The sequence below is a fragment of the Pirellulales bacterium genome (assembly GCA_036490175.1).
In the GTDB taxonomy this organism is placed as follows: Bacteria; Planctomycetota; Planctomycetia; order Pirellulales; family JACPPG01; genus JACPPG01.
The window spans coordinates 1-57,671 of record DASXEJ010000379.1; the positions used below are offsets into that span (position 1 = coordinate 1).

The 57,671-nt window shown below is 59.7% G+C and carries 27 protein-coding genes (1 of these 27 running past the window's edge); 14 read left to right on the forward strand and 13 right to left on the reverse strand.

The features are described from left to right. Positions 1–485 precede the first annotated feature (485 nt). A complete protein-coding gene (locus tag VGG64_28775) occupies positions 486–1,976 on the forward strand; it encodes a mercuric reductase (protein ID HEY1603630.1) in 1,491 nt (496 codons plus the stop codon). Positions 1,977–2,239: 263 nt separating this feature from the next. Here the strand turns inward: VGG64_28775 and VGG64_28780 are convergent, their stop codons facing one another. Continuing rightward, complete coding sequence (locus VGG64_28780; GenBank protein ID HEY1603631.1) at positions 2,240–2,389, reverse strand: hypothetical protein; 150 nt, start codon at positions 2,387–2,389, stop codon at positions 2,240–2,242. A 768-nt stretch (positions 2,390–3,157) separates the two neighbouring features. Here VGG64_28780 and VGG64_28785 point away from each other — a divergent pair. Continuing rightward, positions 3,158–5,281, forward strand: coding sequence for an alpha/beta hydrolase-fold protein (locus VGG64_28785; GenBank protein HEY1603632.1), 2,124 nt, complete (start codon positions 3,158–3,160; stop codon positions 5,279–5,281). Between the two features lie 33 nt (positions 5,282–5,314). Here VGG64_28785 and VGG64_28790 read toward each other — a convergent pair whose 3' ends face one another. Further along, complete coding sequence (locus tag VGG64_28790; protein HEY1603633.1) at positions 5,315–6,040, reverse strand: ankyrin repeat domain-containing protein; 726 nt, start codon at positions 6,038–6,040, stop codon at positions 5,315–5,317. Between the two features lie 73 nt (positions 6,041–6,113). Further along, on the reverse strand, positions 6,114–6,266 hold the full coding sequence (locus VGG64_28795; protein ID HEY1603634.1) for a hypothetical protein: 153 nt from the start codon (positions 6,264–6,266) through the stop codon (positions 6,114–6,116). A gap of 776 nt (positions 6,267–7,042) precedes the next feature. Between VGG64_28795 and VGG64_28800 the strand changes: the two genes are divergently transcribed. Then, complete coding sequence (locus VGG64_28800) at positions 7,043–7,555, forward strand: hypothetical protein (GenBank protein ID HEY1603635.1); 513 nt, start codon at positions 7,043–7,045, stop codon at positions 7,553–7,555. Between the two features lie 281 nt (positions 7,556–7,836). On the opposite strand, the gene VGG64_28805 is transcribed toward VGG64_28800, so the two are convergent. Next, a complete protein-coding gene (locus VGG64_28805) occupies positions 7,837–9,069 on the reverse strand; it encodes a choice-of-anchor tandem repeat GloVer-containing protein (GenBank protein HEY1603636.1) in 1,233 nt (410 codons plus the stop codon). 521 nt (positions 9,070–9,590) lie between these two features. On the opposite strand from VGG64_28805, the gene VGG64_28810 reads away from it, so the two are divergent. Further along, positions 9,591–11,555, forward strand: a complete 1,965-nt coding sequence (locus VGG64_28810; protein HEY1603637.1) for an AAA domain-containing protein — start codon at positions 9,591–9,593, stop codon at positions 11,553–11,555. An 18-nt stretch (positions 11,556–11,573) separates the two neighbouring features. On the opposite strand, the gene VGG64_28815 is transcribed toward VGG64_28810, so the two are convergent. From VGG64_28815 to VGG64_28825, 3 genes are all read right to left on the reverse strand, one after another. Further along, a complete protein-coding gene (locus VGG64_28815; GenBank protein HEY1603638.1) occupies positions 11,574–11,921 on the reverse strand; it encodes a metalloregulator ArsR/SmtB family transcription factor in 348 nt (115 codons plus the stop codon). Further along, complete coding sequence (locus tag VGG64_28820; GenBank protein ID HEY1603639.1) at positions 11,902–12,366, reverse strand: SRPBCC family protein; 465 nt, start codon at positions 12,364–12,366, stop codon at positions 11,902–11,904. Before VGG64_28820 ends, VGG64_28815 begins: the two co-directional genes overlap by 20 nt. 126 nt (positions 12,367–12,492) lie before the next feature. Beyond that, positions 12,493–12,942 (reverse strand): DUF2127 domain-containing protein, encoded by a 450-nt coding sequence (locus tag VGG64_28825; GenBank protein HEY1603640.1) that lies wholly within the window; start codon positions 12,940–12,942, stop codon positions 12,493–12,495. A 245-nt stretch (positions 12,943–13,187) separates the two neighbouring features. On the opposite strand from VGG64_28825, the gene VGG64_28830 reads away from it, so the two are divergent. Next, positions 13,188–14,369 (forward strand): sialidase family protein, encoded by a 1,182-nt coding sequence (locus VGG64_28830; protein HEY1603641.1) that lies wholly within the window; start codon positions 13,188–13,190, stop codon positions 14,367–14,369. 27 nt (positions 14,370–14,396) lie between these two features. Here VGG64_28830 and VGG64_28835 read toward each other — a convergent pair whose 3' ends face one another. Together VGG64_28835 and VGG64_28840 are read right to left on the reverse strand one after the other, a co-directional pair. After that, positions 14,397–15,794: a hypothetical protein gene (locus VGG64_28835; protein ID HEY1603642.1), complete on the reverse strand. Its 1,398-nt coding sequence runs from the start codon at positions 15,792–15,794 to the stop codon at positions 14,397–14,399. 348 nt (positions 15,795–16,142) lie between these two features. Further along, positions 16,143–17,315 (reverse strand): dockerin type I domain-containing protein, encoded by a 1,173-nt coding sequence (locus tag VGG64_28840; GenBank protein ID HEY1603643.1) that lies wholly within the window; start codon positions 17,313–17,315, stop codon positions 16,143–16,145. A gap of 340 nt (positions 17,316–17,655) precedes the next feature. On the opposite strand from VGG64_28840, the gene VGG64_28845 reads away from it, so the two are divergent. The 9 genes from VGG64_28845 (at position 17,656) to VGG64_28885 (ending at position 52,611) form a co-directional block, all read left to right on the forward strand. Beyond that, positions 17,656–17,988: a metalloregulator ArsR/SmtB family transcription factor gene (locus tag VGG64_28845; GenBank protein ID HEY1603644.1), complete on the forward strand. Its 333-nt coding sequence runs from the start codon at positions 17,656–17,658 to the stop codon at positions 17,986–17,988. After that, positions 17,985–18,425 (forward strand): SRPBCC domain-containing protein, encoded by a 441-nt coding sequence (locus VGG64_28850; GenBank protein HEY1603645.1) that lies wholly within the window; start codon positions 17,985–17,987, stop codon positions 18,423–18,425. The genes VGG64_28845 and VGG64_28850 overlap by 4 nt, the downstream gene beginning before the upstream one ends. 146 nt (positions 18,426–18,571) lie before the next feature. Then, the gene (locus VGG64_28855; GenBank protein ID HEY1603646.1) at positions 18,572–19,150 is read left to right on the forward strand and encodes a YdeI/OmpD-associated family protein; all 579 of its coding nucleotides are present in this window, start codon (positions 18,572–18,574) and stop codon (positions 19,148–19,150) included. Positions 19,151–19,532: 382 nt separating this feature from the next. Next, positions 19,533–20,111 (forward strand): sigma-70 family RNA polymerase sigma factor, encoded by a 579-nt coding sequence (locus tag VGG64_28860; GenBank protein HEY1603647.1) that lies wholly within the window; start codon positions 19,533–19,535, stop codon positions 20,109–20,111. A gap of 99 nt (positions 20,112–20,210) precedes the next feature. Beyond that, positions 20,211–23,420, forward strand: a complete 3,210-nt coding sequence (locus VGG64_28865) for a protein kinase (GenBank protein ID HEY1603648.1) — start codon at positions 20,211–20,213, stop codon at positions 23,418–23,420. Positions 23,421–23,695: 275 nt separating this feature from the next. Continuing rightward, on the forward strand, positions 23,696–24,415 hold the full coding sequence (locus VGG64_28870) for a PEP-CTERM sorting domain-containing protein (GenBank protein ID HEY1603649.1): 720 nt from the start codon (positions 23,696–23,698) through the stop codon (positions 24,413–24,415). Between the two features lie 142 nt (positions 24,416–24,557). Further along, on the forward strand, positions 24,558–50,819 hold the full coding sequence (locus tag VGG64_28875) for an FG-GAP-like repeat-containing protein (protein HEY1603650.1): 26,262 nt from the start codon (positions 24,558–24,560) through the stop codon (positions 50,817–50,819). 572 nt (positions 50,820–51,391) lie between these two features. Next, positions 51,392–51,814: a hypothetical protein gene (locus VGG64_28880; GenBank protein HEY1603651.1), complete on the forward strand. Its 423-nt coding sequence runs from the start codon at positions 51,392–51,394 to the stop codon at positions 51,812–51,814. Between the two features lie 578 nt (positions 51,815–52,392). Then, positions 52,393–52,611 carry a hypothetical protein gene (locus VGG64_28885; GenBank protein HEY1603652.1) on the forward strand — a complete coding sequence of 73 codons (219 nt, stop codon included), beginning with the start codon at positions 52,393–52,395 and terminating at the stop codon, positions 52,609–52,611. A gap of 252 nt (positions 52,612–52,863) precedes the next feature. Here VGG64_28885 and VGG64_28890 read toward each other — a convergent pair whose 3' ends face one another. From VGG64_28890 to VGG64_28905, 4 genes are all read right to left on the reverse strand, one after another. Then, positions 52,864–53,316: a nuclear transport factor 2 family protein gene (locus VGG64_28890; GenBank protein ID HEY1603653.1), complete on the reverse strand. Its 453-nt coding sequence runs from the start codon at positions 53,314–53,316 to the stop codon at positions 52,864–52,866. Between the two features lie 76 nt (positions 53,317–53,392). Continuing rightward, a complete protein-coding gene (locus tag VGG64_28895; protein ID HEY1603654.1) occupies positions 53,393–53,752 on the reverse strand; it encodes a hypothetical protein in 360 nt (119 codons plus the stop codon). A 197-nt stretch (positions 53,753–53,949) separates the two neighbouring features. After that, positions 53,950–55,404 (reverse strand): SagB family peptide dehydrogenase, encoded by a 1,455-nt coding sequence (locus tag VGG64_28900; protein ID HEY1603655.1) that lies wholly within the window; start codon positions 55,402–55,404, stop codon positions 53,950–53,952. A 71-nt stretch (positions 55,405–55,475) separates the two neighbouring features. Then, positions 55,476–57,671: the 3' portion of a TOMM precursor leader peptide-binding protein gene (locus tag VGG64_28905; GenBank protein ID HEY1603656.1), read on the reverse strand. 45 nt of this gene lie beyond the right edge of the window; 2,196 of the gene's 2,241 nt are visible here — the last part of the coding sequence; the start codon falls outside the window, past its right edge; its stop codon occupies positions 55,476–55,478.

Genomic DNA, 57,671 nt, shown 5'->3' on the forward strand with positions numbered 1-57,671 from the left:
GCCCGCAGCTTTGAGCGCTCTCATTGGTCACGAACTGTCAGGTGGCCGCAAAGGACGTGCCGAACCTGCTGGGGCATCGTTACGGAAGCGCAATGCTCGAAGTCCTCCGTGCAAGCGCGGCAGAAGTCGCCGATATCACCCAGCTTCGGACGCTTGCTCCCGAGGTCTGCTCCAGTGCGGCTTGGTCGAAAGTCCGGCGGATTTGCATGAACTGGCGCCGCACTTAGATTCAGTGGCATTCCGATTGCTTCGTTAAATGCAGAGATTCGACGACTGGGAATGACGGGTCTATCCTCGCTCGCCTCAGGGTCAAGTTGCGCGATTCGGAGCCATCTAGTACGGCGGACGTTCACACTGTTTCACATTTCCTCTGATTCTTTGGTGCGGAGCGCCTGGCTGCCGGCTGGCTAGGCCCGCACCGAGGACGAGAATTGCTTTTCGATGCTCATATCCTAAAGCGAATTTGATTTCAGGAAGGTAAGACAATGATCATGGAATTATTGCCTGCAGATGTGCACAACCAACGCACCATTAGTCAGGGCCATCCGCCGAACTGGAGGAACCCACCCGGTGGCGACTACGATCTCGTGGTCATCGGCGGTGGTCCAGCGGGGCTCGTCGCCGCACAAGTAGCAGCAGCGGACGGCCACCACGTCGCCATGACGGAGACGCGCTTGACTGGTGGAACATGTGTCAACTTCGGCTGTACGCCCAGCAAGGCATTGATCCGCTGTGCACGCGCCGCCCACGAGGCCGGACGGGGCGCCGATTTCGGCTTCGGGCTCAGTTCAGCCCCGCACGTGGATTTCGCCAAGGTCATGGAACGCGTCCGCCGCATCCGATCCATGAGCAGCGCTGGGGACGCGGTCCAGGTGTTAGTGGATGCCGGGGTAGATGTCTACTTAGGCCAAACTGCATTTATCAAACCGAACGCCGTAGCGGTGGATGGTCATGAGCTGCGTTTCAAGAAGGCGGTGATTGCGACCGGCGCCCGTCCCGTACCGCCGGCCATCGAGGGACTTAAAGACGGCGAGTATCTAACCAACGAAACGGTGTTCTCGCTAACCAAGCTGCCCCAGAAGCTGGTGGTGTTGGGTGGCGGACCGATGGGCAGTGAATTGGCCCAGGCTTTTCGCCGGCTCGGTGCTGACGTAGAACTGGTGCAGTCTGGGAGCAGTCTGCTGCCGAAAGACGAGCCGGAAGCGGGAGAAGTGCTGCGCCGCCAATTCGAGCGCGATGGCATCGGACTGCATTTCGAATTCAGGGCAGTTCGGGCGGAAAATGGACGGCTGACGATAAAGCGTAAGACCGAAACGCGGGAGCTTGAATATGACAAGCTTCTGCTGAGCATTGGTCGCAAGGCCAACGTCGACAATTTGGGCCTGGAGGCGGCAAACATACGAGTCAAAGACGGTGCCGTCGAGGTCGACGGGAGTTTGCGGACGAGCAACCCAGACGTTTACGCCGCTGGCGATGTGGCGTTCCCGGAAAAGTACACGCACGCCGCGATGGCGACGGCGCGCTTGTGCGTGGCCAACGCCCTTAATGGAGCGAACCGATTGACACGAGAGTTGGTCATCCCGCACTGCACGTACACCGATCCCGAGGTGGCCAGCGTGGGCTTGACCCCGGTTCGAGCGGTCGAGGAGGGCATCTCCCTGGAGACCCACCGCCTGGAGCTTGCCAAAGTGGAACGGGCCTTTATCGATGGTGAGGAAGAGGGGTTCGCAGCGCTCTACACGCGCAAAGGGAGCGGCGAGATCGTCGGCGCAACCCTGGTGGCTGCGCATGCAGGGGAGATGATCAGCGAGTTGACGCTGGCTATCACGAACAAGCTGACGATGAAGGCACTAGCGGAGACGGTACACTGCTATCCAACCCAGGCAGAGGTGTTTCAAAGAATCGCGCTGTCGTATAAGCCAGAAAAGCTGATGTCCGGACGCCCGAAAGATGCTGTCCATTCCAGTTCCGTCTGAGGCAGGACATGTGGAGTCGCGGTCGGAGATGAAGCAGTTACGACGAGCACCTCTTCAGTGTTGAGTAGCGCCCACTCTCACAAACTCTCGGCAACCACTCTCGCCGATTTCTGCTCGAAACCGTCCTTTCCAGGGAGGGGCAGGTCAGTGTGCTACAAACGTGCAGTGTAGCAAAGTGTAGTTAATCCTTAGCAGACGGTCTGACTTTCCTGCAATCCACCGTGATTCGAAGAATACCGCAAATCTAGCCGAAAAGCGTCAATTCACCGGCACTTGTCCATATCAGGTCTGGCGCACTCATACTTGTTATCCGCCAGGATGACCAGCACATTCGGCTTTCCGGGCACCGCGGCGTAGGCAACGGGCGAAAGCAGGCACACGACTCCAAAAGTGACCAGGCAGCCTCGGATCATGGGAGTGCTCCCGTATAGATACGGAAAATGTGTCATGTCGCAGGTCGGTTGCTTCACGCGCATTCAAGATAACCGATCACGTGCATGGCTACGGTAGCCCCCAGCCGTGAGCAAACGCCTTGCTCTACTTAACCGACGAATCCCCAATAAGTTTCGCTGAAACCGCTCCTCCTCGCGGGATCGCCACAACATGCTTTCACGCGTCGTGCTTGGAGTGCGCCGGCGCTTTGGATCGCAGCCAGCTTGTTTCACACATTCGCTGGCATCAGTCAAACGAAGGTCCTCGGCGCCGTGGCGTAGACGGGATGATTTCAGACGATCGCAACCGAATAACAGAGCCATTCTGGGTAAGAATCGCTTGACTTCACGTTCTGTCCTGGCCAGACTTACGGCCGCAGGCGCTTGTAGGGGGCTCGCACGGCCCTGATGGGCAGGCCCCGCAACACATACCGATTGGAAGTTGCGGCACAAACGTTCTTCCTGCATTGGGCAGACGGCTAATGCACAGAGTTTCTTGATTCGAGCGTAGCGTAGTTGCCAACAGGCATTTGGCCCGGGGCTAACTGACGCATCATCTCGCGCTCGCTTGCGCGGCGTCTCTTTCCGCAGGCAGTCTTGCCGAAAATCGCCGAGCGTTCTGATCCTCGCTACGTACGTCCAGGTTTTCCGCGCCATGGCGATCTCGTAGGCCAGTCCGTGCGAGTCGCAATCGTACTCACAACAAAGCGCGCACCACATCTATTGAACAATCACTCAAGAGAAACAGGTATGCCAAGCATCACGATCCGAAGCGTCTCTGTGTCGTCGGTCGATACCGCCGTATCCGAGCGGGGACCCTGGGAACGCATTGTTTTCTCGATCGTCCTGAGCGTGCTTGCGGTCTGGGCAAGACCCGCAGCCGCTGCGGAAATCCTTGTCACCGAGTTTGACAACGAAACTGTCGACGTATTCACGACCGAAGGAGCCAGGGTGAATTACCCATTGATTTCAGGCGTGACAACGCCGACCGGTATCGCCGCGTCTGGAACAAATCTATTTGTCGCCAGATATAACGATAACGGCAATGGAAGTATCGCCAGCTACAACGCATCGGGGGTGCTCCAGAACAAGCTCCTTATCCCCGTGTTGGCCTTTCCGACGAGCGTGGCGGTGTCGGGGTCGGATCTTTTCGTCGCGACCGAGGGGCGTGCGGGGATTAGCACCGGTACGGTGGGCGAATACACCACCGCAGGCGGCTTTGTGCATTCGGGGCTTATTCGGGGTTTGGTCAACCCAGTGGGTATTGTGGTTTCGGGCACGAATCTGTTCGTCGTCAGCGCAGGCAACGGTGCGAACGGAAACGGAACAGTTGGTGAATACACCACCGCCGGAGTGCCGATCAACGCCTCGCTGATCACGGGGTTGAACGACCCAGGCGGTATCGCCCTGTCCGGAGGTAATCTGTTCGTCACGAATATTGCCACCGGAACGGTTGGCGAATACACGACCTCCGGAGTGCCGATAAACGCCTCGTTGATCACGGGGATGGACAGCCCTGGTGGAATCGCGGTGTATGGATCGAATTTGTTTATCACGAACGAGTACATCGGAACGGTCGCCGAATATACAACCGCGGGAACGCTCGTGAACCCGGCGCTGATCTCGGGTTTGATGTATCCGAGAGGAATCGCCATCGTGCCCGAACCCGCCACCGGCACGTTGCTGGCGATGGGCGCCGCCGTGTTGCTCGCGCTCGGCTACGGTTACAGAAAATCGCCTTCGGCCACAAAGCGGCGCCATGGCTGGATGAGGAGCATGGCCAACCGCATGAAGGTCTCGCTGGTCGGACTCGCGTTTGCTGGTCTGGCACTGGGCAAGTCGCGTTGCGCATGGAGAGTAAGCCAAGTGCTCCGTCAAATCCAAATGTTCGGGTGTCATATTCACGCTTGCGTGAGCACGCTCCGTCTGTACGTACGTATTCTCAGGATGATTCGGCATGGCCACGACGAGCGTGGCCATGGCACCCCAACCCGAAATTTAAGCGCTGGCAGAGCACTTGGCGCACCGTGCAGGAACCTGGCCACGAGCATTTTCGCGGCGGCTGCAATGGTGATGTGCGCGCTGACCTTGAACGTGCGAGCGACCGATCTGAGTAACTCCTTGGCCCTGACATACACGGATGGCCAAGGGCACTCCATGCAATACCGCCTATTTCTGCCCGCCGGCTACGGCACCCCAGGGGCCGAATTCCCGCTGGTGCTATTCCTGCACGGCTCGGGCGAAAGTGGCACCGACAACCTCGCGCAGGTAGACAATCATATCGACGGTTTGATCGACGCCACGCGCAGCGGACCCTACTCGGCCTTCTTGCTGGCCCCACAGCTGCCGACCTCGTCGGGATTCGGCTCGTACAACCCCCAGGATTTGACAATGCAAATCCTGCAACAGGTCGAGGCGGCATACCCCGTGGAAACCAATCGGATGTACATCACGGGGCTTTCCATGGGAGGTTTCGGCACGTTCGAGTACATCAGCGAATTTCCCCACATGTTCGCAGCGGCTGTTCCCCTGTCCGGTGGCGGAGACAGCAGCCCCGAAAATGCCGCACTGACCAAGGATGTCCCAACCTGGATATTCCATGGCGACGCGGATACGACCGTTCCGGTGGCGGACTCGATCGAAATGTACCAGTCGCTTGTGAACGCGGGCGGCCATCCAAAGATCACCATCATTCCTGGCGGACCGCACGACATTTGGGAGCAGATCTACGGCGATGCGACAGCGAACCAGTACGGCGTTTATCCCTGGATGTTTTCCCAGTCGATTCCAGAACCTTCGTCGTTAGCACTAGTCGTGGCGGGAGTCATCGCCCTGGCTGTAAGCAAAGGACGTAAGTGCTGGCGCAGACGCTGAGGTGCCGGAACTGCACACAAGATTCGAGATCTATTACGTTGACGGCTCTGCAGACTGGGCGCCCTGATCGCGGAGCCAGCTAATGACATTTTCCTGGCGAGTCCCGTGTCCGCCGGCCGCGTCCAGGGGAGTTCCCTTGGCGTAGTCGGGGACCCAATTCAGGTCGGCACCGCTGTTGAGCAGCAACTCCGCCGTTCGGCGCTGGCCGGCGGCGCATGCGTGCCAGAAGGCCTTCGACATTGCTTCAGTTTCGGCGCCGCCGGATCGACCACCGAGCAGTTCCTTTAGGCGGTCGAGCATGCCGAGGGCAGCCGCATGCCACAGCTTGTCTACCTTGGCACCTCGCCGTACGAGCAGGCGAGCGACGTGCCAGCAGCCATAGCCAATGGCGTTGTCGAGCGGGGTGCCGATGGATCCATCGGGCACCTCTACGTCAGCACCGCCGTCGATCAGCGCTGCGGCCACATCGACGTCGTCGGAACTGGCGGCCCAATGTAGCGGCGTCTCAGATCCAGGCTGGTCGGGATCTCGGACGTTCGGGTCCGCGCCCGCCTCGATGAGTATGCGCACGATTTCGGGACCGTTCGGAAAGTAACCAGGCCAGTCGGCAACTACGTGCAGCGGCGTGCGTCCCTTAGCGATACCGCCGAGCCTCGACGAGGCGAGGCCCGGATTGGCCGAGAGAAGCCGCCCCAATGCGGCAACATCGCCGGATCGAATCGCAGCAGTCGTGGCAAGGGATTCGTTTTCGGTCGGCATTGGACACCTCCGCTTCGCATCAGCGGCTGCGAGCCGTACGCTCGCGGAGCCTGGCCACCGGCCGAGACCATCATCACCGATGAATCGACTCGACGTACTTCTTTAAGCCATGCAGGATAGCTTGCCAGCCGTCACGCTGTTGTTCGATGGAATGCGGGGGCTCCGCGTCAAATGTCTCGCGCACCGAGACGCCATCGGGACCCGTGGAAAGCTCGACAATTAGCACCGGTCTCCGCAGGCGCTTTCAATCAAATGGTTCTCGACGACTTTCGTATACGTTCCAGCAAAATCAAAGCCCATGCTGCCATTGTATGAGCTTTATTTTTGCGCCTATTGAGTGATAAGCCCTGCCCGGCAACGACTACGTCATCCATTTTCGTCCAATTTTACCAATCCGACGGGAACTCGCGTTCTAGGCCGGCGCGGCGGAATTTGAGGCAGAGAATCCGCCTCGGAATCCACGGCAATGCTGCGATGAGTCAAATCGGCACATTTGCCATAAGCCCTAGTATCTGTGGGATTTGAAACCACTTGGTTGCCAAGTCCAAATTCAAGGAGTAAGCATACGGTAGCGATTCGTAGGCGTCGCGGCCGGATTAGAAGCATTCCGTCCCTGGCGTGTGCTACGGTTTCGTAGCTTGGAACTGTTTCGATTGGCTGCGACGGGCGTTTTGGCGGACGCTCGTCGTCGTTCGGGTAATCGCGAATCTTGCTATGGCTAGCACCGCCAACGTCCTGCACGCTCCACAGTCGGCGTGCTACCGATCCGTCTGGGGATGCCCGACTCGAGCCGCGTGTCGCACGAACCGCGACGCGGCAAAGGGTGCAACCATATTCGTCAGTTGCTCAGACGGCTGCATCTCTCAGCATCCTTCCAAGGACTCAAGCCTTCGATGCGTAATAGCTGCACAAGCACGCACGCCCAGGTGTGTTTGATGGCCGCTTCGTTGCGGTAATCGCAGAGAGACCAAGGTAACTTCTTATTTTCCAAAGGACATTTCCATGAACAAGCAAAGTTTGCTCGGCGGATGCGCCCTGGTGTTGTTGGCAGCCGCTCCGTTGTTTGCCCAAAACTCGGTCCGGTCGGCCGGCGAGAAGATTTCGGGCGCCGCCTATCGCGAGTACTCGGCGCAAGCCTACGGTAACTCGGCCTACACGAATGCCGCCGCGCTTGACCAGTACGCCCGCAGCTATTCGTATATTCCTGCCGAGACCGCGCAGGAGCACGTGGGCGAAGTGAATCGCAATGTCACGTCGGCGAAGAAGGAACTTTCGAAGCTGGACGCCAAGGCCAAAAACAACAAGGTTCTGGCCAAGCACCTGGAGACGATTCACGGTCATTACAACAAGGCGCTTGAGCACGCCAACGCGGTTGGCAAAGAGGCCGATAAAAACGACAAAGCTGACGCCTCGAAGTTGACCACCTCGACCAAGGGGATGACCGATTCGCTCAAGGCGGCCGAGGCCGAGCACAAGAAGCTCAGCGAGCACCTGAAGAGCACCGACGCCAAGTAGTTCGGCGCGCCGGACGATGAAACCGCTGGCTGCAGGGCGTGCGTCGAACCGCAATCGGTTAATGACCGAGCGTTTCAAGCAATCGTTCTGCCCACGATTCTTGCGTGATATAAGGCCTGGCCGTCGAAAGTGATTTCGGCGGCCAGGCTTTTTTTGTTCGTGGACTTTTAGGGCCGGCCTGGCGTAAAGAGATCGGACGTAAGAACCCGGCTCGATCTCGAAAGCGAGCGCGACAGACGCCAGGCGGCGGTTCGTCGCGATGCACTGGCTCGCTCGTGGCCTTACTTACGGCGGTGCGCCGCGCGACCGAAAAATAGCAGCCCGATAGCAGCCAGTATCGCCATTGACAGGGTGGCGGGCTCGGGCACGTTTAGTGCGAAGACCATGCCGCTAAAGGCCGAGAAATTCGTGGGACCCAACAAGCTATTGCCCATTGGCACCAGGGGGCCATTCACTTGATAGCCGATGTTAAGAGCCGGATCGACGTCTTTGAAGTCCAGCACTTGTTGAAAGCCAGACCCGTCGGGATTGATCGAGAATATCTGGTCGTCAAAGGTGCTAATACTCGTGGCACTGCCAAATAACTTGCCGTCGAACGAGGTCACGCCGAATCCGGGCTCGAATGCTCCGGGGGCGAAGGAGTGCAACGTCTGAAAGTTGCTGCCGTCGAGGCTCATGGAGAAGATCGAGGCGTTAGGCCCGGCCAGGGCCGGATTGCTCGGCGTCGGCGTCGTTCCATAGATCGTAGAGCCAATTACGGTGAGTTGCGACGAGGCCGTTGCGCCTGGCAGGGCGTGCAACGTCTGGATGCCTGTGCCGTCGAGATTGATCGAGTAAATCGTGCCCGCTTCGTTGTTGAAGTTCGTCCCGGTTTCGCCGATGCCGTACAGCTTTGATCCGATGAGGGTCAATTGACTGCCACCGGAGTTGCTCGCATCGAAGGAGTACAGCGATTGATAGCCGGTCCCGTCGAGGTTCATGGAAAATACGGTCCCCCGATCGTTTGCTCCGTCGCTGCTCGTTGTGCCATAGAGCTTCGAGCCGACCAACGTGACGGGCGAGCTGCCGTCAAGGCCCGCGTACGTATGCAGCGGCTGCAGATCGGAGCCGTCGAGATTCAATGAGAAGATCGTAGGGGAGCCGGAGTAGACACCGTCTTGGCCAACGGTGGTGCCGTACAGTTTTGATCCGTCCGAGACTAATCCGCCGATCGACGACGAGCCGCCGGTGTCACTGACCTTGGCCAGAACTTGAAATCCGGACCCGTTCTGGTTCATGGAATAAATGACGCCGCGCATCCCCGGACCATCGAGCCCGGTGGTGCCGTAGATCTTGCCGCCAACAACGGTGAGCGGCTGCGGCCCGTCCCCTTCAGTCGAAATATCGAAATTATGAAGGTTCGCGATCGTAACTTGCGCCTGCGCGGCAGTTGTGCAGAGAAAAAGGAGCGCCGAGATGAACATCCCAATAACGATGCGACCAAACGCCGCCTGCCCGCTGGATGTACGCTGCATACGATCTTTTCCAAGTGGTTTGATCAATGGTGCAGAAAAGTCGACAACGCCCCGATGCTGACGGATGGCCTTGCCCGAAGAACTGCCCCGTGCATTTGGCACACATTCAGAATCAGTAGCCCAAGAGCCGATCGTACCTCAGTTGCATGACGAGTTTAGGCAATGCCTGCGGGCAAGTCAATTTAATTCAGATCGATCCAGGACGGCGACAAGTCGTTAGTGCGCTAATGCCGTCGACGAGGTCGATTGGCGCCACGGCGACCACTACCTGACACTGGGCTATCAAATCGACATCGGCTGCAAACGGGTGCTGTGGAACGGTCGCGAGCGGAGCGTAGATTTCCTGCAACGCGGCCAGGCGATTTTTGCTGGACGCACGCCACGCACGAGCTGATCGTATGGCTTCTGAACGGCGCAAGATATTCGTCGCAGACCATCAGGCAGGCACAGACGAGCATCTGGCGTTTATCGCTGGCAAGACAGGCCGTTCAAGAATTGCCTCCTTCCGGATAATATGACTCGTGCGAACGACAATGGATTCGTCGCCATCGACGCTAGACTCTTGTCCATCGGGAGGTTGTATTTCCGCCGAGAACTATTTTGACCGATTCTATCGCTGGCTGGACTTAGAGTCGGCCGCCGAAGCGCGCGACCTGGCAGAACGCCGCCAGCTGCGCACCCGCAAGACGGCAGAGCAGGGGGGAGAGACCATTCTCGACCTCGCGATAGCCGATCATCAGACCGGTCTCGGCGGCCGGCATCTGTTCACCTTTGTCAAACGCAACCGCAGCTTGAATCTCCCCTGGAACCGCCTGCGGATCGGCTCGCCCGTTGTCGTTACTCCCCTGGAGAATTCCAACGACGCGCCGCAAAACGGTGTGGTGAGCGCCCGGAACTTCAATTCTATCCAAGTAGCGGTCGACCACTGGCTGCCGGGCAGCCATTTCGACTTGGACCTGTCGGCGGACGAAGTATCGCGCAATCGCGAGCGAGCCGCGTTACAGACGGTCGCCGCGGCACGCGGAAGATTAGGCGAGCTGCGACAGGTTACATTGGGGGATCTCGACCCCATTTACGGAAAACGCCGCCAACCGACGTTCGGCGAGGTTCGGCCGTTGCCGGCTGCCGAGGGCCTTAATCCTTCGCAGCGCGCGGCAATTGAATTCGCCCTTTCGGCTCAGGACATCGCCATCATTCATGGCCCGCCGGGCACGGGCAAGACTACGTCGGTAGCCTCTTTCATCCGCCAGGCGGTACGCCGCGGCGAGAAAGTGCTGGCCTGCGCCCCTAGCAACACCGCGGTCGACAATCTGCTCGAACGCCTGGTGGACGGTGGACAACACGTCGTACGCATCGGGCATCCCGCGCGCGTCAAAGATGTGTTACGCGACCATACGCTCGATGCCTTGGTCGAATCGCATGACAACATGCGCGTCGTGAAAGAACTATTGCGCGAGGCCGAGGAGCTGTATCGCAAGGCCGACCGATACACGCGGGCCAGGCCAGCGCCGGGATTCAAACAAGACCTGCGGCGCGAGGCACGGCAGCTCAAGGCCGACTCGCGCCAATTGGAACGACAGGCGATCGATCATGTGTTGGATCGCGCGGATGTAATCTGTGCCACAACGTCGATCGACGATGCCGTGCTGGGCGATCGCACGTTCGATTGGGTCGTGATCGACGAGGCTTGCCAGTGTACGGAATCGGCCTGCTGGGTCCCGATCCTGCGCGGACATCGGATCCTGCTGGCAGGGGACCATTGCCAGCTTCCCCCGACAGTGGTCTCGAAGGAGGCCGCCGGCGAGGGCTACGCGCGCAGCCTGCTCGAGCGGCTGGTCGACACTTATGGCGACATGATCACCCGCCAGCTCGACGTGCAGTATCGTATGCACGAGGCAATTATGCGGTTTTCATCTGCGCGGTTTTACCAGGACTCTTTGCAGGCTGATGCGGCGGTGCGCGCCCATCTTTTATCGGACTTGCCCTACGTGGCGTCCTCGACGTTGACCGATGAACCACTCACGTACATTGACACGGCCGGCGCGAATTACGACGAGGAGCAAGAGCCCGACGGCACCAGCAGGCGCAATCCGGCGGAAGGTCGTCTGGTGCTGGAAAAAGTCCGCCAGCTTATCGAGTCCGGCTTGCCCGCCAACGACATCGCAGTGATTGTCCCGTATGCCGCGCAGGTCCGTTGGCTGCGCGAACATGCCCCGGACCGGGAGTTGGAAATCGACACAGTCGACGGTTTTCAGGGACGGGAAAAGGAGGCCGTCGTCATATCTCTGGTCCGTTCGAATCGCGAGGGGGAAATTGGTTTCCTCGGCGACACCCGTCGCATGAACGTGGCCCTCACACGGGCCCGTCGCAAGCTGATCGTGATCGGAGACAGCGCGACGCTCGGTGGTCATCCCTTCTACGCGGCACTTCTGGAATACTTCGAAGCCATGAATAGTTACCACACGGTGTGGGAAGAAGCGTATTAAGCGACCGGTGCGATCGGTTTACTTTTCGACGAATGACTTGAGTCGCGCCAGCGCATCATCCCAATGTTGCGAGATGAGACTGAGCGAGTCACTGGCGTCCTGCAGTGGCTTTGGCTGCAGCTGAAACAGGCTTTCTCGTCCTTGGCGGACGCCCCGCACCAGCCCGGTACCCTGTAGTACGCGCAGATGCTTGGTGATCGCCTGCCGGGTAATAGTCGATCCTTGCGACAACTGCGTGATCGACAATGGCTTTCCGTCGCACAGCTTACCTAGCAGGGTTAGCCGTACCTCGTCGCCCAGGGCGGCAAACAGGGGCGCCTTTTTCTGGAGGCTGCGAACGGCGCTCTTAATGGTTGTGGTCGACATGATTCTTGATGTTCTCAAGCTGGATCGCCCAGCCCTGGCTGTTCATGCGGAAAGCCTCGTCCCGCCGCGCTGCCGGCAGCGAATCGAAACCCGACTCGGTAACGACCAATAGCGTACCCAAGGCGGATGGCGAAAGATGAAATTCGACGAGCGTCGGCAGCTCGTGCGAATAGTCTATCTTCGGGTCGATCGCGTAAGGGTGCCAGCGGAAAGAAAACAACCGCTCGGGCTCGATTTTCTGCACGACCACTGTCATGATCAAATGCTCGTAACCTGGGTGCAAGATTCTTCCCTGGGTCGGCTGGCCCGCGACAAATGGCCCCTCCAGGCCGACGCGAAACCAGGTACCGAACTCCTTGTAATCCGTGATCGCGCGCCAGACACGGGCGACCGGTGCGCGCAGGTCAATGCTCTTTTCAATCCGGTCCGTGTTCGATTTGCTCATGGGTAATCTCCTGACTGCAAACGCCATTACGCAACCTATTGGTTGCATATTAACGTTGCCGGCCGCAGAGTGCAACCGTTGTTTTCCGTCGCTGCTTTTGACGCGCTGGTGAGATGGGGGAGACGCCTACTGTTGCGGGTCGTGCTTTCTTGTCCTAAGAAGACTCACGACCAGGTAGCCGAGTACGACCAGGTTGACTGCAAGCACCGTAACTTTCGGCCAATTGCTGTGGACGTAGATCTCGTGAACTTCTAGCGGGATGAACAGGCCCGTGGCTATCACGATGAAATACTCTGCCCACCGCTGGCGAAAGAGCAGGCCGATGCCTTCGGTCAATCTGATGGCTGCATAGATAAACGATCCGGCACTGATCTGCTTGAGTCGATGATCATCGATGACTCCGAGCTTGCCAAGCAGCCAATGGATGTATTCATTGTGGGGATCGATGCGCAGCGCCGTGATCCATTCGGCCGCCATGCTAGCCACGTCGCGATGAAGCAACTTCAAGGCGCCAACCGCTACCACGAATATCAACAACCCCTCCAACAGCTTGAAGACCGCTATGAGCCACAACACTCGATTCGACTTTTGATCTGCCATGAGACGCAACGACCCGCAAATAGTGGTTAATCTCTGCGGATCATACCCCAGATCCGTTTGCTGCGCGACGTAGCAACCCTGCTTTGCCGTCGCGCGGGTGCCCGTTGCATTTGCGATGAGGGCTTTTCTACGGCTGTTTGTTCGTGCAAGCACTGCGCACAATCGACGATCGAAAGCACTTACTCACCATGAATTGCCTACGTTGAAAAAGAGACAGACGCATGAACCTGCTGCTATGTCTGGCATTGGCCAGCTTTGCCGCATCGGACGAAGTATCCTCGTATGAGGCGGAGCAGATATTTCCGCCTGTCGAGCCTCAGACACACGCACCAGGCATCGTCGAAACCGCCAGCGGCGAATTGATCGCCTCTTGGTACGGCGGGACCGAAGGATCAGAGTCCGACGCCGGCGTTCTCGGGGCTCGCAAGAAGAAAGGGCAGAACGCATGGGGCACGCCGTTCGTGATGGCCAACCGGCCGGGCTTTCCCGATTGCAACACCTGCATGATGATCGACGCTAAGCAACTACTATGGCTGTTCTGGCCCACGGTCATCGGCGACTCGTGGGAAAGCTGCTTGATGAATTATCGAACATCGACCGATTACAACCAGCCCGGTGCGCCCCAATGGGATCGCGAGGCGGTGATTCTGCTCAAGCCGGCCAACTTTCGCGACGAGGCGATCAAGCTATTGGGCGATCGCAAACTGAAACCGCCGCGCGGCGCCAAAGGGGGTCCCGACGAGCAACGCGCCAAGCTTGACGACACGCTCTATCAACGGCTCGGCTGGGCGCCGCGCTGCAAGCCCACGGTGCTGCCCAGCGGCCGCATCCTGTTGCCTCTGTACACCGATACGTTTGCCATCTCGATCATGGCGATCAGCGATGATGAGGGGGCAACCTGGTATGCCAGTCAGCCGCTCATCGGCTTTGGCAACATCCAGCCGACCGTGCTACGGCGCAACGATGGCGTCTTGGTGGCCTACATGCGCGAGAATGGCCCGCGCGCCTGCATTCGTGTTTCCGAATCGAAGGACGATGGCCTAACCTGGAGCCCCGTCGCAGACAGCGCGCTGCCGAACCCTGGCAGTGGGATCGACGGAGTCCGGCTGGCCAACGGCCACTGGGTCCTCGTCTACAACGACGACAAAGAGAGTCGCGCTGTCTTGGCGGTTTCGATTTCCAAAGACGAGGGACGAACGTGGAGTTCGACCCGTCATTTGGAAAAGCACGCCGAGGGCCGCTATCACTACCCGGCGATCATCCAAGGCCGCGACGGCACGATCCACGCCATCTATAGTTGCTTCATCGCGCCAGAGGTCGGTGCCGGAGCCCAGAAAAACCCGACGCTCAAAGGCATCAAACACGCCGCCTTCAACGAAGCCTGGATCCGCGCTGGCGATTAGTAGCGACATAAGCAGAATGGCGGCGCATCATTCTTTAGCGGTGCCAAGGCTGTTCAGATACTCTTCCAAGTTGGTGTAGCCGTCGTTATCGCGATCATGATTGCGATCGCTGGCATTGTTCACCGCCAGACCGTGCATCTCTTCCCACGCGTCGGGCATCCCGTCTTGGTCGGTGTCTAACGGGGCCGGCGCGCTGGCCAGCAGGGGCCAGCCACCCACCTCGTTCTGAGAATCGATCATCCGATGCGTCCGATCGCGGACGCCCGTCACCAGGCGACTGTCCGCGGCGTCCCGTTTTCTCGACGCGCCCGCCGATTGCAAGACGCGCTCAAAATCCGTAGCTGCGGGCTCGGTGCTTGGCTCCGCCATGCCCACATCGAACGGCACCGCTGCCAGGATGTTCTTCAAGGAAGTCTGCAGATAGCTTCCCTTATTCCAACGGTCGACGTCGATCGCGAGAGGATTATCCATCGAGTATGCCGGCTGCCCCTCGAAAATGTTGCCCGTTAAAAATACCCGCAAAGCACCAACGTTTTCGGTTTTTGTGGCCAGCGGATGATTGTCACGTGGAGTATTCGGCCCCGGGCGGTACAGATTATTGATCACGTTGATGCAGCAGTTGCCCAAATTCGTGGCGCCAGACAGGTTGTAGATAACGTTGTTACGAAAATCGACAATCGCGTCCGGCTTGGTTCGCGGACTCCCTCCCAGCGTCGGATGCCGCTCTCGGCTGCTGGCGAACAAGTTGTGATGCAGCGAGATGTTGTCGGTCAGATCGCGAAACGAAGCAAGCATCGCGTGCGACCCTTTCTCGTGCAGGCTTTCGTTGAGGGCTTCGGCATAGATCGACCATTGCAACGTGAAGTTGCCCCCGCGCCGCAAGTCGTGGTTACCGTCAATTCCCCATGACGCCGACAGGTGATCAAATATGACGTGGTCGATGTCCTCGGTATTCATGCAATCGGGCCCCGCCGTGGGAGGCTTGTTCTGGTCACCCAATCGAATCCGCAAGTAGCGCACGATGACGTGCGATGCATTCTTGATCCTGAACATCTGATCTTTCAGGCAAATACCGTCGCCCGGCGCGGTCTGGCCCGCAATGGTCAGAAATGACTTGTCGACCGTCAGCGGTGATTTCAGCTCGATCGTCCCCGATACGTCGAATACGATCGTCCGCGGGCCAATTGCGGTACGGATTCCCTCGCGCATGGATCCGACGCCATCGTCCTGCAGGTTAACGACATGATAGACATCACCGCCGCGCCCTCCGCGGGCGAAGCGGCCAAAACCTTCTGCCTGAGGAAAGGCCAGTTGCGCTTGCGGCGTGTTCGGGGCACCTTGCCCAGCTCGTTCAGCCGCGATAACCCATGCGGGCAGAACTGTGACCAGGAAAACTCCCGCCAATGATGGCAACTTTCGTTTCATCAGATACGATTCCTCATCCAGCTCAGGAAGCAATACTCAGGAGGCCCCGACGCCAGCGCAGCCACAGCGGCAAGCTGCAATTATCGTCCAGGTTCCCAGTCGTGTCGAGTTACGCGGGCCGCCGCCACAAGCTCAGCGTGGACGACACTCCAGGCGATCATCGCACTTTCGGGTTGGTGGGAACCGTACTTTCCACCAGTGTTTATCGGCGTGCATCGCCGATATGCCGACGTTCCAGACGGACGGCGCCAATTAGCGATGATCGCGACCGTTCGCTTCCGCGCTCTTATCGTGCGCGTTTGGTACTGCGCGTCGATTGGCGCGTCGTGCGCAACACCGCCACGCGGTTTAGCCGGCACTAGCTTTGTGACGGTAGTACGTGAATAGCGCGAATGCACCGAGCGCGGCGAGGATCAACGAGGAAGGTTCCGGAACGGGCATGCCGCTTGGCCCCGTCTGCAACCAATGCGTCGAGATCAAATTTATGTCGAGTCCATTGACGACGCCATCGTGATTGACATCGCCCGATAGATTATTCGCGCCTGAACCGGCCTTCAGCCAGTTGCTGGCCAACGCCGATAAATCCAGCCCGTTTACGATGCCGTCGTGATTCACGTCGCCGGGCAAGGTCATCGCCTGGTAGATCTCGTTCCGATATACCGACAGGTCGGCAGAGTAGGTCACATTGCCAAAGATCGACACGCCAAATGGTTGCCCGACGACACCGCTTGTCGAGAACATGACACCGGCGAGGCTCCAAGCGCCGGTCTGAGTATCTTGGTGGAATACGGCGCCGCCCGAATCCCCTGGTGATCCCTGCGCTTCGAAGCGCGTGCCAGATTGGTCGAAAGTTGTGGCAAATGCCGTTTCGGAATCCGTGCCGATTCCCTGGGGAAATTTGGCCGTGCTGATCACATTGGTTCCCCAGCGGATTTGATTCGTGGAGGCCCAAATCTCGCCGGCGTACGTCGATGGCGATGACGATGGTTGCCAACTGCTTGTCCAATATGCTGGCTGTGAATTGCTACGATTGCGGCCGTCGCCAATCATCGTCACCTGCCAGCCTACGGCAGGCGACGATGTTGTAATGTTGACGGAAGGCAAGTTCGGAGGGTTTGCAATCTGGTACACCAGCAGGTCGCTGTAGGTCGTAAAGCCGGCCCCTGGCGGATTCAGCAGTTGCACTGCCGTGCCAGCGACCTCGTTGTACGAGACATTGTTAAACAGCGTGGCACCAGCGCCCACGTGCGCGTCGGTCAACACCCAACCGTCGCCCAGATACACCGCGCTACCGCTGCCGCGAATTCCGACGTTGGCAAACCCAGGGTCGGCGGCGGGAGCCGTGGTGTTGCCGGTGCCGTTTCCCGTAGAAATGATCACCGCGTTCGCGACGCTGGTCATGGCAAGCAACAATCCACAACAAGCGGCCAGCTGCCGCCTCCGCGATGCCTGTCGTACGCGCACGGAATCGCACACCTCGCGCGACGGCGCGCGCGATGCGAACGGGAGAGATGTCTGCATGAGGACCATCCTTAGTCGCTTCTGGCCGCGACAGACGCTAGACGCCAACCGGGCCCGTGGCAAGTTCAATTAGTGCTGGCCAAGCCAGCTAGCACCGCGAACGCACCGTTTCGGGCTACGCCGGGCTATGTCATTTGCCACGGCCGACAGGCGACGGCATCAGCAACAGAGAGCCAGCGTGATACGGAATTGACGTCCAAGACTCAGCTTGGTTTCAAGACGACCACAGTAGGAAAGCCAATCGAGATCAATCGCGATGCCATCGCAGGCCGGCTTACCAAAACGACAGAATCCTGTCGCCCACTTGACGCGTAAGCATTTACTTACATATAGTGACCGCATGGTGACGACTCCTAATCGCGAACCGGACATCTTTGGGGCCATTAGCCATCCCGCGCGTCGCCAGATGCTCGATCTGCTCCTCAAGGCCGATCACTCCGTTAACGCGATTGCGGGGAATTTTCAGATGAGCCGGCCGGCCGTCTCACAACACCTTCGCATCTTGCACGATGCCGGACTTGTGACCGAGCAGCGGCATGGCCGAGAGCGGCGGTATCGCCTCGTCCCCGAACGACTGGGCCCGGTGCGCGATTGGCTCGCGCATTACGACCGTTTCTGGGACAACCGGCTCGAGCGCCTTCAGAAACTATTATCCAAAAAGAGCAAGAAATGACTGACGCCATTCGCAAAGAGATTCTGATTCCGCAGCCGCGTGAGCAGGTCTGGCAAGCAATCACAGACAGCGACTTGCTGGCCGAGTGGATGTTCCCGAATGACTTTCTGCCCCACATCGGACATCATTTCACATTTCAAGTGCCGCCAAACCCAAAAGCTCGTTTCGAAGGGCTTGTCGTAAACTGCGAGGTGCTAGCGTGCGAACCGCCCAGTCGGCTCGCGTTCTCGTGGTCTGCTGGCGGACTCGTCAACACGCAAGTGAGCTTCCGCCTCGAGCCGGAAGAGGAGGGGACGCGTATCTTCTTCGAGCACGCGGGCTTCGACATCTCGCAGCCGTGGGGCAATCAGGCACTTCGCGGCGCCGAGAGCGGTTGGACGAAGATGCTCGGACAACTTGCTGCTGTAGTCGCGGCCTTGGCAGCCGGCCGCAAATAAGAGAGCGACACACACACGTTGAACAGAGCATTACGATTAAGCGGGAGGGCGTCACGGCTCTTTGTGACACCGACCCGTTGCCGTCGGCCAGGCCGCGAACGCCGTCGCAAGCTCACCTCATCTTAGGGTTGTGATCAATGACCAGAATGAATCTCAAGGTTGACGGCTTTTTCAGAGGGCTCAAGAAGTGGCAGAAGGAATTAAAGGAACTGAGAAGGATCATTCTCGGCCACGAGCTGACCGAAGAATTGAAATGGGGCGTTCCTTGTTACACGTTGGAGAAGCGTAACGTCGTTTTAATACACGCGTTCAAGGAATACTGCGCGATTTTGTTTGTCAAAGGCGCCTTGCTAAAGGACGCCCAAGGGATCCTCATTCAGCAAACCAAGAACACGCAGGCGGCGCGCCAGATTCGGTTCACCACTGCTCAAGAGATACGGAAACTGAAATCCTCATTAAATACCTATCTACTTGCAGCAATTGCGGTGGAAAAAGCCGGTTTGAAAGTGAAGTTCAAAAAGATCACCGAGCACGCCATCCCTGATGAACTCCAGCATAAATTAGATGCCATGCCTGCCTTGAAAACTGCCTTCGGCGCGTTGACCCCGGGGCGGCAACGAGCATACCTCCTCCATGTTTCCGCAGCCAAACGATCGACCACGCGCGAGTCCAGGGTTGAGAAATGCATACCGCGCATTCTCAAGGGGAAAGGGTTGGATGATTAGAGCCCCTTTCCAAGCTCTCCGGAAGTAATTGTGCGCGTTGGTCGACCGACCCGACTGGCGCTGGCGAAAAGCGACCGACTCAAACCAAATCATCACCCGCGGCCTACTTGTTCCACCCATAGCCGGGGGATCATACGCAGAATGAATCCAGTCTTAGGGGACTTGGGAGGGATCGGGGCCAACTTCTCGTCTATGCCGCCCAAAGCGGTCGCCCCCCGGAGTACAATGGCTCCCGAGACGTCCGCGGCGATCGGTCGATCAAAACGGCACCCTTTCGGCAGGAAGAAGTCAACTTCCACGGTCGCCTGTAACTTTTCTGCGCGTCTCACGCTGTATATAGAATCGACAATGACTCATCCGAATCAAGCGGCGTCTCGACCTCATGGCCGACGTTACTCGCATTCTGACCCAGATTGAACAGGGCGACCCAAGCGCCGCCGAAGAGCTCTTGCCGCTCGTCTACGAGGAATTGCGGAAGCTGGCGGCTTCTCGGCTCACGGACGAAAGGCCGGGCCAAACCCTGCAAGCCACCGCCTTGGTTCATGAAGTGTACATCCGGCTTGTCGACACCAAGCAAACGCAGCAGTGGAACAGCCGAGGGCATTTCTTTGCGGCAGCCGCCGAGGCCATGCGAAGAATTCTGATCGAACAAGCGCGCCACAAGCGCACTACCAAAGCCGGCGGAAAAGCTCATCGCGTCGGCCTCTCCGCCATCGAAGGGGCTATTTCCGACGGCGGTGTGGACTTGCTCGCACTCAACGATGCACTCGACAAACTGGCCACCAAGGACCCTCGCAAGGCGCTACTGGTGAAGTTGCGTTTTTTTGCCGGCTTGACCATACCCGAGGCTGCCGAGTCGCTGGGAATTGCAACGTCAACCGCGGATGCGGATTGGGCTTACGCCAAGAGTTGGCTGCGAGTGGCCATGTCGGCGGACACAGAGCCAGGCGACGGCCGCTAAAAAACTCTTAAAAACCTTCGGATCTCGTCGGGTGATCCTCTCGTCTTTCTCGCACTGGTCAATAGCCGAGGATGCGCGAACGCGCCTGGGGGAATTCTCATGAACAACCACAAACCAGACGAAGAGGCGATCTTCAAAGTCGCTCGGGAAATCCACGCAGCGGACGCCAGAGCATCGTACCTCGAGCAGATTTGCGCCGACGATACAAAACTCTACGCCCGAGTCATCTCGCTATTGCGAGTACTCGATGAACAGCCTGGCTTTCTCGAATCGCCGGCCGTGGCGATTGTCACCATCGAGCAGTCCGCCATTGAGAAGCCGGGAGCCCAAATCGGGCCCTACAAGCTGCTGGAACAAATCGGCGAAGGGGGGATGGGCGCGGTTTACATGGCCGACCAACAGGTGCCGGTCCGGCGACGCGTGGCGCTAAAAATCATCAAGCCGGGCATGGACACGCGACAGGTGATCGCCCGCTTCGAGGCCGAACGCCAGGCGCTGGCATTGATGGATCACCCCAACATCGCCCGCGTGCTGGATGCGGGAGCGACCGATGTGGGCAGGCCGTACTTCGTGATGGAGTTGGTACGCGGCGTGCCCATTACGGAGTTCTGCGATCAGGACAATCTTTCGGTTCGCGATCGGTTGCGGCTGTTCGTACAAGTCTGCCGCGCCGTGCAACATGCTCACCAGAAGGGAATCATCCATCGCGACCTCAAGCCCTCGAATGTGCTTGTTACGCTTCACGATGGCCAACCGGTACCCAAGGTAATAGACTTCGGCGTCGCCAAGGCTACGAACCAGCAACTGACGGAGAAGACGCTATTTACGAATTTTTCGCAAATGATCGGCACGCCGCTTTATATGAGTCCCGAGCAGGCCGAGATTTCCAGCCTGGACGTGGACACGCGCAGCGACATCTATTCGCTCGGCGTGTTACTGTACGAACTGCTGACCGGCACGACGCCTTTTGCCCGCGAGCGCATTCGCGAAGCGCCGTACGACGAGATTCGCCGCATCATTCGCGAGGAAGAGCCACCGAAGCCTAGCACGTTCATAGACACGCTGGGGCAAACGCGGACGGCTGTGGCTGCGCGGCGCAGGATCGATCCCGATCATTTCGCGCAACTATTGCGTGGCGATCTGGATTGGATCGTCATGAAGGCCCTGGAAAAAGATCGCACACGCCGCTACGAAACCGCCAGCGGTCTGGCACGCGACGTCGAGCACTACCTGCACGACGAGCCTGTCGAGGCACACTCGCCTTCGGCGCTGTACCGCTTTCGTAAGTTCGCGCGCCGTAATCGGATGGCGATCACAACGGCCGGACTGGTTACTATCGCATTGATAAGCGGCACCGTGGTGAGCACATGGCAGGCGATCCGCGCGACACGCGCCGAACGCGTGGCCGAGGCCGAACGAAATGAGACTGAAAGACAGCGCGCCGCGGCCGAGGAACATTTTCAGCAGGCACGCGAGTCGGTAAATGACTATTTCACATCGGTCAGCGAGAGTAAGCTCCTGGACGTGCCCGGCTTGCAACCGCTGCGCAAAGAGCTCTTGGACTCGGCGCTTTCTTACTACCAGCGGTTCATCGAGAAGTATGGCGATAATCCCCTTTTGCAGGCCGAACTCGCGGCCGCGTACGTGCGCGTCGGCAGCATCACCAGTTCGATCGGCTCCCAAGAGCAGGCCCTCAAGTCTCTGGATTTAGCGGTCGCATCTTACCAAGGACTACTGCGGCAAGACCCTGCCGCCACAGCGTACAGCGAAGGACTTGCCAGCGCGCATCATTGGCGCGGTGCCGTGCTGGCCGATACGGCCCGGCTGGACGACGCCGAAGCTTCGTACCGGCGGGCTCTGGAGATTTACAGCACGCTCGTCGGTGAAATCCCTGGCAACGCGGCCCATCAAGCGCATCTGGCCAATACCCTGGCGAGCCTGGGAAGGGTGCAATCTCTGCTGGCCAGACCGGCCGAGGCCGAAGAATCATTTCGGCGTACGCTGACCATCTACGAACAACTAGCCAACGATTTCCCCGACGCTTCGACGTATCAGGCCGGAATTGCCAGCGCGCATCGCCATATCGCTGAAACGCAGCGGAAGGTAGGCCGCATGAGCGAGGCCGAAGTATCAAACCAGCGGGCCGTTGAGTTATACGAGAAGCTCGTACGCGAAAATCCCACCACGAGCGAATACCGGGCCCAACTCGCCCAAGCCTTTAACGATCTCAACGTCGTGCATGTCGAAACGGGCCGATTGTCCGATGCCGAAGTGTCGTTTCAGCGCGCGGTCGAAATCTATGAGGGATTGGTGCGAGAGAATCCCAGCGTCAGTGATTATCGTGCGGCCTTAGCGCATAAGTATTTCAACTTTGGTTATGTGCAGCGATTGATGGGTCGGCCCGCCGACGCCGAACGATCGTATCGCCGGGCGATCGAGATCTATGAACAGCTCTCGCAGGAGAATCCCGCCGTCGGTGACTACTTGCAGGGGAGAGGCACGGCCTTTCTGCATCTCGGCATCCTGCACAGCGAGACAGAACAGCTCGACGAAGCCGAGCGGAACTGGTACGACGCATCGCACGCGTTCCGGACGGCCGTCGAGCGAGGCTATGCGACGGTAGACGTCTATTCCGGATGGGGCGACGCACTGGCACTGTTGGGAAAGTGGCAGGATGCCGCAGAGATATTCGCTCATACAATCAGCTTAAGCGACCACGCTTGGAAGCCCTTGTATCAATTGGCCTTGCTGCAACTCGTCACAGGCGACGAGGCCGGCTATCGCGCCACCTGCGCCGACTTCATCAAACGCCATGGTTCCAAGGCGGACCTCACCGTCGCGGCCGGCATTACGATGGCGTGTATGGCGGGCCGGGACTCTGTCGACGATATGACAACCCTGCTGGAAATCGCCCAACGTGTAGCGGCGATTGATCCGCGCAATCCCGTTTTTCAGACCCTCTTCGGCGCGGTCCAATACCGCGCCGGGCAGACCAATGAAGCAATCGCCACGCTCAAGAAAGCGTTGCCCATTCATGCCTTCGCCGAACTGGCGGCGCCGAAGAAACTCGACCAGATTCGCATCAGCCGTCTGACCGGAGAAACGATCTTGACTCTCGCCTACCGCGATGTGAACGATCGCGCGGCGTATGCGGCACAGCGGGAATCGTTGTCGCGGCTCGTCGAGAAATTGGAATCGCACGCACCGCAGCACAGCGAAGGAATTGGCAAGTGGGCGCTACCCTGCGCGATTCAGCTGACGAAGCAACAACTGGCACGCTTGGATGCGACAGCGGATACCAACAATTGAGAAGCACCTTTCAAGATTCTTGCCACGGACGGATGCCTCGATAGTGTTGTGAAAGACTAGCCAGCCAGTGGCCAGTAGCGGGCACGTTTTGTAGAGACACGATGAGCAGGGCCGTCGACCGATTCGTGACACCCAATTTGGCACGCACGGTACTTTAAAGTCATACCGCACAACGATTTTTGCCACGCGAAGAAACCTTACGGTATTGACATGGAGGGCCGCTAGGATAACGTACGCATACCACCCTTTGTACGAGCAACCCGGGACGAACAGCCGTGAAACATTTCCTCTTACGTTGCGTCATTTGCTTGCTGTCGGTTGTGTTTCTGGCGAGCCGTGTGCAGGCAACGTTCGTCACATCGGCGGCCGCCTTCGGCGCTCCCACGCAGATCATCGACTTCAGCCAGTTCTCAGGTCCATCTTCGTTTGGCCCGGGGCCGGTTCAGGTCGGAAGTCTCGTGGGCGCAGACGTCGTGTGGAGTAGTTCCAACTCCATCACGCAAGGAGGCGCCGTCATCGGGGACTCGCTTTACAACATCATTCCTAACGGATCGTGGAATAGCGGGCGTGTCGGATTCGTCGGGCTTAATGCCGCGACGGGAACCATGCTTCTGAAATTCAATGGTCCGCCAGTAGGTGAAGTGGGAGCATTTTTGAACTACTCAGCCGGGTCCGGACCGGATGTGATCATTAGCGCGCTGGCCAGTGATGGCAGCGTACTCGAATCGTACGACGTCAATACGTTGGCGCCGATTAGCACACCAGGCACGTTAAACGCCGGTGCGTTTCGCGGCATCACACGACCGACGGCCGACATATTTGGGTTCCAGGTGGCCAATTCCGCCGTGGTGCTGGATGACCTTACCTTTGGAGCTAGTTCTCCTGAGCCAAGTTCCGTCATGCTTTTCAGCGTGGGGCTTTTGGCCATAGCGAGCGTTTATCGACGCGGCAAGCGTCGTCAGGTGCGCGCTATCGCAACCATCGACAAGCGTTGAGTTGCAGTTTTCGGCTCGTCCTGCTCAACCGAACTTTTGATTTGTTGAGGGATTGGCAACCAGCCGTTTCACGATCGTGCTATGCGCTTGCGCGTGCCGCGATCACGTTCAGTCATTTCTCAGCCATGAATGGGCTTGCGCCATGGAAGTATCGCGCCGCAATCGCTTGCTCTCGAAACGTCGCCGACAAGCCGAGCATCGTCGCAAGTCCGCCGATCGTCGTTTGACGGCTCGATTATTTGCCGGAGGGTTCGAGCACCTCGAGGAGCGACTGCTGCTCACCGTCGCCCCCACGGGCGTCGACAATCGATCGGCGGCGCTCTTGCAGGCACTTGGTGACATCGGACTCGTGCCGGCCGATTCTTCGCCAGCGATTGTCGCGACGAATCAGACTTTTTACTTGGATCTGAGCGGTGCCCAGGGGGTACGTTACGACGGCCCTGTCATTCTGACCGGTATTTCCATCCCGACCTTTCGTGCGCCGCCGCAACTCGCCGGTGAGGAGTCGCAGATCGCCGCCGAGGTGACGTCGACGCTAGCGCAGGAATTCGCCGGCACGGGAATTTCCTTCACGACGCAATTACCGGCAGCCGGATCGCAGTTCTCCACGATCTATGTAGGGGGCAGTGGGACAGAATTCGCCAGCTACGGCAATTATTTAGGCGTGGCCGAGAAGATCGACGTCGACAACCAGGATCACGCGGACTCGGCGCTCGTTTTCAGCGATAAGATCGGGCTCACGGATACGACGGCCGGACAATTCGCCAGCGATCTCGCCGGCGTGGTCGCCCACGAAGCGGGCCACCTGCTCGGCTTCAAGCATGCGAGTGCCGACCCCATCGGCACGCCTGCCGGAATTCTCGATGACGTGGCTTTCAAACCCTATACGCACGTCGAGACGGCCAAGGACGTGCGTAGCGATCTGCTGGACGATGGCAAAATCACGATCAATGGCCACGATTACACTGTCGACCCCAAGGTCGTCGAGGCGATTACCAAGTATCCGACGTACTACAACGCCGGAGCCGTGGGGCCTGACGGATTTCCCGATTTCGTCATGGGGCAAAGCATCATCCATCCGGTCGACACTGGCATATGGATGCAGCGTGTTTTGGACATGGCCTGGGCCGCGCAGAACGATCCCACCTATTCGCCCGACGAGCGGCAGCAGATCCTGGCTTTTGCATACGGCTACGCCACGCACGCCGCAGGGGATCACTTTGCCCACAATTTGGTCAACGAATTTGCCGAAGGTGTCTACCCGTCGACCTCGGATGTGCTTTCCAATACCCAAGACCTTGCCAACGCGGTTCGGCACTTTATCGTCGAAGGCTACATCGGAGACGCCACGCCAGGGTACGACAGCGACAATCTTCGCACGCTGCTGCCGGATGGCGATCTGAGCAATAACTCGACGGTTGGCAGCAGCTTTGACGTGCCAACCCGCTTCGTCTACGAGACGTTGATCAAGCCTTTCCCGGGTGACCCCACAGCCGTAGCGGACACGGGATACACCACGCTGGCAGTCAACGCCACGACCAATCAATTCACCCGCACGACCGGCAGTTTCCTCGACGACCACTTTACCGTAGGCCAGACGATCTACTCGTTCGGCTTCAACGGCAACAACGGTCAATACACCGTGACCAATGTCACCGCGACGGCCATTACCGTGGCCGAGCCGCTATCGGCGGGCGATTCCGCGGGGACCGGCGACGAAGCCCTCGTCACACAGGGGAGCCGTGGTGTCCTGTTGGATACGTTCCTATCGTTGCGAGGTACCGTGGCCGAGCAGGCGCAAATCGCAACGACCGCCTACACGACAGCATACGGCACAGCGCCCAGCATGGATTTCAACGGGCTGCTCGACCACCTGATTGCGCTGGGCTCGACTCCCAGCGTGCAGCAGAGTGCGGAACTGTATGCCTCGTACCTGGCCTATTGGCGAGACAGCCTCGACGCCGGAATCAAGGTCTGGGCGCAGGTCGGCCTGGATGCCAGCGAAGCGCTATTCGACTTCCAATCACTCCGCAACGTGCAGAATAGCGTCGGACAAGGGGTCGGCAACGATTCAGATCCCGAGCGCGCGGCTGCCGAGGATCAGGTCGGGTTGATGAGCACCTTCTTGTCGATCTTTAACGACCCGAACCAGGATGGCGATACTTCCGACTCGTTCATTTCCAACCATTTGTTGCCGATGTTTGGCGTGCCGCAGAGAGTCGCCGACCTGGGCAATTTCCTGCAATCATTCATCAGCCCGCTCGAAAATAACATCATCGAGCCGCTCCGCCTGGCGATCAATCCACTCGAGTCCGGCAGTAGTGGATCGGGAAGCGGGGGAATTACAGATATTCCCAAGCAGTTCATCGAGCAAATGTTTCAACAGCGTTACGGCCTTGATGTAGAAACGATCGGCAAACTGATTAATCTGCCCGACGGCATGGACCTCGAGTCCGCCACGATCGGGTCGAAGACTATAGACGTCTTCCAGCCTGGCGATCACGCCAAGCTCGATGGTTATTTAGGCATCCAAAGTCAGGCGACCGACGCCGCTCCGCCGGATGATCCCAACTTCGTATTTTTCGACAGGCCTCAGACCATTGTTGGGCCAGATATAGAATTCGACCCGACGAAATTCGCCGCCTACGCAGACGCCGTCACACTTTCCAAGATCATTCTGCTGCAAGAAACGCCACTCGACGGCGACACAGCAAGCTCCGGTCAGCTCAGCGCATTGGTAAACAATACGCTCGCGGATTTGGGGACACCGCTTGCGACGCCGTACGATTGGTCGCGCCTCAACATGGATAGCGCCGACGGTGGAAACGTACTCACCACTACGCTGCAGAAGCCGGGAGTGATGGTTGCCGCAACGCTGCCCGACGGTTCGATCGGCCAGGTGCTTTCCGACGCGCAACCGTGGCTCTTGCAGATTGACGGCGATCACAACTGGCGGCAGGACAGTCTGATTGTCAGTGATTTGGCATACCGCGTCGGTCCGCAAACCACCGGCGCGGCCACGGCCGATGCGTCATGGACCATGAATGTAACAGCGGGTCAACCGTATCAGTTGCAGGCGAGTTGGCAATCGAACGTCACGCAACGAATCAACGGCCAACCGATCAACCCGGCCACCAATGCTCATTACCGCGTCTATGACGGCGCCAATCCGGTGCCTATCGCGGATTTCTTCGTCAATCAACGCGAACTTTCCAACCAGGTGTCCGATGGAGATTTTTCCTATAACGTGCTGGGCAGCGTCACCTCGACCAGCGGCACGTTGCGAGTCGAGTTAGACAATGTCGCCGACGGTGACGTGATTGCCGGACCGCTGCGCGCCCAGGCGGTGAATAACTCTCTGGACGTACGGCATGTACAACTCACGCGCGATCCGCAGACCCTGGCCGTGCTCCCCAGCGGTTATGCCGAGCCGCTGGCCGGCTGGATTGACTTGAAATATGCCACCGGCACCGGCAACGATCCCCTGTGGGAAAGCGATATTCTGCGCCCTGTGTTCCGCGCGCTATTTGTCGACTGGCAAAACGGTGCGCTGAATTTTCCGGACCTTGGCGACACGCCTTCGCCCGATCCCAACGAAGTCGTCGGCGGTATCACGCCGTCGGTGCGCATCCACGCGCTTGTGACCCCCACAGACCCGGTCCCATCGCCAGCGCCGGCCACGGGCGTAAACCTAGTGGCGAATGGCGCGAGCACGTTTACTTTCAGCGGTACCGTTATCGTTTCGTCTGCCATGGGAAATGGTGACGCCACGCCCGACGCGCTCACGATCGTCGCTACCGCGATCTCGAGCGGTCCGACAACGCTCTCCGTCGATTCTTCGAACAATCGGTTTACGCGCGCGGCGGGCAGCTTCCTCACCGACGGTTTCCAAGTCGGACAAGAGATTCACGCCACTGGTTTTCTCATCAATAACGGCACTTACCGGATCACGGCGGTGACCGATGGCGCCATCACGGTCGACGCGAATTTGTTGCCCGGCGACTCGTCGGGCGACGGCGACGAACAACTGCTGGTTCCGGGGCAAATCATCATCGCCGGCGCCGTAGGGGGAAGCGGCCTAGGCAATATCACACTCGAAGCGGATGACGTCGAGGTCGACAGTGGCGCAAAGCTCTCCAGCCGACAGGTGGCGCCCGGTGGTAACCCATTCACGGATCCCTCGATTGCCGACTCTGGCACCATCGCGATCTTGGCGCCCCTAATCAATATCGGGGCCGATGCCGAGTTACATGCCGACGCGACGGGCGCTTTCGCACCCGGCGACATCTCGTTAACGGCACTCGATTCCCAGATTCTCTCCTGGAGTTTATCGATCGGTAGCTCCCGGTTTCTCAGCCTCGGTGCAAGTGGGACGATCGATATCGGTGCCAGCGCGCAGTTGGCGGCGCGCGATATCAATATCGTGGCACAAGTCAGCACGCAGAAATCAGCACTCGACACGGACGCGAATCCATCAGCGAATGCGGGACTGGATACCACGATTGACGAGAGCGACGTCTTTGAAGTTACGGGCCATGCCGCCGCGGTGATTTCGGCGGCCACGGCCAAGATCGACATCAGCGAAGGCGCAGTGTTACAGGCCGCGCGCAATGTGATGCTAAACGCCGACGCCCAGTCGAGCGCCGCGATCACGACGCGTAGCGAGTACTTCGGCATCACCTACGGCAGCTCGTCACCTGCGGCCGATGTGATCGTAGAAAATGGCGCACTGATTGCGGCGGCTGGCCAGGTCAACCTGCACGCGACTGCCGAAAACACTTTGGCAGTCACCACGCTGGTTCCCCAGACAGGAGACGTGGCAAACCTATCGCTTTCCTATGGAAAGGCGCGCAGTCACTCCGATGTCGCGGTTCAGTCCGGCGCCACGATCAATGCCGCATCGGCGACCATGGATGCGGAGAATACGAATTCGATTTCCAATCTCGCGATTGCCGCGGGCTTTCCCGGTAGCGGCACCTTGATCGGTGTCGGGGCGGCGCTCGCCATCGGATCGTATCAATCCGACGCCAGCACGGACATCAGCGGCAACATCAACGTCAGCGGTGATCTGCGGATCGAGGCCCATTCGAAGAATCTCAAGGATGTCACCCGCTCGCTCGGCCAGGTGGCCGTGACCCCGGACGCGACAAACGGACTCGTCCAGTCGCTGACCACTTTCCTGGCGCATTTAGACCTCAGCACAGTCGTCGATGGCCGCACGATCAATCCTACACAGATCGGCACCGACGTTTCGCTCGCGGCGTCCGCCGCACTCGTTAGAACCGAGAACAAGGCGGCCGCTCTGATCGACGACGGTTCGTATGTTGTCGTCGGCGGCGGTATGACAATTGACTCGACCGCGGATGAGCCGTTTCAGATCAGCGCCACGGGAAATGCCGCTGACGCCTCGACCGTGGGCATCGGCGGAGCGGTGGCCTGGTCGCGCGTGGCTAACCAAGCCACGTCTTTCGTCGGCTCAAACGCGACTGTGGACGTCGCTCATGTATTGTCCATCACCTCCAATGCCACGGTCCACAACCCAGGACCTACGGCCGATCCGGATCCGACGTTTCAGCCCGTGTTTACCTTGCCGACCACCACCGGCGGCACGGGGACAGGCCAAATCGAGCAGCAATACACTGACGCCAACACGGTCGCCGGCGCCGTCAACGCCGCGTTCGATCCGTTGACGGCGTTTCTCGCGCCGCTGCTGGCCGACCCCAGTTTGATGGGGACGAGTTTCGTTCAGGCAAACGGTAGCGCTCCAGGCGGCGCCGTGGTCCTGGGTGGGGGCGTCAATTATCTGAAAGTCTATAACCAGGCCGCCTCAGGAATCGCCGGCGGAGCGCAGGTCAACCAGCGCCCGGCGGTCGTCACCGTAGGATCGGATCAGGACGTCGCGCTCGACGCGCAGGGAACGATTCATCTGACCAATATGGCGGGCATGGACACGTCGCCGCTCGATTTCGACGGCGGAAGTCTCGCCGTGGGAGGCTATTTCAATGCCCTTTATGCCGACAATTACGCGAAGGCCTCGATTGACGATCGCGCCCAAGTCAGCGCGGCACGCGACGTGACAGCGAACTCCAACACGACCAACGATATTGTTCAAGTGACGCAACCGGGCACGGCCGCAGGAGGCGTGGGTATTCAAGGTGCATTTGGCCTGGTCGTGCTGGGACACGAATCGTTGGCCTACATCGAGGATCGCGCCGTTGTACACGCGGGACGTGACGTTGTCCTGAACGCGCTCAACGGCGGCGCCGTGGTCAATACGGCCGGCGGTGCGGTGCATGGCGACGACGGCGGAATCGGTGCTGCGGCTGCCTACACCGTGGAGACAGTGCCCAGCACGCTTGACCCAGCGTCGGACGAAGAGCTGCAAGGTCGTAGCGAAACCCATGCCGTCATTGGTGACTCTGCTGCGGCGATTGGCCCACTGGGGACCGGCGGAATTGTTGGCCTGGTGACCGCTGGGCGTGATGTGCGACTCAACGCGCAGTCGAATCAGCAATTCTGGACGACATCGGCCTCTGGGGCTTCATCGGGTGGGTCGCTCGGAGACCTGGGAGGAGGCCAGGAGCAATATCACGGATTGGACTTCGGATTCGGTTTCTCGGGCGACGTCGCGTACAACTCACTTACCGACAGTGTCCAAGCCTTTGTGCGGGACACGTCGGCAGTTCAGGCGGGCAATGACATTCATCTCGAAGCGAACGATGCGCCGCTTGTCGAGGCGACGGCCGGCGCCGTGGCGTTCGGCAATCACTTGGGAATCGGTGGTTCGTTCGCCCACAACGGCATCAACGAGATGACGCGGGCCTATACGCAAGATACGACGCTGCACGCTGCCGACGTGGCGATACTTGCAACGACGGGCAGCGTGGTGCTAGCTTTCTCGGACGGCGGCGCGGGGACCAAGGCCGACGTGGCTGTGGCCGGTTCGGTCAACGAGAACCAACTCGAGACGCTGGCCGAGGCTGCCATCGGCGCACGGACCAACGCTTCCATTCCCGGCACGCTGGATGTCAACGCCCAGGGCAACATGTCTGTCGTGTCGAATGCCGGCGCCTCGTCGGCGTCGACCGACGGCTTTGCCGCTTTGGGGGCGGCGCTAGACATCGGCTCGATCAGCAACGACTCCCATGCTTTCGTTGGCACCGGCTCCTACGTCGTGACGCCGAACGATCTGCATATCAACGCCAACAGCAACGAGCATGTGCTGTCGGTCTCGGCCGCATTGGCCGACGGCGGCGCGGGAACCCAAAACCGGCTGTACATCAACAACGGAACGGATTCGCCACTGGACGGCGTGGCAGGAGAAGATGCCGGGGGCCGCGATACGCTCACTTCGTCGGTTGCCATCGGGGATCTTAACGGGGACGGCAAACCCGACCTGGTAACCGGGGACTTCGCCCAGTTCAACCGTAGCTATCTGAACGACGGCAGCGGCAATTTTAGCGCTGGAAAGGATATCGGAAGTGCGCTCGGCGCGCTCGATAACCTGGAAGCCCCCACGATCGACAAGAACTCGCTCATCCCTGATCTGACGCTCGCAGTGGCACTGGGCGATTTCGACAAGGACGGAGACTTAGACGTCATTGCCGGGAATCTAGGGCAACCCAACCGGCTCTATTTGAACGATGGGAAGGGCAACTTCTCTGCCGGAATCGATATTGGCGTAGGCACTCTCAATGTTTCGATCGATCCTTCGCTGACGAGCGACAATATCAGCACCACCGACCTGGTACACGAACTACAGACGCAGATCGACAATCAATTGGCCCCGTCGGGACTCGTCCCCGGCACGGTGCAAGTGTCGATCGATCCGACCAGCGGCCAGATTGTGCTTACGTCGACGTCGCGAGTGCTGGATGCGGCCAGTGCCGAGAGTGCGATAAGCGCCGCCCGCCGCGACGGGCTGATTGTCACCAATGCGGCGAACGACCCGCTGCCACTGAGTGTTTCGTTTGACGGCCACAACATTCAATTCTCGATCAAGCCCAATGACGCCGACACACTCGACAATGTGACCGCTGACGACCTGCGCGATCAGTTGCAAGGGTTGGTGGACCAGGCCGTGGTGGCGTCGGGTTTCGGAGCCGCCGGCGACATCAAGGTTCAGATCGACGCCACCGGACGCATGATCTTCACAACCGCCGGGCACACGCTCCTCTCGGCGGAGGCCGAGGCGCAGCTAGCGCAGGCACGGCGGGCGGGGGACCTTGTCACCCCCGGAAACGTGCCGCTGGTTCTCACACTTGGTTTTTCTGACGCGGACCAGACGACGTCGATCACCGTGGTTGATATCGATCACGACGGCGATCTCGACCTCGTCGTCGGTAACTTGGATCAGCACCCGCGGCTTTATATCAATCAAGGTCCTGGCAATCAGGCCGAGAAATTCACATCGCAAGGTGGGACGCGCACTTTTTCCATCGCGCGCGATATTTCGAGCGACGTGAACTTCACCACCTCGATTGCTGCCGCGGACCTGGATGGCGACGGCAACATCGACATCGTAACCGGAAATCTCGGCTTTGATCTGCCAGGCCTAATCAATCGCGAGTTGGTGAACGTTGGCGATTTTCTAGACAATACGGTCGTCGACTCCGTCAACCTGGTCCACAGCGGTCTCACTTCGCTCTTGAACCTGGTCGAAAAGGGCCTGCTCGATCGTTTCGATTTCGATCCTCTGGCGCCGATCACCGTCGCCACGATTGTTAACGCTGGCATCGCGTCTTTGCGAGGGCTAGCGCTCGACGGCGTCGTGACGCTGCAGAATTTTACTGACAAGGCGCTCGATCCGGCCGATTTGACGGCCTCGGGCCTGGTGACCGATGCCCAACTAGCGGCTCATGGGCTCGTGAACGCCGTGGGGAAAGTCTCGCTGTACGATCTTGTCAATTCGGGCCTGGCTGCACTGGATCAAGTGATCGGCAAAAACCTGGTCACGATCAACGACTTGTCACTGCCCGACATAAAGTTGGGCGACTTGCTGGGTTCACAGCTCACGGATATCAACGATCTGATCGACGATGGGATTGTCGACGTCAACAACCTGCTGGACATTAAGCTGGACTTGCGCCAGTTGATCGATTCCGGACTGACGACGCTGGCGGATCTGGCCACCAAGGATCTGCTCAGCCTGGCCGATCTTGATCCGGTTAAGACAAACCTTGATCAGCTCACCTCGCAGTACGCCTTTGGCGCGACAACGCGGATTTATTACGGACGTAGCGACGGAACTTTTGATCCGGGGGTGGATCTGAGCGCTGATAAATTCATCACGCGATCGATTGCCATTGGTGACGTCAATGGCGACGGGCACCCAGACATTGTCGTGGGGAACGTGGGCACGGGAGTCCGACTCTATGAAAATCTGAGTACGACACCCGGCACGCGCGGTTTCGACACCGGCACGACGATCACCCAGATCGGTCCGTTGACGCAGGCCGTGGTCCTCAAAGATATGGATGGCGACCACGATCTAGATCTGGTCGTGGGCAATCTGTCGACTCCCAACCAGCTCTATCTCAACGACGGTCACGGACATTTCGATGGCGGGACCGATATCAGTACCGACGCCAACGCCACCGTGGGACTGGCCGTCGACGATGTCAACGGTGACGGACACCCCGACGTCGTGACTGCCAATTCCAAACCAGCTATCGGCGCCGCCGGAGCGGGCAGCGCCTTCGATGTGGGGGGAAATGTCCAGGCTTACGTCGCCAGCGGGGCCACGGTGATCACGGACAAAAGCTTGTTCGTATCGGCCCAGGACGCGCCGCAGGTTGTGGCCCTATCGCGTGCCGGAGCGACCAGTTCGTTCGGCAGCGCGAGCCTTTCGGCGGTAAGTCCGAATATCGATTCCCAGGTCGTGGCTCATGTCGATGGCACGGTGCGTGCCGCGCTCGGCAGCGGGCTGACCGCGCCGGCGGGCGTATTCGTGACGGCGACGAGCAATGACAATCTTTTGGGACACGCCTCGGGGAACGCAACTGCTGGCGAGGCGGCACTGGCTGCCTCGGCCGTGATCTTTCGGATGGATACAAGCGTGGACGCCTTTGTGGGACCGCAGGCGAAAATCGATATCGTCAATCCTACAGCTACCGTTCCACTCGACCTGCAGGTTTCGGCACAGCATAACACGCTCGGTCTCGGGGTTGCTGGATCGTTTGGCGCATCTCCCTTCGTCAGTGCGGGAGCGGCATTCGTCGCTACGCTGGCGACAAAATCCGTCACAGCGCATCTGGATAGCGCCCAGGTGCACGCTCAAAACGACGTGCTGCTGCAAGCTTCGTCGAGTGAGGACGTCGACGCATCGGCCGCGGGAGTCGGAGCGGGCTTGGCGCTGGCCGTGGCGGGTTCGGCCGTGTTCACGCAACTCGATAAGCACACTCAGGCCACGATCAACGGCGGCACGACCCTGGCCGACGGCAACGTCGTGCTCACGGCGGACAGCCATTCTACGTTTGATCCCATCTCGGGCGCCGTAGGATTGGGCGTGGGGGCCGGCATCGGCGCCGCCGTGAATGTGTTCACAAAAAATGACGTCACCAGCGCCACGATTCAGAACGGGGCCATCGTTGACGCCCTGGCGCAACACGCCGCGGCAAGTGTCTTCTCGGGCCAGATCGTCAATGGCGCTCGGCAGATGGAACTCCTGCAAGGAGTCGTGCTGCGCGCCAATTCGGAGGAAGATATAAGCCCGATCGCCGTGGCCGGAGCTTTGGCGGCGGGATTTGCCGGAGCGGGGTCGGTCAACGCCATCGTCCTTAACAACCAGACGACGGCCGCGATCACCGGTGGTTCGGTGGTTGGTCAGATGAGTGGCAGCGCGACAACCCAGATCGTTTCGCTTTTGGCCTGGAATACGACCAATGTGGGCGGTTTCGCCGGCGCACTCTCAGGGTCTCTCGCTGTGTCCGCGGGCGGCGCCGCCAACGGCGGACGCCTGACCAAGGATACAGAAGCGTACGTCGATGGCTCGTCGACCGTTTCCGCCAACGACGACGTCGAGGTGCTCGCCCTGTCGAACGAAGTGATAGCACCTATCACGGCCACGACTGGCGTCTCGGCCTTGGCGACGATCGCGGGTGCGGCCGACATCTTCACGATTCCAGTAACGACGTCGGCGTACATTACTGGCGCCGCAACCGTCACAGCGCAAGGCAGCGTCGTCGTCAACTCTGATGATGCAACCAACGTGCATTACGTCACCGGGCAAAGCGCCTTCAGTTCCACAGCAAGCGCCGGTGCCTCGGCTGGCCTGGTCAGTCTGGAGAAGAATACGCAAGCCTACGTCGACAGCGGCGCACATGTCACCGCCATGGCCTTGCGGCCTGCCGCGACGACACGTAGCGGTACCTTCGACGTCAGCTACACGCCGAATACAGATAATATTCCAGGATTGCTCGGCTCGCTGGTGTTTGACGTGCTCGGTGTTTTGTTCGACAACCCCATCCGCACATTGGTGAACGCACTGAGTTTCGACGGTGACCTTTCGATTCTGAACATCACGCCCGCAAGCAGCCCGCAAGATGATCCGGATCTAACCGGCTCGCGATCCTCGACGCCATCCATCGTCCCGATCCGCGGAGTGGCGATTTCCGCGACGTCGCGTGATGCTTTGGACGCGATGGCGATCGGTTACGGAGCAAGTGGCACGCTCACTGCGCAATTTTCGGCGGGGGCGATCGTCTCGGCCAATCACACACTGGCGCATATTGGGACTGACGCGGTCGTGAATCAGTCGACGACCGGCGCCGGCGACGAACAAACTGTCATGGTAACGGTCGGTTCCGACCTGTTCTTCATGGGCTTGTCCGGCGGTGCCGCGCTGTCTTCCCCCAGCCCGTCCGTGGGCACGGCGGGCGGAGCATTTGATCTGGCGCTTACGAACGATACGACCGAGGCCGGGATCGACGGGGCCATCGTGAATGCGAAGTCCGATGTGCTTGTCGTGGCCAAGGCCATCCACGATGTCATGGTGTTCGCGGCCGGCCTCAGCGCGGCCGCAGAGGGATCTCTCGTCGTGGCGGACGGATCGGCGGATTTCATTTCCATCAAGCAAGCCACGTACGCCTATATCGGCGACAAAGCCGTGGTCAATGCCGACGGCAATATCATGGTCTCGGCCCACAGCGATACCGACGTGGACAGCATGGCCGGTGCTGCGGCCCTGGGCCACAGCTTCACCGGCGCCGGGTTCTCTTTCGCTACCGTAGTCATCGGCAAAGATACCGAGGCATTCATCGGCAAGGACACCACCGTCAACGCCAAAGGAAATACCAAGAGCACGTTGCAAGTATTCGACGGCTCAATCACGCCCTCGCTGGGTATGAAGACGATTCACGGCGTAGCCGTGCAAGCCGTGAGCAGCGAAGACGTGTTCAACGTGGCCGGGGCCGGCACCGCCTCGTCGCTCATTGGATTGTCGGGCTCGGTCACGGCGGCATTGGTGGATTCTGATACTTCGGCATTCATCGATGAGAATGCCAAGGTCAACACCGACGAAGCCGGCGCCAGCTCTTCCCAGTCGGTGAATGTGTCGTCGGCCAATCAAACCACCCTGTTCGGTGTGCCGATCAACTTCGCCTTCGGTTTATTGGCCGCCGGCGTGGGGGTGGACATCGGCGTGGTTCGCAACGACACCACAGCACGCATCAACAAGGGCGCCCGCGTCAATGCGCTGCAGGATATCGACGTTTTCGCGCTCGACCGCATTCAGGGCGACAGCTTCATCGCCAATATCGGGCAGCCGACCAAGCTGGGAATCAATTTGATCCATTCGATGTATTCGCTGCGCGGCGATTTGGAGTCGCCACTTCTACTGCCGATCGTGGGCACAGCCCTGGTACCGGCATCGTTGCTCAACGCCAACAGCACCGATTCCATTCAGTCGGATCTGGATCTCGTCATTCAGAAGCTGACGAGCTTGGGGGGAGGTGGAATTCGTGACACCCTGGACCAATACAACGGAGCCCTACCCAGCGCTGGCGCAGCGGCCGTGGCGCTGACCAATGCTACCCCCAGCGATGTGGTCACGAGCGCCGTTGAAGGAAACATCGAAGGGCTGGGGACCAATGTCGTCGTGGATGGAGCGATCTTGCACGCCGGACGCGATCTGACGGTCGCGGCGCGCGAAAGCAGCGATTTCGAGTCCGATACGACGACCGCCACCGATTTGATGTATCTGATTTCGCCGCCGGTCGATTCATCGGTCGCAGTCTATAGCGATCGTTCGTTCGTAAATACGCATGACATCGCTGTGGCCTCACTCACCGGCGGCACAGTCGCCACTGCTGGCCGCGACGTGCTCGTCGAAGGGGATGTGAATGGCAAGAGCGTGCTGACGGCTACGACCGGCTCCAACACGGTGCAGAATCTGATCGGCGCGTATGTCGACGGCTCGACGATCAACGCCGGCCGCAACAGTGATGTGCACGCCCAACAGACCGTCGACGCTCTGAATCGTTCCTTGCTGCCGCGCTACGATGGTTTGCAGTTCAAACAGGGTTCGAACACGATCCAAAGCACCGTCGAAGCCAAGGTAGCAGACCAGTCGATCATCACCGCGGCAATGGACTCCGGCGTGCATGCCGAAGATGACACCACGGCGGGCGTGCTGGCCGATTCTGTGACCATCGACAAAAAGGGACCCATCAAAGGCATCATTCCAGCGGCTGGCGTCGCTGTTGCCACCAACGAAATTAACGACACTGTCCGCGCTGCTGTCGAGCAGTCTCGACTCACCGCCACCGCGGGCGACGCAGAGATCAAGGCCGTGTTCAACCCCGATGCCATTTCCGTCGGTCTGGGCGTTGCGGAAGCCAGCCAGCTGGCGGTTGTCGCCGGAACTTACGCCGGCAATACAATCGCAGGAACACTCGACGCGCATTTGTCGGCCGGGTCTCAAGTCGTGGCGGCGGGCACCGTCAGCGTGTTATCTGACGATGGCGGGACCATTGTCGCGGTCGGTGGCAACGCGGCCATCGCCAAGGGGGCGTTCGCGGGCTCCGCCGCGATATCCAATAACACGATCACCACGAATGTCACGGCGTTCGTTGACGGCGCCAACACGAGCGTCGTCGCACCCGTGATCGATATCGAAGCCTACGACAATGCCGACATTATCTCGGTGGCGGTCGGCGGCAGCGATGCAAACCATTTTACGCTGGGAGGTTCCATCTCGGAAAACGACGTCGGCGGCTTGCTCGATGCGCACATCTCGGCGGGAGCCATAGTAACCGCGCTGCAATCGGTAACGGTCCAGGCGCACGACGACACGCAGATCACAGCTATCGCAGGGGCCGTAGCCGTGACGAGTAATGCTGGGGGCGCGGTCGGCGCTGGCATCTCGAAAAACAAGATCACCCGCAATTCCACAGCGTACATCGATGGTGCCACGGCGCACAGCGCCACGGTCGATGTCTTTGTATCCAGTGATGCCGCGATCAACTCGGTGGCCGTCGGCGGTGCCGAAGCGCAAAATTTCGCGGCCGGAGGATCGTTGGCCGACAATACGATCGCCGGTAGTCTCGACGCCCATATTGGTGATGGCGCGCAGGTTACACCCTCGCTACGACTTTCCGTGGACGCGGGCGATCATTCGCGCATTTCGGCGGTCGCCGGCGAGGCGGCATTCACTTTCAGCGGCGGAGCAGCCATCGGTGCGGCCATTTCGACCAACGAGATAACGCGCGACACGGTCGCCTATATCGACGGAGCCGGCACCCTCGCAACCGCCACCGCGGCGGAAGTGCTAGCGACCAGCGACGCGCAGATCGAGGGCATTGCGGCCGGCGGCGTCGGTGCACAGAACTTTGCGGCTGGCGGTTCCCTCACGACCAACACCATTGCGGGTTCGCTCGATGCGCACCTATCCGGCGGGGCCGCCGTCTCGGCCAGTAAGACCGTTACCGTCTCGGCGACCGACACGTCGACTATTTACGGTGCGGCAGGACAAGCGGCGTTTGCCACGAGTGCTGGGGCGGCCGTGGGGACAGCCATCTCCACGAATACGACCAGCCGACACGTGGTCGCCTTCGTGTCTGACGAACACACGACAGCCAACGCCGGCAATCTACGGCTGCTGGCAGACACCTTGGCCACGATCAATGCGCTGGCCGCGGTGGGTGTGGGCGGCGGGACCGTGGCGGCCGACTATTCCCTGTCTGAAAACCAGATTCAAAATACGACGGATGCCGCGGTGCTTAATTCTGCGGTGGTGGGAGGGAGTTCCATTTTCGTGAGGGGAAGCGATGATTCCACGATCCGTTCTCTCTCTGGCAGCGGCGCCGGCACCGGCGGCACGTTGGCCGCGGCAGCCGCGCAGGGGAAAAACCTGATTGCCAACAACGTCTTTTCCCATGTGGACAATGCGACGGTCAGCGGCGACACCGTCGACATCCTGGCTAGCTCTAACGACGACAATAACGATGGTCTTACTGATCCGACTACCAAGAGCGGCGATTTTGATAATTCGTTCGTCGACGACATCACGGCGATCGTCATTGGCGGGGCGGGGGCGGGCGTGCTGGGTTTGAGCGGCTCGATCGCGCTCAATGATGTCGCCAGCAATGTCGATGCACACATCGGTCAGGGCGCCAACGTGACGGCGACTTCGACGGTGCGCGTGCGCGGTCTGGACGATTCCGGCATCCGAGCAGTGGCGGGCAATGGCGAAGGCGCGGGAACCATCGCCGCCGGCATCGCCTCGAGCACCACGAATGGCCACTCCCAGGTCATGGCGGCGATTGACGCCGCCAGTGTCACGGCGCCGACCGTGGATGTCGATACGCACACTACCGGCAGCACCAAGTCGGCAGCCGCCATTGGGGCCGGAGCGGGTACCGGCGCATTCGACGTAGCCACAACCGATAACGAAATCGCCAACCGCTCCGATGCTCATGTCACGAACTCGGCTCACGTCGTGGCCAGCCAATCTTTGTTGGTCACAGCGGACGATAGCTCTGACATTTTGGCGATTGCCGGTGCCGGCGCGGGGGCCGGCGTTGTCGCCGTCGCTCCTGGCATATCCACGAATAACATTCAGAACACGGTGACGTCATTTGTCGACAACAATGCAACGGTCGATGCGGCAACTGCGTCGATCACGGCGGCAGATAATAGCAGGATCAACTCGGTCAGCGCGGGATTCGGAGGCGCAACCTACCTGACGATCACCGGTGGAGTGGGCGTCAATAACACCTCGAATACGGTTGACGCGCATGTCTCCAGTGGCGCTGTCGTCACGACTCAGACCGACACGACAATCGCCGCGACAGACGCCTCGACAAACGGTTCCTTTACCGGCCAGGCGGGGGGCGCACTCGTTGCTCTTGGGGCAGCAGCATCCTATAGCGAGATCGACAATCACATTCTGGCCTATATCCATCAGGCGACGGTCACGAGTACCGCGGGCAGCGTCAATGTCAACGCGGTCTCTGCGGCCACAATCAAATCCTTTACCGGCGGCGCGAACGGTGGGTTTGTCGGCATCGCCGGCAATGTCAGCGTGGTGTTCGTGGGGACGCAGACCGAGGCTTACATCTCGGATGCAACGGTAACCGCCTTCGCTAATGTCGTCGTCACGGCCGACGCCAACGACTCGTGGGATCTCGGCGTCGGTTCGCTGGCCGGCGGCCTGGTAGGCGCCAGCGGCGCGGTCGTCGTCAATAAGAGTGAGAACGTCACTCGCGCGTTCGTTGAGGGCGCGACCATTGTGGCACACGGCAAGGGAACCACGTCGAACGTCGAGCATTGGGATCCAGACACCGGTGTGCTAAGCATCGAGCAGATTCACGGATTGGCCGTGATCGCCAGTTTCGTCGGCCAACCGACCGGCAGCTTTAACGGAATGACCGCCATCAACGCCGGCGGCGGGTTAGTGGGCATTGGGGGGCTTGTCTCGGCGACGGATTGGCACAACCACACTGATGCGTTCATTGCCGCGTCACAAATCAATTCTGCGTCGGACTACGGTGGAAGTGTCATCGTCCGCGCGCACAGCGACGAAACGGTGAAAGCGCTCTCCGGCGGTGCGGCGGGTGGGCTGGTTGGCGTGGGAGGGACAATCGATCGCAGCAATATCGACAGCGAGACGCGCGCCTTCATTTCGAACTCCGATGAAAGTGGATCCGATCCGGACCCCGGCACGTCGGTGGTTTACGGTCAAGGAGTGGAAGTCAGCACCGTCACACGCGAGAAGCTTGATCTGGCCGTGGTTGGCATTGCGGGCGGGGTGGTGGGAGTTTCCGGTGCCGTTTCTGTGACGGACGTCGCGGATCACAACACGGCCTTCGTGCACGATTCGGATATCTTTTCGCACCACGATATTTCGGTGCTCGCCGACGATACGGTCACAACTCACACCGACGTCGGCTCGTTAGGGGCCGGGGCGGTTGGACTCGGCGTTTCGGTAAGCGTTAATACCATCGAGAACGTCGTGCAGGCGCAGGTTTTGGGCGGGCACCTGAACGCGGCCGGCGCTACAACTATCGCCGCCGACAGCGACGAAACTCTCGATCCGCTCGTAATGACAGCCGGACTTGGCGCCGTGGGCGTAGCCGGAACCGTGGCCGTCAACAACATCCGCACCACGACCGAGGCGACCGTACAAGATGGCTCCCGCACGTCGCTATTGAATCAGGACCCAGCATACAAATCCGGCGTCAGCTTCGAGCGCGGCGTCGTGCAAACGGTGACCGTCAGTGCCAACGACACGGCGCTCATCAACGACGACACAGGAACCGCCGCGGCGGGCGAGTTCGCTGGCGTGGGGGCATCGGTCGACGTCGGTGCCATTCGCAATCGTACGGTCGCTCACGTTGGTGGTCAGTCGATTGTCGGTGCCCTGAATGACGTATCGATTCTGGCGCACGAATCGCGATCGATCGATTCGTTTGTAGCCGCCTTTGGCGCAGGCATTGCGGGGCTTTCGGCCGCTGTCTCGGTTCAAAGCCTGGGCGCCTCGACCGATTCGATGGCAGACACCGAATTCAATCGATCCGTCGGTGGGGCAAATCTGCTGAATCAGGTCGATGCCAGCTTGTTCACGCCGGACGTAGCCAGCGCCATCAACTATCACGGATTTGGCACGTCCCCCATCATCGTGCATGCCACCGTGCTCGTGGACGGCCTGGGCGATCCCACGGTGGATGGTGCGATCTCAGCGACTTCCTCCAGCGACCGCGGCGCGATGGCGTTCGTCGATGATGCCGGGCCAGGAGCTGGAGCCCAAATTCAATCAGGTCGCGATATCACCATCCAAGCGACAAACTTGTTTCACCTGGACCAGAGCGTGGGAAGCGCGGCGCTGGGCGTTGTAAGCGTCGGAGCCAGCATCGGCATTGGCTCTATCCAGAACAACACGCAGGCCTACTTGGGGAGCGCCGATTCGCTGCAAGCGGCGCGAAACATCTCGATTCAGGCCCAAGACCACGAGTTGCAACCAAATAGCGAGTTGAACGCCATCGGAGGCGGAGTGGGTTTCATCGCTGCCCAGGCTAACGTGGCCACGCTGACGATTTCTGGCAACACAACGGCCCGCCTCAATGGGAATGCAACGATTGTCGCGGCCCAAAACGTTGTCGTCGAAGCCAGCCAGCAATCGAACGTCGATTCCGAAGGGAAGGGGTTCTCGGCCGGTCTTGCCGCGGCCGGCGCCGACATTGCCACGTCGCGTGTCGATACGAACGTCACGGCGGACATCGGCGCCGGAGCGAATGTCGGTGGAGGGGCCGGAAGCGTGGGCAATCTGACGGTCGACACAATCGCCGATAACACGACAACCGCCAATGCCTTGGTCGGCCAGGCTGGGCTAGTCGCTGGAAACGACGGCACTTCGCGATCCACCGTCGACGCCAACCACTACGCCCATATCGGCGACGCGAATGTAACCGTGACGGGTGCCGTGACGGTCAATGCAACCTCGACCGGAAACGCCAAAGCAAGTGTCGGCGAGCTGGCCGTGGGATTGGCGGCGGGCGGATTCTCCGATCCGGATTCATTGGTGGAAGGTTCCGTGCAAGCGCGCGTTTCGGACGGTGCGAATATTCACGCTCCCACAATGACCGTCGGCGCCACTTCGACCGATCGTGCCAATTCCGATAGCGAAGCCATCGGCGTCGGACTCGTTTCGGGAAATGCGACCGGGAGTGACGCCACAACGAACGTCACGGTGGCGGCGCACATCGATGACGCCAATATCGTGGTGCCCGGCGTCCTGACCATTAACAGTCATTCGAACGATATGGCAACCTCGGCAAGCGGCGTGGTGACGGTCGCCCTGGCGGCCGGCGGCGCCTCGCTAGCTAACGCCACGACTCTGGGCGCAAGCCAGGCGTATTTGGGAACGGGAGGAAACATCTCCGCAGGCAGCCTGGTTATCAGCGCGTATGGCAGCGACGGCACGCAGGTCAACGCCGACGCCTTCGGCGGCGGGGTGCTGGCCGGCGACGGCGCCATCGCAACGGCTCAAACTCAAGGGACGGCCGAAGCCTATATCGGCAACGCTTCGGTAGAGACGACCGGTGACGTATCCGTGAGCGCTTCGTCCGCCCGGTTGTCCAACGCCAACACGGGGGCCATCGCCGTCGGCGTAGTTGCCGGCGGAGCATCCGTATCCAATGCTACCACCGGCGGGTCAACTCTGGCCCATACCGAAGGTACCGTCCATGCTGGTGGCAACCTGCAAATCGAAGCTGCGGACGAGGACAGCTTTGCCAACGCATTGGCAAACGCGTATCAGGGCGGAATCGTTACCGGAAGTGGCGCCGTCACCAACGCTACGCTCAACTCGCAGATTCGGGCGTACGCGAACAACGGCACGAACCTGACCGTGGCTGGTAATTTGCTCGTGCAGGCGCAAAGTCTGGGCAACGTCGTCAATTCCGATGCCGAGGGGGCCAGCATTGCCGCATTCGAGGCAGGAAGTTCCAACGCCAACGCGTCTGACTCTCCCACGGTTGAAGCATCGATACGCAACGGCGCCACAGTCGATTCCAGCGGCAGCATAACCGTCGAAGCGGTCAACACGCCGCTGGTGAGCATGAGCCTGGCCGACACTTCGGGTGGTTCGCTGATTGGCACGACCGGCGCGTCGGCGACCGCGCATGCGGCCGCAAACGTGATGAGCTTCGTCGGCGCGGCCACGGTACATGCGGCGCAATCTCTGTTGGTTCGCACCGATTCGCTCAACAACGCCCAGGCCACCGGTGATGGTACCGCGATTGGTTTGTTGCTGGGCGTGGGAGATGTGCATGCCAAAGCATTTTCCGGAAATCAAACGCAGGCCTATTTGGCAGCCGGCGCCAATGTGAACGTGGGAAATCTAACTATTCAATCTGTCGGCAATGATCTGTCTACCAGTAGCGTGGTGGGCTCGGGCGGCGGATTCATTAGCGACAACGCCACCGAGGCAGATTCGGATGTCAGCCCGAACATAGTGGCGGCGATCAACGATGGCGCCACAGTCGTTACCACGAACTCAATAATCATCTCGGCTAAGTCCAGCCCCGAAGGGGACAGCAATTCCACGGCCAACGCCTTCGGTGCGGTCGCGGTGGGCGAGTCTGACGCGAACACCACCATTCGTCCCACCGTCGTGAGCCGCGTGGGAGGGAACGCGCATGTGACTGCGGGGGGTGATGTCACGATAGAGTCGGACTCGGGCGATTTTTCGCCCCCTTCGAACGACACGTTTAATCCCGGCGACGTCAATCTGGCGCAGAACACAATAACGTTGGCGAACCATGGTCTCAGCGATGGTAGCCAGGTCGTGTATCAGAGCGCTCCGTTCGTCCCCATCGGCGGCTTGCAGGACGGACGGCAATACAACGTGCTGGCCGTCGATGCCAATACGATCCAGTTCGGCGCTCGCTTCGACGGCGCTCAAGTCGATGCGGCCCGGGATACGATCAAAACAACCGGCACGCACGACCTCGTGACCGGTGATCGGGTTGTCTACCACAGTGACGGGCAACCGAACGTCTCGGGCCTGGTGGACGGTCAGACCTATTTCGTACGCTTGATCGATGCCACCACGATCAAACTGGCCACCACTCTCGCGGGCGCGCAGAACGCGCCGAAGAGCTTTGCGGCGACGGCCGTCGATAGCATCGGTAACACGATCAACATTCCAAGTCACGGTTTCGCCAACAACCAGGCCGTGACATACCACGCGCCGAACACGGCGAAGAGCTTCAATTCCACGCTGGTGGATGTCGCGGAGGATTCATCCGGAAACCTGATCCGGGATACCAACGGCAAGCCGCTAGACGATCCGGGGCAAGACGACATTCTGGTGGCCAACAACACCTTTGTTCAAGGAGAGGCTGTCCTCTACACCGCTAGCGATCCAACCAAGGCCATTGGTAACCTGATATCAGGAACCGTCTATTACGTTATCAAAATCAACAACGATTTGATTCGCCTGGCGACAACCCCGGCATTGGCCACGGCCGGAACGGCCATCGCCTTGACCCCTGATAAGAGTTCGGCTGGCCGAACAGTCACACACGCTCTATTGCCGGCCGGCGATCTTCCGATTGGCCCGTTGGTCGATGGAACCACGTACTATGTAGTCGTGGTCAATCCCAATCGTATTGGATTGGCCGCGACCCCAGGCGGACCACTATTGGATTTGAATGCTCTCGCGCTGACCGGCACGAGTACGCTAGGGACGGAAGGAATCGACCTGGCTCCCTCCAGCGGCAAGCAGTCACTGGACCTGGATTTCACGTCGTCGTCGACGGGCGCGAATCACCTGGCCGGTCCTAACGGGCTGCCGCTGTCGGCATTCGGAGGTTTGTCGGGTGACGGGCAGTCCTCTTCGCTCGCCACAGGGTCCGGCGGAGGATTGTTCTTCGGCGGCCAGGCAGCCAATGCCAGCACGATCGCCACGCCCGACGTGCAGGCCTATGTCGACGTTGGAAGCGGGCAGGCCGCCATTCAGGCCCAGGGAAACATCACGATCACGTCGAATTCCATCTCCAACGTGGCAGGTCACTCGTCGAACTCCTCGGGTGGTCTGGTCGGCAGCGGACAATCCTTGGCGACGGCCAACGTCACCAACAACAACGACGCGTATGTCGGCGACAATGCCCAGATCGTTGCCGGCGGCAACATTACGATCCAAGCCGGCTCTAACCATATTGCCGACGCCGGAGCCAGTTCGGACGGCGGTGGCTTGATCGACTTGGCCGAAGCCGACACGTTCTCCGACATCGGTCACGACACGCGGGCGCGTACCGGAACAAACTCGAAGCTCTCGGCGGGCGGCACCATTTCGATCCAGGGGCTTTCCAGCACGCAGGCCTACACCGATTCTGAAGTCGATTCCGGCGGCCTCGGCGCGGATGCCAGTGCCAATGACCAAAGCCGCGGCGATGACGATCCAGGAGGCGTACGGATCGGCGTGGCCAGCGATGCCCTAACCCAGGTCGAGATCGGCGCCGGATCGCAGCTCACCGCCACCCACGTGCAACTCAATGCCCAGGTGAACGGAACGGGCGGATCGGCCCACTCCGAAGGGAGTGCCTCGGCGGCGGGCGCCGACAATGACGCCACCGCGCGATTCGACGATTGGGAGCACGCCAACGTCAACATCTTGCACAATGCCAAGGTGACCGGAACCGCCGATGTCACGATCGTGTCTCAGGTCAACAACGTTAACATCGACTCGGAATCCGATGTCGACACCGATGCGGCCGTCGGCGATTCGGATTCCACGGCGATCTCCTACGTGCTGACAGAAGCCGACGTGACGGCCGATACCGGAGCCCTGGTTACGACGCACACCCTCGATGTACAAGCCCTCTCCAATAACTTTGCGATCAAAGTCGTACCCCATCAAGATGGGGCGTTTTACGACAGCGGGGATGTGACCACCCGCAATATATTCAGCCCCGCGCGAGACATCGCGTGGAACAGCGACGTTTTTCTGACCGCCGGGCCGGCGCCACGTCTGGTGATCGACGCCGCAGGAAACGTCACCGAGGCGACAAACGTCTCGTATATGCAGACCGCGACGGAATTCCTGGTCCAGGACATTTCCTTCAATGATCAGGGCACGGCCCATTTCTTTACCAACGACGTCGGCGACGGCGCGCCGCAAGGGACACTGGCCGGAAGTCAATCGACTTTCAATTTCCAAGAGAACTACGACACTGTCACGATACTCAACGCCTCGACCAAGAATGTCGAAGTCATCAACATCGATCCAGTGAATCGACTCACTTCGCCCGAAGTGACAATCGACGTCCCGGTCGATCCTTTCTCGTTCAACGTGGGGCAAACATTCACATCGACGCTGGTCGATATCGAGAGCACCGGTCCTTCGGGTTCGGATGTGATGGTGGCTGGCACGATCAACAACCCTCTCGGCACCACGAAACTCGTCAGCGCCAGCGGTGACATTCTGCAGAGCAATGAAGAAGGCCTTGTGCTAACCAATAGCTTCCAAGCGCAGGCGCCGCTGGGTACCATCGGCGACTCGGGCGGATTCCGCTTCCCGGTCGACCTTGTCGAGAGCGGCGGACGGCCGACCCATATGTCGGTCGCCGTGGGCGATGACATCTACATGAGCTTGCAAGGACGGCAACGCACTCTGGGGGCCACCAGCTTCACCGTCAACGTGGATTCCATTACCGCGGGGGGCGAAGTAAGCATTACCACCCAGGCCGCCGTGCGCGAAACGACGCTTCCGGCAAATTGGTACGCCGTCGAGGTCAACGAGCCGCGAACCCCGCTGCTCAGCGAAGTGATCAGTCACTTCCGTCCTGGCGCGGGGGACCCACCGCCGGTCGTAGAAACGGGCGCCTTTGCCTTTAACCCGGTGACGATCGACGCGACGTATAACTTCGGCCTCGTCCAAGGCGCGAATATCGACCTCGTCAGTTCCGCTTCTACCAATCTGATTGGGCTGAGCGGGAATACCAATATTCTCTCCACCGGCCGCCTGGTGGCCGGCACCAATGGCGCTATCGTCCTGCACGAGACCGATGGCGACATGCGGGTTGGCGTGATTCTGTCGTCGCGTGGAAACGTTACGCTCAGCGCGCCGGACTCAATCGTCGATACGTTCAATACCGCCGATCCGGATATCATCGCGGCCAGTATCACGCTTGCCGCGGTCAGCGGCTCGATTGGCTCGCTAGACAATCCGTTGGACATTAATACCTCGTTCGAGGCTTCGGGTGTACTCACGGCGGATGCGGCAAAAGACATCGTGATCAACGAAACGTCGGGCGCGCTCCATGTCGTCCACGCACGGACGTCGATTGGGACGATTCAGCTGACAACGGTCGACGCCTCGAAGAATGGCGAAGATCTGTTTCTCGATCCCAATGGCGTAATTTCCACGATTTCGGGGACTATAACGCTACGCGGGGGTGATGACGTCCGGCTAAAGCCAGGAAGTATCGTGCAGACCGGCATGGCCGCTGGCAATTCGATTACGATCCTTGGCGACTTTGGCAATGCCGACCGAGGCGTCGGCACCAACATTGTTGTCGAAGGCACTCTCAGCGGGCCGACGATTACCATACAGGGAAATGTCGACAATGACTTTATCTCGCTGCAGGCTGCAACCGTTGTCGGTGCAATGGCGCAGATTTACGGTCTCGACGGCGATGATCACCTCGTCGGCGGCGTCAACGGCGCCGCGTTCTTTGGTGGCAACGGTCAGGACCTGATCGAGGGTGGCCCGGGCGACGACGTGATCGATGGCGGCGATGGCAACGACAACATCCTGGCCGGCGATGGCAATGACACTGTTAATGCCGGTGCCGGCGACGATTTCATGGATGGAGGGCCGGGAACCGACTTCGGCGATGGTGGCGATGGCAACGACAACTGCATCAACTTCGAATCCGAAATCAATTGTGAGGACGGACCGATCCTGCTGCTCACGGCGGCGGCTTCTGCGGCCAATGTTGCGAAGTCACCGGCACTCACCGAAGATCAGCTCGCACCAATTGCCAACGAGGCTCTGCAACGTTGGCTGGCCACCGTTGGATTGTCGCCAGCCCAACAAGAGCTATTGGAAAGCGCGACGATTATCGTCGCTGATTTGCCAGACCAATTGCTCGCGGAAACCATGCGGTCCACGATCATCGTCGACACAACCGCTGCCGGATGGGGCTGGTTTGTCGACGGTACGCCCAGCGATGACAGCGAGTTCCTGACACAACGGGGAACTTCGCAGCTGCAAGCGCCCGCGGGTACTGCCGCCGACGGCCATATGGACCTGCTGACTGCGGTCATGCACGAGATGGGAAATCTGATCGGACTGCCCGAGCACGCCGCGACGCAATCCCAAGATTTGATGACCGAAACGCTCGCGACAGGCGACCGGCGGCTGCCGAGTAGCGTCGACCTTACGAGCGGGCAGGGCAACCCGTCTTTGTCTGACGAAGTCACTGCGGTTCGCGTCTCCGATGGCGCCTGGACGAACAATTCTGCGAGCCAATTATCAGCTGGCCAGGGGGCTGGGGGGTATTCCATTCCGTTGGGAACCAATGGACAACCGACTTCGCTGCCCTGGATCAACCTCGATCAGATTCAGATTGCGTTCAACGCGGACGTGAATGTCCAACAGACGAGCTTGACGCTTACAGGCGTGAATGTCGCAAACTACACCGTTGTGAATTTCAGCTACGACTCGACGATACATACGGCAACATGGACCTTGTCGCGGTCGATTAATACCGACACCTTGCACCTCGATCTGAAATCCGCAGGTTCGGGCACCGCATTCAGTTTGGCCGGCGAGGATTTCAATTTCGCGTTCAATGTCCTGCCAGGTGACGCGAATCAAGATGGCATTGTCAACGGTTTGGACATTGGTGTAGTGGCCAACAATTGGTTGCACTCGCAGGGAACAACGAGCGATCTCAACGGCGACGGATTAGTAAATGGCCTTGATATCAACGTGATTGCCGTGCATTGGCTGGCGTCTGTGCCCGCGGGCGACAGTCTGCAAACAAATAATGGCGCCAGCGTCGCGATAGAAGCCGCCAGGGCCACGGCCTATGGCGCCCTCAGCCAACCTCCGGCGGTAGCGGCTTTTTCCGTGGCCGCGACGGGCTTGCCGTTCTCGACGATGACTAGCACGGGGGCGCAAACTTCATCCGGTTTATCGACCGCGCAGCTAAGGGCCACCGACACTGTCCTTGCTGGCTCCGGAGCCTTGGATCTTACGGACCGTCGCTATTACGGAAGCTCTTCCACGGCTTTCCGTACCTTTACGTCTGGCGACCGTTCAGCAGCCACGATGATGGCAGTAGACGCAGTCGTAAGTGCCGACGACTTCAACCAAGTCGCCGAGGACGCCAACCAAATGTTATCCAGCGTCGTTGGCCGCTGGAAACGCCCCGTCGCGAAGATTCCACGTTGAGTCGGGACATCGACAAACTTCCACGCGGAGGCGCCGAGAAGCTCCCTGGAAAGGACGGTTTCGCGCGGATTTCCGAGAGAGCGGTGCCGAGAGCTTGTGAGAGTCGGCGCTAGAGAGGAGCGGCCGGTGCCGCGCATTGCTGAATGATTCTATCAGGAGCGCATGCGTCTTGAACGCGGTCACATCCCGTGGCGATAACTGTGGCTCGCAAGCGTTAAAGAACGTCACGATGTCCAGCTCGCTCTGCGGCTCGTGCTGCGTCAACTCCAAATGTTCGGGTGGCATGCTCACGCTTGCGTGAACATGCTCCTTCTGTAGGTACGTACTCTCAGGATGCTTCGGCATGGCCACGACGCGCGCGGCCATGGCATCCCAACCGTAGATTTAAGCGTTGATAAAGCACTTGGGTGTCATTCGTAAACCGACAGAATCGTGGCTGCCTTGTCTCGAAATCAGTCCAGGTGGGCCGGTACAATGGACGCACGTCCTGCCCATGGCAGGGGGCAAACAGGAACTTGCGTCCACCCTGGGCGCCGGATGCCCCATCGCATGTTTCTCGCGGGCATTCTGGCATGATAAAACGTCGTCGGCCGGCGAAGTTGACGGTGTTCGTGCAGGAAGAATTCTGCGTGTTGCCGGATGCGGGCATCACGCGCAGCGCCGCGGCCCAGTTGCTCGGGTGTGCGCCCCCCACGATCAGCAACGCGCTCGAGCGCGACGCTGCGTTTCGCAAACGCGTGCGGCAGACCGGACGAGCCGTCGCACTGCACCATTCAGAGAGGCTGCAACTTCCAACGCCGCCACATGCTGTGCCAGGCATTGCGTCGTCAGCTGAGCATCCGCAGCGACAGTACAAAAGCCGGCGCCGCGAGCCGCGCCCTGGAGCATCGCCCGGAAGCGTTCCTCTTGCCCCGCGGCCGCCGCACAGTCGCAGAGTTGAATCGACGAGCAGCGACGCGCCGCAGTTTTTTCATGCGGCGGCGATGCCCACGTGACGTTGCCAGGTCGAGGTTCGCAAGAATTTCCCTACAAACCCAGGGTTTCTGTCCGACTGGCCAGGTCGTGGTCGTCGTTTTTTGCAGCGGTGAATAATTCCATAAATTGAATAAATCGGCGCGGCCCGCCGTCAACTGCAAATCCGGCCGCCCTGAAAAAATGCGCCGCGCAACAAGCGCATCACTGGTGCACTGCGCGATCCAATTGAACGATCTGGTTGCAGAGGTTCGATGCGCACTATCTCGAAGAGAGGCCGCACCACAGTCTTGATAACAGGTTAATCAACCCAGGCAAGCTACCTCTTGCGGACGAGGCCATTCCTAGCTTGCGTCAAGTTGTCTGCTGCGAACGGCTAAGGGAGTTGTTACGACATTACGAACGGCGCGCCGCATAGCCGACTGGCAGCGTTTTGCGGATCTGGGACGGTCTACGCGCTTACATTGAAAACCGCCGAGTTCATGCTTTCCTAGACCCGTCATTGCGCGGCGGTCAGTCGCCATGACGTAATGCGCTGGGCCACGATTATCATCTCCGCGATCCGATCCGACCGAGAACACGCGACCCTTGGTAGTGATTGATGTTTTTTGTACAGGGCGGGGCGGCACACCTGAACCACCTGGTTGAAGAGTTCGTCACGCTTTACCACGAAGAGCGCCCGCACCAGGGGCGAGACAATGAGTTGGTTGTCCCCGGCAAGCCGCCGCCATCCGACGAGACGATTCCTGGCTTGGCACAGATCGTATGTCGTCAGCGGCTGGGCGGGCTGCTAAGACACTATGAGCGCCGCGCCGCGTAAGGCGCCAACAGGCCTCTGTGACCGAGAGCCCATTCGCGCGCAGACCTTGGAAAACAGGAGTCAACGAACCGTGATCGCGCAACCGCACCGACATCGCTCGCCGTTTCCCGCTACGAGTGAGGTGCCGCTCGCCCGGTGTCGACGGAAAAAGTGCGATCCGTTAATGCGACGATAATTTTTGTCCAGGGCGCTGGACGCTTTAAAATGAAGATGCTTTTTCTATTGGACGATGTCGGTCATTCGCTCCCCACCTTATTTTCCATCATCCTTGGGGACGACATAGGTGTGCTGCTCGAGGACGCAATGCCACTCGTCACCCTTTTTCTTCTTATTGTAGACGCGGGTCCAGCGGTACTCAGGGCTGACCTCTTTGCCTTCCACCTTCCCTTTGACATGAAGAAGTCCGGAAACCACGGCAGTATCACCGAAGTCCCGCACCGTCACGTCCGTCTCTTTCATGTCGCTGAGCGTGGACTTGCCAGCGCTTAAATACTTAAAGTAACCTTTTTTGTTGTGCGTCCCGCCTCGTGGGTCGATCATCATGAAGTCGTCGTCGGTGTGATTATCGAGCATCTTGTAGTCGTGGGCGATGAACGCAGCGGTCAACTTGGCATCTAGCGCCTTTAGATTGGATCCCGTATCTTGACCGCGCGCCGCCGACAGGCCAACCGCCAGAATCGCTAATGAGAGTGTAAACGTCTTCACGGGTTTTACTCCAAGATTTAAAGATGGTTGCGAGACACCAGGGGCCGCCTCGGTCCGCCAACAACGAAGTAATTCGTTAATAGCACCAGACACATCCACCGCAACCTCGACAGCCGCCGCACCCACATCCACATCCCCCGCAGCCACAGCGATCGACGCCTACGGAACCCTCTCTGCTGCACAAATCTTCCTCGGACAATTCCCCAGCCGAGGGTTTGCCGGGCAACACCAAATGCATAACTCCAGCAGTGTCTTCGGGGATCCGGTCGGATTCTGCCAGCACCTTAACGTCAAGGCCGGCCGGTGGCGGCATGTCGTATTCGCTAAGCACTGATATTGGATCGGCAAGCAAACGCTGGTTGAACTCGTCGTCGGCCCAGGCGCGGCCGACGATTTGACCCCATTGGAACTCCCAGTTGACCGATTGCTTTAACATGTGACTTCCTTTCAGCTTGATCATAGGGCCTTTAGCCACGCCTCAATAACTGCGTCTAATCTTCGTCCAGGGAACGCAAGAGTCTCGCCGTTGCGGTAAGCTAATAGCGCACGTAGAGAAATCCTTGACCGTCCGCCGTGTCTCCTCTCCTTCACGATTGGTCCATGGATGCCTGCAATTCTAGTGCCCAACCTCGCCTAATTAGCTGTGCTACCAGAAGGGGCACTCCCGAGAAGGAATTCGCCCACCGACGTTTCTGCGTAGTAGTCCACCCCCGCGGCCTGAGCAAATAAGTCGGAATCGCCGAGTCCGATGGCACAGGGGGCCAAGCCCATTGCCGTGGCGGCGAGATACATCGTTTGAAAAATCACTCCAACATCCTTAAGGATCAAGGCGTAAGCAAGACCGGTGTATTTCCATGCAACACGTGGCATTCGGGCTGCCAGCACCAGCAAGACTTGCGGTTCCATCGCCGGAAGCCCGGTGGCCTGAGCCGCATCGGCGAGCAAACGATCGACCTCAGCAGTCCTCCCAGCGCGGCGCATCAGCCGGTGACCCACACCGTCGTAACGGTACAGACCGGGCAATAAACCGCCACACGCTGCAACGGCGGCGTACACGTCTAGCTCATATAGGGCGCCGCCGGCCGGGTACGGGCGCAACGCAAAGTCCATCTGCACCGGCCCCGCGGGCGTATCGATTTGTCTTTGCTGACGATCCGTCACCCGGGCGACGCGATACAGGAATTCACCGAGCTGCCGATCCGTGATCGGCTTGGAAGCATAATTGCGGATGGATCGGCGCTGTTGCTGAACGAGAGCGAACGGTGGATCTTCGCGCTGCGCGCGCTCGAGGTCGGGGCGGTGCAGCGCGATGCCAGCGTCCCCAGTTTCCGGTTCGAAAGCAGGCGGCGGATCGAGGCGTCCGGCCTGCGGGTAGGTTGCGCCGACGGGGCCGTCGTGCCGTCCCTGCCGGCTGCGGGCATGAAAGAGCAGATCGTGGAACTGCCAAAAGCGCAGGGCAGGGTCGACGTCCTCGGCGCTGACACCTTGGTCGTCAACCGCGCAGGCTGCGCCGGCGTGGACCAGCAGGCCGAGTAACGGCGCCACGGCATCGGTCGGCAGATCGGTAACGCGACCTCCGACCTCAGCTACCGTACCGGGGTGGGTCAGGGAGTGGACCAGAGCTGCGGCCCGCGGGTCGTCGAGCACGATTCTGGCGGGCGACAGCGGAGATTCCAGGACCAACACTTCGCCGTGTCGCTGCACCCAGGCGAAGCGCGAAAGCACATAGCAGAGGTCCGGCAGGGTGCCTGCCGGTGGCAGAATAAACGACGGCGCGGTGGGCTCCATGGTGGCCAGCCGGTCGCCGCCGGCATGGACCGACAGACGCAACAGACTCCGCCGTGCCAGATCTTGAAGATGATAGTACCAGCGAGCAAGAGCCGTCGCCCCGTCAACTGCGCAGACGTGCTCTGCCAGCCGCTGCGCACTTTCCCCAGGCGCCGCCAAGCGGCCAAGGGCATCGCGGAGGCCCGGAGACATCTGCCGGAACGTGAACGGTATGCGAATGCCAAGCAGCGTCAGTTCGCCATCGGTATGCGCCGAGATGCTCACGTACTCCGGCAATGAAAGAACCCAAGTTGGGTCCATGGGTTTCTCCAGGTGTCTTGGCTGTCAAACCCTTCACGCCGACTCGAAACCTTTTCGACGGAGTAGTCACGTCACAGGAACATTGCGATTGGGTTCAACTCATCTTCAGTGCACGCCTTTGGCAGCCACCCAAGTTTGACTGGCACGTCGTAAAGGCGGCCCGGCGCAAAGCGGGGCCAGAAGTGTCGTAGACCCGGCACGATTACCTTTACCACTGGCAAAGCAATCTCGGATCGCGTCTGGTCCAGCACCAACAATTCTGAACCCAGCCGCTCTGCCAGGGCCTGGCAGAACATGACGTCGTCTTTCAGGTCGTCAGTGCAGCATGGCGCGAAGTCGGCAGCGCGGCGCATTGGCCCCTCCAGCGGCACCAGATATGGCTGATTCGCCAAAGTCGCCGTGCGCAGCCACTGGAGCGTCTGTTTGTCCGTCAAGTGCCCGGCGGCGACGTCGCCGGCGGGGACATTTAACACCGGCCCGAGCATCTGATTCAACTCAGTCACCGCGCGCAACAGGGCGATGCGCGCATCAAAATGGGCGCCGAGGCCAAACAAAATCTGCTCGACGGGGCCGTCTATGCGCCGCGACACGGCAACGACGGCCGGTATGCCCAGATCGGAAGTCAAATCGAGCGCCCCCAAGTCGCGGTGGTGGTCGCGCAAACAGGCCTCGAGTTCACCAAGGTATGGCTCATTAAAGCTGCTCAGATCGATCGCCGGTCGACGCACGCGGTTGTACCACCACAGAGCGACGCTGTCTCGCTCGACCAGTTCCAGGAAACCCTGCAAGATGGCTTCCGTGACCGTGTTGCCGGCGGCATTGCCGTTGGAGCAAGCGTAGCAAAAGGCTTGGTCAGGCGGCTGCGGATAGTTGAACCAGCAGTAGGACGACGGCAGGTAACGCACAGCCTGCTGGCTCAACGACCAGACCGGTGTCCAATCGATGTTAGCCTTGGGGTCGAACGGGAGCGGCACTGCGTCGAACCGATGGCCAGCGGCATTACGAACATCGCGCTCGCGGTACTGCCTGTCGCTGAACAGCAAGCAAGTGTTTGGGGCGATGCCGGCATCGCCGAGATCTGTCAGACGGGCGCGGCGGCGTGGCTCATCGCCGCGGAAGGAGCCCGAGTATCGCTCCAACCCTTCGCACAGCGCACTGGCCTTGGCCTGGGCGTCCGTGGTCCCCTTGCCGCAGTTGGAACTGCGCAGGTCGGCACGTAGACCGCGCAAACTGCGGACACCGCGAGCACTGTTGGCGCCTGACAGGTAAACGTGCATCACACCGTCGCCTTTACCGTCACGTTCCAGCACGGAGACCGCGCCGGTGATTGGGCTGACATGATGGCTAAATCGCGCCAGTGTCTGCTCGGGCGAGCAGGTGCGATGACCGCCGTCCTCCGTATACGCCTTTTTGCAGCTGTCTATCACCACTGGCTGCACGGGCAGATCGGTCACGATCGGCTCACCGCATTCCGAACAGGACGGCATACGTGTCAGGGTATGCGTTTGCGATTCGGTGGTCAGCGCGTCCAGACTACGGACCTTACCTTCCAGGTGAGGCAATTCGCCACTGACGACCCAGGAAGCGACGGCGGTTGCGGTCAGGGCCCAGGCGGTTTGGAGCGTGGCTGGCGTCGCGGCATGGTGTGCGCCGGCCTCTCCAGTATGGTCGCGTTTCGACTCCAGGTACGCCAAGATCGGAGCATTCCCCTTGATACGCTCAGCCAAGCAGGCCCAGCAGCCTGTCTTGCCAGGCACAAACAGTGGGCCTAACCAGATGCGGCGTCCCACTGGTTTGACCAACAGCCAGGGCTGTTTTTTTCGTAGAGCCTCTTCGTTGCAGACTCGCAATTCGCTGCGCAGATAGCTGTCGGTCGCTACCAAGGTCAGCGCCGACTCGCCATCCGTGCGTACCCCGATCGAACGCAAGAGCGTTTCTAGCGGAGTAACGTCCACGGCGCCGGCGGCGCGGATTGCGACTGACGTCTCTGCCAGGCGGCGGGCGGCGGCGGCAGGATCGATCTGTTGCTCGGCCCACAGCGCCGACTCCGCGACGGGGCGGGCGTCGCTTGCCTCGACCAGGTATCCGCGTTTTTCAAGCTGCGCCAGCGTGTAGAAAATATGTGCGGGAGTGGTCTGATCAGTTAACTCGGAACAAACATCTGCAATCGGACGGCCGTCGAGACAAGGCGCTATGAGCTCGTAGAGACTCCCCTGCAGGACATCTTGTTGCAGTTCGGACACTATGAACACACCTTCGCCTGGCAC

Excerpts from the sequence above, each read along its gene's own strand:
- VGG64_28775 (HEY1603630.1), top strand. The coding sequence starts at position 486 with ATGATCATGGAATTATTGCCTGCAGATGTGCACAACCAACGCACCATT.
- VGG64_28780 (HEY1603631.1), bottom strand. The coding sequence starts at position 2,389 with ATGATCCGAGGCTGCCTGGTCACTTTTGGAGTCGTGTGCCTGCTTTCG.
- VGG64_28785 (HEY1603632.1), top strand. The coding sequence starts at position 3,158 with ATGCCAAGCATCACGATCCGAAGCGTCTCTGTGTCGTCGGTCGATACC.
- VGG64_28790 (HEY1603633.1), bottom strand. The coding sequence starts at position 6,040 with ATGCCGACCGAAAACGAATCCCTTGCCACGACTGCTGCGATTCGATCC.
- VGG64_28800 (HEY1603635.1), top strand. The coding sequence starts at position 7,043 with ATGAACAAGCAAAGTTTGCTCGGCGGATGCGCCCTGGTGTTGTTGGCA.
- VGG64_28805 (HEY1603636.1), bottom strand. The coding sequence starts at position 9,069 with ATGCAGCGTACATCCAGCGGGCAGGCGGCGTTTGGTCGCATCGTTATT.
- VGG64_28815 (HEY1603638.1), bottom strand. The coding sequence starts at position 11,921 with ATGTCGACCACAACCATTAAGAGCGCCGTTCGCAGCCTCCAGAAAAAG.
- VGG64_28820 (HEY1603639.1), bottom strand. The coding sequence starts at position 12,366 with ATGAGCAAATCGAACACGGACCGGATTGAAAAGAGCATTGACCTGCGC.
- VGG64_28830 (HEY1603641.1), top strand. The coding sequence starts at position 13,188 with ATGAACCTGCTGCTATGTCTGGCATTGGCCAGCTTTGCCGCATCGGAC.
- VGG64_28835 (HEY1603642.1), bottom strand. The coding sequence starts at position 15,794 with ATGAAACGAAAGTTGCCATCATTGGCGGGAGTTTTCCTGGTCACAGTT.
- VGG64_28840 (HEY1603643.1), bottom strand. The coding sequence starts at position 17,315 with ATGCAGACATCTCTCCCGTTCGCATCGCGCGCGCCGTCGCGCGAGGTG.
- VGG64_28845 (HEY1603644.1), top strand. The coding sequence starts at position 17,656 with ATGGTGACGACTCCTAATCGCGAACCGGACATCTTTGGGGCCATTAGC.
- VGG64_28850 (HEY1603645.1), top strand. The coding sequence starts at position 17,985 with ATGACTGACGCCATTCGCAAAGAGATTCTGATTCCGCAGCCGCGTGAG.
- VGG64_28855 (HEY1603646.1), top strand. The coding sequence starts at position 18,572 with ATGAATCTCAAGGTTGACGGCTTTTTCAGAGGGCTCAAGAAGTGGCAG.
- VGG64_28860 (HEY1603647.1), top strand. The coding sequence starts at position 19,533 with ATGGCCGACGTTACTCGCATTCTGACCCAGATTGAACAGGGCGACCCA.
- VGG64_28865 (HEY1603648.1), top strand. The coding sequence starts at position 20,211 with ATGAACAACCACAAACCAGACGAAGAGGCGATCTTCAAAGTCGCTCGG.
- VGG64_28875 (HEY1603650.1), top strand. The coding sequence starts at position 24,558 with ATGGAAGTATCGCGCCGCAATCGCTTGCTCTCGAAACGTCGCCGACAA.
- VGG64_28880 (HEY1603651.1), top strand. The coding sequence starts at position 51,392 with ATGATAAAACGTCGTCGGCCGGCGAAGTTGACGGTGTTCGTGCAGGAA.
- VGG64_28885 (HEY1603652.1), top strand. The coding sequence starts at position 52,393 with ATGTTTTTTGTACAGGGCGGGGCGGCACACCTGAACCACCTGGTTGAA.
- VGG64_28895 (HEY1603654.1), bottom strand. The coding sequence starts at position 53,752 with ATGTTAAAGCAATCGGTCAACTGGGAGTTCCAATGGGGTCAAATCGTC.
- VGG64_28900 (HEY1603655.1), bottom strand. The coding sequence starts at position 55,404 with ATGGACCCAACTTGGGTTCTTTCATTGCCGGAGTACGTGAGCATCTCG.